Consider the following 57,671-nt stretch of genomic DNA (forward strand, 5'->3'; position numbering starts at 1 on the left):
CTTTACATGCCATTCTCCTGATATTTTTTCAAATTTCACTAAACCCGAATATGTCCCTTGAATATAAGTATGCTCTCTTTCAGGCACTTTTTTTATAGTCCAACCACCAGTGTATGAAGAAATATTAGTAAACTGATCCTTGTCAACTATAAATGTTCCTTCATTGTGACCACAAAAAAGTTGATCTTCAATGACCTCTAAATCCCAAACTTGTCCTTGAGATCCTTCAATAAATTGTAGCTTCTCGTTGTCATCTAACCAAAATAATCCTGTATTGCTTCCAATGTAAATAACTTCTTTGAATTTTACAACGTCGTATACAGCACCTAACTTACCTGAAACATCATTGAAAAAGTAGTTACTACTGTTTAGTTCTATATTAGCAATACCATTATCTAGACCTAACCAAAGATTACCAGTATTATCAACAGACTGCCCTAAAATGGTATTATTAAATAAGCCATTTTCTTTACTAATATGAAACTTAGATTTTCCAGAATTATCCGTTAAGTATACGCCATCCTTTATAGTACCAAAAACCATATCTCCATTGGCTAGAACAGAAAATTCATTTAATTGTTGACGCTGAATTTGTTCATTAATTTCAAAATTAGTTGGAACCAACTGATCATTATCTAAGAAGAAACTGCCTTTTAGCGATGTCATCAATAACAATTTCCCTTGATACTTATTGATGGAAATAATTTTGGTATCTAATAATTTGTTATTAAAATAGAACGGTTCTAACGTGTTTCCTTTTAATAAAAAGACCCCTTCATTTAAAGTACTCACATAAGTATTATCTTCAACAACACTACAGGATATTATAACCGAACCAGGTCTTAATTGAATAACATTTTCAAAATCGTAGATATAGATATTTAAAAAAGACCTAAAAATAATCTTACCATTGAAACTTATTATTTCCCATATTTCTTCGTTAGGCGAGATGAGATCGGGAATCATCTCACTTAAAGAAAAATATTTTAAAACCCCAAAGTCATTGTGTTTCCAGTAACCAAATTCCTCATAAGACCCTGTATAAACTATATCGTCTACAGCTAATACAGATCTAACAATCGTCTTATTAGGTAAAGGATAAAATTTCCACACCAGAGCATCATACTCTAATAAACCACTATTATTTGCGACATACACCTTGCCGTTGTCTGCTCTAGAAATATCCCAATTTTGGTTACCAGCTTTATACTCAGCTAAGGTATAATTATGGATACTAGGTGTGAATTGGCTATAACAATTTGAAGAAAAAGCAATTAAGAAAAGTAAAAAAAATAACGATTTTTTCATGCAATACACCATATATAAAATTTAAGAAAATGCTTTAAAAATAAGCATTTCATTCAACGTAACTCTAGAAAAAGCAAAAATTCATCATCAAAAAAAAGACCCAACCTAAGCTGAGCCTTTCATAAATTAATACTAAAACTTTATAATTATTTAGTCATCAACACATCATTAATAATATAAACAATCCCGTTTGAGGCTTCGACACTACCTAGAACTACTTCAGATTTTTCTCCTCTAGAATCATGTATCACATACTGATCACCATCCATCATCGCAGTCAATTCTTTACCAGTAACTGTCTTAAAAGTATACTTACCATTTCCACCCTTAATAGCTTCCATTAATTTATCTGAAGTTATTTGTCCTGAAACCACATGATATTTTAATATACTTTGAAGATTTTCCTTATTCTCAGGTTTTAATAAAGCATCTACAGTACCTTCCGGTAATTTAGAAAACGCTTGATTAGATGGCGCAAAAACAGTATAATTACCAGGCTCTGATAACATTGTAGCTAAATCAGCCGCTTTCAATGCAGTAACTAAAGTAGACAAATCCTTATTAGATATTGCTTTACCTGTAATACTAGTCTCTATAGCCATAGCCTTCTTTTCCTCTTCCATTTTTTCCATTTCCGTAGCTTGCTGTTGTTTGTCAGCCATTTCCATTTTTTCAGTTTCCATCACCGAATTATCTTCCTCCTTCTTAGCATCATTACATGCCGTAATCCCTAAAACTAACACACACATTACTACACCTATTGTCCTATTCATCTTTAATTTCATTTTCATAATTAAACTTATTTAATTGGTTATATTATATATACGGCATTACTACTATATGGATTTTACCTACAAAGGGTTTAGCACAACTTTAACATCCCTTAGATACCTTTTCAACAAACCGAACGTAAGGCAAAAAGTTTTTTTTTAATTTGGATTCTAAAATAAAATATCTAATATTTGATTAACAGATGAAAAACCAAAGTATCAATAGCAATCCTATTATTAGCATCGTCATTATTTCGCGAAGCCTAGGAATGCTATGATAAATTAAAATATAGATTTATTTAAATGCCTTCCTTTTTCGGGAGGCTTTTTTTTATATAAAAAATTAAGTTACTTGAACATCATATTAATTAAGGTTTAAAATATTGATTTACAACACCTTAATTAAATGTTTATAGCATTGAATTTAGATTAAGAAATAGAATATTAATAACTAAATACAGCATATCAAGTAATTTAGATTTAGCAAATCGATGTTGCACACCTATTATTATGAGCGAATTAAATAAATACAGTAAAACCGTTACACAAGATCCAACGCAACCAGCAGCACAAGCTATGCTTCATGCCATTGGATTAACAAAAGAAGATTTTTTTAAACCAATCGTTGGTATTGCGAGCACTGGTTACGAAGGCAACCCTTGTAACATGCACCTTAACGACTTAGCAAAACTGGTTAAAGAAGGTACAAAAAATGAAGATGTTATTGGATTAATATTCAATACTATTGGCGTCAGCGATGGAATCTCAATGGGAACTCCAGGCATGCGTTACTCTTTACCTTCTCGTGATATTATTGCAGATTCTATGGAAACCGTAGTGCAAGCCATGAGTTATGACGGTTTAGTTACTGTTGTAGGTTGCGATAAAAATATGCCAGGTGCCTTAATGGCAATGATCCGCTTAAATAGACCGAGCATTTTAGTCTACGGAGGAACCATCGATTCTGGTTGCCACGAAGGTAAAAAACTAGATGTTGTTTCTGCGTTTGAAGCCTGGGGAAGCAAAGTCGCTGGCACCATGGAAGAAAGCGAATATCAAAGTATTGTTGAAAAAGCCTGTCCAGGAGCTGGAGCCTGTGGAGGTATGTACACAGCTAACACTATGGCCTCTGCTATTGAAGCTTTGGGTATGACGTTGCCATTTAATTCATCAAATCCTGCATTAAGTGACGCAAAGAAACAAGAATCAGTTAAAGCTGGTGAAGCGCTACGATTATTGTTAGAAAAGGATATTAAACCTTCAGATATAATCACTAGAAAATCTCTAGAAAACGCCGTTAGATTAGTCACTATATTAGGTGGTTCTACCAATGCGGTATTACACTTTTTAGCAATTGCAAGAGCTGCACAGATCGATTTTACTTTAAAAGACTTTCAAGATATTAGTGACAACACACCATTTTTGGCCGATTTAAAACCAAGTGGAAAATATTTAATGGAAGATGTTCATGCTGTTGGAGGCATTCCTGCCGTATTAAAATACCTTCTTAAAAAAGGCCTTATTCATGGAGATTGCTTAACTGTAACAGGTAAAACAATCGCAGAAAACTTATTAGATGTCGATGACTTAAAAGAGGGTCAAGACGTCATTAAACCTATTGAAGAACCTATTAAAATTTCGGGTCATTTAAGAATGCTCTACGGCAATTTAGCCACTGAAGGAAGTGTCGCTAAAATCACCGGAAAAGAAGGCTTGTGTTTCCGTGGAAAAGCAAAAGTTTTTGAAGGAGAATACGCCGCAAACGATGGGATTAGAGACGGAAAAGTTGAAAAAGGAGATGTCGTCGTCATTAGATATGAAGGCCCAAAAGGCGGACCTGGAATGCCTGAAATGCTAAAACCAACGGCAGCCATTATGGGAGCTGGTTTAGGTAAAGATGTCGCTTTAATCACAGATGGACGTTTCTCTGGCGGAACTCATGGTTTTGTTGTTGGTCATATCACACCTGAAGCACAAGAAGGAGGCACCATAGCTGTAGTGAAAGACGGAGACATTATTACGATAGATGCAGAAACGAATTCAATTTCATTAGAAGTCTCAGAGGTAGAACTGCAAAGAAGACGTCAAAAATGGAAAGCACCAGAATTAAAATTTGAACGTGGTGTTTTATACAAATACGCTAAAACCGTGTCATCAGCATCAAAAGGATGTGTGACTGATGAATTTTAGACTAAAAAAAAATATTACTAAGATGTCATCCTAAAAAAGTTTGTACTGAACACAGGCAAGCCATCAAAGGATTTCAAAACAGATATATGAGATGAAAGAAACTCAAACGATACAAAATAAAGCAAAAACTACAGAAACTACAGAACGTATTTCAGGTAGTGAAGCGGTTATAAAATGTTTATTAGCCGAAGGTGTTGATATCCTTTATGGTTATCCTGGTGGAGCAATAATGCCAGTTTATGATGAATTATATAAGTATCAAGATAAAATCCATCACGTCTTATCACGTCATGAGCAAGGTGCTGCACATGCTGCACAAGGATACGCGCGTATTTCTGGTAAAGTTGGTGTTGCTATGGCAACGTCTGGACCTGGAGCCACCAATTTAATTACTGGTATTGCAGATGCACAAATAGACTCTACCCCTTTGGTATGTATCACAGGTCAAGTAGGCTCTCATTTATTAGGAAGTGATGCTTTTCAGGAAACTGACATTGTTGGTATTTCGACTCCGGTAACGAAATGGAATATTCAAGTGACCAAAGCATCGCAAATACCTGAAGCGTTTGCAAAGGCATTTTATATTGCAAAAAGTGGACGACCAGGACCTGTTTTAATCGATATCACTAAGGATGCTCAGTTTGAGGAATTTGATTTCAAATACGAAAAATGTAAAGGAGTTAGAAGTTATAATCCAGTTCCTGAAACCGATGAAAACTCATTAAAAGCTGCTGCAGAGCTTATAAATAATGCAAAAAAACCATTAGTAGTTTGGGGTCAAGGTGTTATTTTAGGTAAAGCTGAAGAAGAATTTAAAGCCGTTATTGAAAAAGCAGGCCTTCCTTCTGCTTGGACGATTTTAGGCGCTTCTGCAATTCCAACTTCACATCCATTAAATGTTGGTATGGTGGGCATGCACGGTAATTATGCTCCAAATGTTTTAACTAACGAATGTGATGTGTTAATTGCTATAGGTATGCGTTTCGATGATCGTGTTACCGGAAATTTAGAGACCTATGCAAAGCAGGCAAAAATTGTTCATTTCGAAATTGATCCTGCTGAAGTTGATAAAAATGTTCAAACTGATGTTGCCGTTTTAGGTGATGCGAAAGCCAGCTTAAAAAGCTTATTACCATTATTGAATGAAAATTCTCATAATGATTGGCATCAAAAATTTAAAGATTTATATACGATAGAATTCGAAAAAGTCATTAAAAATGATCTACATCCTACTAAAGAAGGCTTAACCATGGGTGAAGTGTTGAATGAAATCAACCTGCAAACCAAAGGTGAAGCGGCTATTGTAAGTGATGTTGGTCAGCATCAAATGATCGCTTGCCGCTATGCTGAATTCAACAAAACCAAAAGTAATATTACGTCTGGCGGATTAGGTACCATGGGCTTTGCATTACCTGCAGCGATTGGCGCAAAAATGGCAGCACCAGACCGTGAAGTGGTTATGATTGCTGGTGATGGCGGATACCAAATGAATATTCAAGAATTAGGTACTATTTTTCAACAAAAAGTACCTGTGAAAATTGTGGTTTTGAATAACGAATTCTTAGGAATGGTTCGTCAATGGCAACAGTTATTTTTCGATAAGCGTTATGCGTCTACAGAAATGGTAAATCCCGATTTTGTAGCCATCGCAAAAGGCTATCATATTGAAGCACAAAAAATAAGCAACAGAAAAGACTTAAAAGCTGCTGTAAAAGAAATGATTGATTGTGAAGGGCCCTATTTCTTAGAGGTTAGAGTAGAGAAAGAAGACAATGTATTTCCTATGATTCCAACCGGAGCCAGTGTTTCAGATATAAGATTAGAGTAAATTTAATAAAAGAGAACATAGAGAAAAGAAGAAAGACAATGAGAGAAAAAAGTAAGATAGGCCTAATTGAAAGTTTATTTTCTATTCTCTTTTATCTATAATCTAAAAATAATGAGTACAGAAAACATACAATATACCGTTTCCATATATACGGAAAACAACATCGGATTGCTGAATAGAATTTCGGCAATATTCCAAAGAAGACATATAAATATTGAAAGCTTAAATACATCTCCTTCTGAAATTGATGGAGTGTCAAGATTCACCATTGTTGTCAATATTACCGAATCTCAAATGAAAAAGATTCAAGGTCAGATTGAAAAACAAGTCGAAGTGATCAAAGCATTTTATCATACCGAAGAAGAAATCATTTATCAAGAATCTTGCATCTTTAAAATGAGATCTAATTTATTGTTTGATGAACGTCAGATTCAGAATATCATTAAAGAAAGTAACGCTAGAATTGTCACTGTAAATCGTGATTTCTTCGTTATTGAAAAATCAGGACGAAAAGAAGAAATAGACCTATTACATAGAGAATTAACTGTTTTTGGAATCATGCAATTTACACGTTCAGGACGTATTGCAGTCACTAAAGACGAAATGAAAATATCAACAATGCTAAAAGCGTTGCAACATTAAAATAGAAGAAAAAATGTCAAATTATTTCAACACATTACCATTAAGAGAACAATTAGAGCAATTAGGAAAATGTCGTTTTATGGACGCTTCAGAGTTTGAAGACGGAGTCAACGCATTAAAAGGAAAGAAAATCGTAATCGTTGGTTGTGGTGCACAAGGCCTTAATCAAGGTTTAAATATGCGCGATTCTGGATTAGACATATCTTATGCGCTAAGACAGGCTGCGATTGATCAAAAACGTGATTCCTATAAGAACGCAACCTCTAACGATTTTAACGTTGGAACGTATGAGGAATTAATTCCTGATGCCGATTTAGTATTAAACTTAACACCAGACAAGCAACATACTAACGTTGTGAAAGCCGTGATGCCTTTAATGAAAAAAGGAGCCACTTTAAGTTATTCGCATGGTTTCAATATCGTGGAAGAAGGCACCAAAATCCGTGAAGATATTACAGTAATTATGGTAGCGCCAAAATGCCCTGGAACTGAAGTAAGAGAAGAATATAAAAGAGGCTTTGGTGTACCAACATTAACAGCGGTTCACCCAGAAAATGATCCTGAAGGTAAAGGTTGGGCACAAGCAAAAGCTTATGCTGCTGCGACTGGAGGTCACCGTGCTGGAGTTTTAGAATCATCTTTTATTGCGGAAGTAAAAAGTGATTTAATGGGAGAACAAACCATACTTTGTGGTTTACTTCAAACAGGTGCCATTTTATCTTTCGACAAAATGGTTGAAGAAGGTATTGAGCCTGGTTATGCTGGAAAATTAATTCAGTTTGGTTGGGAAACCATTACCGAAGCTTTAAAACATGGTGGCATTACCAACATGATGGATCGCTTATCTAATCCAGCCAAAATTAAAGCTTTCGAATTATCTGAAGAATTAAAAGGCATCATGCGTCCACTTTTTGAAAAGCATATGGATGATATTATTTCAGGTCATTTCTCAAAAACCATGATGGAAGATTGGGCAAATGACGATGTTAATCTTTTAAAATGGAGAGCTGAAACAGGAGAAACTGCATTTGAAAAAACACCTTTAACGTCTGACCATATCACAGAGCAAGAGTATTTTGATCATGGTGTTCTTTTAGTGGCTTTTGTAAAGTCTGGTGTAGAACTAGCCTTCGAAACTATGGTTAGCGCTGGTATTATTGAAGATTCTGCTTACTACGAGTCTTTACACGAATTACCATTAATTGCCAACACGATCGCTAGAAAGAAATTATTTGAAATGAATCGCGTAATTTCTGATACAGCAGAATATGGTTGTTATTTATTTGACCATGCGTGTAAACCATTATTGACTGATTTTATGAAAACGGTTGATACTTCCATCATCGGAAAACCATTTTCAACTACAACTGGAGTTGACAATATAGAATTAATAGCTGTAAATGATGCTATTAGAAACCATCCGATTGAAGCTGTTGGTCAACGTTTACGTGCCGCAATGACAGCTATGAAAGTTATAAAAACTGAAGACGTAAAAGAAGCCGATTCAGTATTAGCATAAAATAAATTATTCTGTCAGGTTTTGAGGTAATGTAATATTACCAACATCAAAACCTGACAGATCTAATAAACTAAGAGATTCCCACTTTCTTGGGAGCTAAGTATGGAAGACACCAAAACCACATACAGACCAACACTTAAAGCCATTGAAGCTGCTGCTGAAAAATTAAGAGGTATTGCTTCGGTAACGCCCTTAATTAAAAACACTAGATACTCGAAAGATTTTGATGCTAATATTTATTTCAAAAGAGAGGATTTACAAGTGGTTCGTTCTTACAAAATTCGTGGTGCTTATAATAAAATTTCATCCTTAAATGCTGCGCAGATTGAAAATGAAATTGTGTGCGCAAGTGCAGGTAATCATGCGCAAGGCGTCGCTATCTCATGTAAACTCTTAAAAATTAAAGGCACAATTTTTATGCCTGCACCAACACCTAATCAAAAGATTGAACAAGTTAAAATGTTTGGTGAAGATTATGTAGACGTTGTTTTAGTTGGTGATACGTTTGATGATGCTTACCATGCGGCCATGCAACAAAGCGAAGAGCTCAATAAAACATTTGTTCATCCATTTAATGATGAAAAAGTTATTGAAGGTCAAGCCACTGTTGGTTTAGAAATTATAGACCAAGCAAAAGCGCATCCTATTCATTATGTTTTTGTGCCTGTTGGTGGTGGTGGATTAGCTGCTGGATTATCCTCTGTTTTTAAAATTTTATCGCCTCAAACTAAAATTATTAGTGTGGAGCCAAAAGGAGCACCTGCAATGCTGACTTCCATTAGAGCTAATAAAAACACAGAATTAACAACCATAGATAGCTTTGTAGATGGAGCTGCCGTTAAACGTGTTGGCGATTTAAGTTTTGCTATTTGTAAAGAAACCTTACATCGAGTGGTTACTGTCGACGAAGGCAAAATTTGTCAGACGATTTTGGACCTCTATAATAAAGATGCCATTGTTGTAGAACCTGCAGGAGCTTTAAGTCTTTGTGCGTTAGATCAATTTTCCGAAGAAATAAAAGGTAAAAATGTAGTCTGTGTCATTAGCGGAAGTAATAATGATATTACTAGAATGGCCGAAATAAAAGAACGCGCGCTACTCTATGCCAATTTAAAACACTATTTCATTGTTAAGTTCCCACAACGTGCTGGAGCTTTACGTGATTTTGTAGTGGATATTTTAGGTCCAACAGATGATATTACACATTTTGAATATACAAAAAAAGTCAACCGAGAAAACGACGTCGCTGTCGTAGGATTGCAATTAAAATCACCTGATGACTTAGAACCCTTAATCGCCAAAATGAAACGTCATAATTTCTTTGGAGATTACTTGAATGACAAACCCGATTTGTTTCAATTTTTAGTATAGCTTAACATAGACTTAACCAAGTGTTGAGTTGCTTTTTTGTATATTTATTACTATCAATTAATAGTTAAAAAAGTTAGTATGACTTCAACATTTGTAGATATTCCAGAACAATTTCAAATTAAAAAATTAGTCGACCAAAACACCTATTTAGTTGATGGAGCACTAATACCTTGGAGAGGAGATACCTCTAAAGTATATTCTACAATTTCTTCTACCGAAGACTATCAACCCACACTTCTTGGAACCATTCCTATCTTAGGAAAAAAGGAAGCCATAAAAGCATTAGACGCTGCTGTTTCCGCCTACGATAAAGGGCAAGGTTTATGGCCAACGATGAAAGTGGTAGACAGAATCGCCTGCATGGAAAAATTTGTAGTGCAAATGAAAACGAAGCGTGAGGAAATTGTAAAATTACTCATGTGGGAAATTGGTAAAAACCTTGCCGACTCTGAAAAAGAGTTTGACAGAACCGTAGAATACATCTACGATACTATTGAGGATTACACGCAAATGGATCGTGATAGTGCCAAATTTGTAAAAAGCTCCGGAGTAAATGCACATATTAGAAGAGGTCCTTTGGGAGTTGTTTTATGTTTAGGCCCTTATAATTACCCACTAAATGAGACGTTTGCACTTCTAATTCCCGCGTTAATCATGGGAAACACGGTCATTTTTAAACCCGCAAAGCATGGTGTTCTATTAATTTCACCATTGTTAGAGGCCTTTAAAGATAGTTTTCCTAAAGGCGTTGTGAATATTATTTACGGAAGAGGAAGAACTGTTGCTGCTCCAATAATGCAAACTGGAAAAATAGATGTATTAGCATTAATTGGAAATAGTAAATCCGCGAATGCCTTACAAACACAACACCCTAAAAGTAATAGGTTACGCTTAGTCCTAGGACTTGAAGCTAAAAATCCAGCCATTGTTTTACCAGATGCCGATTTAGATTTAGCAATTGATGAATGTATCGCAGGAACCACCTCGTTTAATGGTCAACGTTGTACAGCTTTAAAAGTCTTATATGTACACGAAGACATTATAGAAGAATTCAATAAACGCTTTTCTGCCAAAGTCGATGCTTTAAAATTTGGAAACCCATGGGAAGCTGGAGCTAAACTAACACCATTACCAGAGCCAGACAAACCTGCTTATATTCAAGATTTAATAGACGATGCTACTGAAAAAGGAGCAAACGTAATAAATACTAAAGGAGGAGAAACAACAGAAAATTATATTTTTCCAGCGGTATTATATCCTGTTACAAAAGATATGAGAGTCTTTCAAGAAGAGCAATTTGGACCTGTGATTCCTGTAATATCGTTTTCAGATATTGAAAAACCATTAGATGATATGGCAGAATCAAATTACGGTCAACAAGTCAGTTTATTTGGGAAAGATATAAACACTTTGGCTCCTTTAATAGATACATTGGTGAATTTAGTTTGCCGTGTGAATTTAAATAGTTCTTGTCAACGAGGACCAGATGTTTATCCATTTACAGGACGTAAAGATTCAGCCGTAGGAACCTTAAGTGTTCATGATGCTTTGCGTTCGTTTTCAATTAGAACATTCGTCGCTTCAAAAGATAACGATTATAACAATGCCATTTTAAAAGATCTACTAGATTCTAGAGCGTCAAACTTTGTTAGTACAGATTACATCCTTTAGTGAAAACGGAAGAAATCCTCTATCAATGATAGATTTACAGTTTAATTTGATAGAATTATGAATTTCATAAAATTTTCAAAAAATGATTGATAATTGAGCTTTAATTAAATTTTAATTCTAAATTTACATCATGTTAAGTCAAAAAAATAGAATTGAAAGACCCACACGCTTGTTTATCAACAGGCGACGTCGCTAATGGATACTACTTAACCCCATTCAGTTAATCAATTTTAATTTTTTCACATTGAACAATTCAACACATTTATTTCCCTTTTCGATTTTAGTAAACCCTAATACTAGACCAGGTTTTGTACGCCAAATTTTAAGTCGTCGCCCGTAAGGGTACAATCTATATTAGGAACTTAGGTGCGTCCGGTTCTTCATTTCAAAAAAATCAAAAAAATTATAATCTATTAAAAACAATAACAATGAAAATTGTCATTGCTGATAAATCACATAGCATTTACGCAGAACTTATTTGTGAAACCATTGCCGAAGCTGCAAAAGTAAGAGGTACAGGTATTGCTAAACGTCAACCAGAATACATCATAACAAAGATGGAAAATGGTAATGCTGTCATTGCTTTAGAAGGAGATAAATTTGCTGGCTTCTGCTATATTGAAGCTTGGGGTCACGGGAAATTCGTGGCAAATTCGGGATTAATTGTTCACCCGGATTTTAGAAACCTTGGTCTCGCCAAACAAATTAAAAAAGTCATTTTCGACCATTCCCGAACCAAATTTCCTGATTCTAAAGTTTTTAGTATCACAACAGGTTTAGCCGTTATGAAAATGAATAGCGACTTAGGTTATAAACCCGTTACGTTTTCGGAATTAACAGATGATCAATCCTTCTGGAAAGGGTGCCAAACGTGTAAGAACTTTGATGTCTTAACAAGAACAGAGCAAAAAATGTGCTTATGTACTGGCATGCTCTATGATCCGGCTAAAGCTGAAACGTCAAAACAAAAAGAGCACAATAAAGAACATACTTATGATAAAAAAGTATGGACACGATTAAAATTGATAAAACAGAATATGTTTTTAAAAAAAGACAAAAAAGATGAACCGAGCAATTAAATGCGAACACATTTTACAATTGAAAAACAATAAAAGCGAAAAATGAATAAAAAATTAGTTATAGCATATAGTGGAGGATTAGATACCTCATACTGCGCCGTTAGTTTATCAAAAGCTGGTTATGATGTACATGCCGTTAGTGTGAACACAGGTGGTTTTACAACTGAAGAAATTAAAACTATTGAAAGTAATGCCTATAAAATGGGTGTTTCTACTTATAAAAATATTGATGCTATTGCCTCTTACTATGATAAAGTGATTAAGTATTTAATCTTCGGAAATGTTCTTAAAAACAACACCTATCCTCTATCTGTAAGTGCGGAGCGTATTATTCAAGCCATTGAAATTATTGAATACGCTAAAAGTATTGATGCTGAATTTATTGCCCATGGAAGTACAGGAGCCGGAAACGACCAAGTGCGTTTCGATATGATTTTTCAAACCTTAGCACCAAACATCAAGATTATTACACCAATTAGAGATGGAAGTCTAAGCAGACAACAAGAAATTGATTATCTCGTTGACAACGGTATTGACATGTCTTGGAATAAAGCTAAATATTCGGTTAACAAAGGACTTTGGGGAACTAGTGTTGGTGGAGAAGAAACCTTAACGTCTGAAAAACCATTACCAGATTCAGCTTACCCTTCGCAATTAAAACATACAGATCCTGAAAAAGTAGTTTTAACCTTTTCTAAAGGTGAATTAGTTGCCATAAACGGAGAAGAAAATAGTCCAGAAATTAATATTGAAGTCTTAAACACATTAGCTTCTGCTTATGCAATCGGAAGAGATATTCATGTAGGAGATACGATAGTTGGTATCAAAGGGCGAGTTGGTTTTGAAGCAGCAGCAGCTTTAATCATTATAAAAGCACATCACCTTTTAGAAAAGCACACATTAACCAAATGGCAATTACAGCACAAAGATTATATGTCTAACTTCTACGGTATGCATTTACACGAAGGGCAATATTTAGATCCTGTAATGCGCGATATGGAAGCCTTTTTACAGAGCAGCCAGAGCAAGGTTACAGGTGATGTTTTTGTTACCTTGAAACCTTATCACTTCGATTTAGATGGTATTAAATCTGAACATGATTTAATGAATGCGAAATTTGGAAGTTATGGTGAAGAAAATAAAGGCTGGACAGCAGATGAAGCTAAAGGATTTATTAAAATTATTGGTAATCAGAATAAGATTTATCAGCAGGTAAATAATTAAGTAAGACCTCACAGGTTTTTAAAACCTAGCAGGTCTGAAAAATTAATTTATCCTGCAAGGTTTCAAAAACCTTGTAGGTATAAAACTTAAAGTCAGGTTGAATTAAAAAGATTTCCACTTTCGTGGGAAATGAATATGAAAAAACTAAAAGCAGGCATTATAGGAGGAGCTGGTTACACAGCTGGCGAATTAATAAGATTATTGATTCATCACTCTCAAGTAGAAATCGACTTTATTTATAGTACATCTAATGCAGGAAACAAGATTTATAAAGTACATCAAGATTTAATAGGTTCTACAGATTTAGAATTTACCAATGACATCAATCCTAAAGTAGATGTTTTATTCTTGTGTTTAGGTCATGGAAATTCCACGGCTTTTCTAGAAAAAAATAAATTTTCTGATGACACCAAAATCATCGATTTAAGTAATGATTTTAGACTGGTTGCAGATAAGAATTTTGAAGAAAAAGATTTTGTTTACGGTTTACCAGAACTCCAAAAAGACGCTATAAAAAAAGCAAATTACATCGCTAATCCTGGTTGTTTTGCTACAGCGATACAACTTGCTTTGTTACCATTAGCAAATGCAGGAATTTTACAAAATGATGTTCATATTAACGCTGTTACTGGAGCTACCGGCGCAGGAACGTCGTTGTCTAAAACAACTCATTTCACATGGAGAGATAATAACTTTTCACATTATAAGGCATTTACGCATCAGCATTTAGGTGAGATTAATCAGACCGTAAATCAGTTACAGTCCGATTTTAGTTCTGACATCAATTTTATGCCGAATCGCGGTAATTTTTCAAGAGGCATTTTTGCAACACTTTACACCAAATTTGAAGGCACACTTGAAGAAGCCAAAGAATTATATCACAATTTTTACAAAGATGCTGTTTTTACTTTTGTTTCAGATGAGGATATTCATTTAAAGCAAGTAGTGAATACTAATAAATGCATCCTTCATTTACATAAACATGAAAACAAATTATTAGTCACAAGCGTCATCGATAATTTATTAAAAGGGGCGTCAGGACAAGCCATTCAAAATATGAATTTAATGTATGATTTTGACGAAACTGAAGGTTTACGATTAAAGGCTAATTATTTTTAAACATCTGTCATTCCTGCGCAGGCAGGAATCCAAGATTAATACTATAGATTCCTGCCTTCGCAGGAATGACAAAAAAATTAGAAAGATGAACGGAGCATTTTTAATGCGAGCACATTTTACCATTAAAAAACAATAGAAAAGCAAAATGAAAATAGCAATCATAGGCACAGGAAACTTAGGAAAATCCATCGCAAAAGGACTCATCACTAATAACGCTATCACAACATTATACTTAACTAAACGAAACTTAGATGGCATTCAAGATTTAGATGGGTATAAAAATGTCATATTAACAACAGATAATATTGAAGCGGTTAAGCAATCTGACATTTTAATATTCGCCGTTCAACCTGCGCATTTTGAAAACATATTGAATGATGTAAAACCTCATTTAACCGAAAAACATGTTTTAATTTCAACTATAACAGGATTTTCAATTTCACGCATTGAGGATCAAGTGGGAAGCGAGCAATTCATTATTAGAGCCATGCCAAATACAGCCATTGCTGTTGGTAAATCCATGACATGTTTATGCAGTAATGAAAAAGGCCAAAAGCGCATACCAATTGCTGAAGCTATTTTTAATAGATTAGGACATACTTTAGCAATTCCTGAAACACAAATGCAAGCGGCAACCGTAGTATGTGCGAGCGGCATTGCCTTTTGGATGCGACTAATACGCGCCACAACACAAGCCGCAATTCAGTTAGGTTTTGACGCTAAAGAAGCGCAAGAACTCGCTATGTTTACTAGCGAAGGTGCCGCCAATTTATTGATTACAAGCGGCAATCATCCTGAGGAAGAAATTGATAGAGTAACCACACCAAAGGGTTGTACCATTGAAGGCTTAAATGAGATGGAACACAAAGGGTTGAGTTCATCATTAATTCAAGGTATGGTCGCTTCTTTTAATAAAATTAGTAATATCAAAAAAGAGCAGATTTGATAACGATTTCCTGCAAGGTCTTGGATACCTTGTAGGTATAAAACCTAAAAATCATACCCACAAGGTTTTTGAAACCTTGCAGGATAAAGTAACAATAATATGAGTTTATTTAATGTATATCCACTCTTCGACATTACACCAGTAAGTGCAAAAGACATTTATGTTTACGACGATAACAATGTGGAATATTTAGACCTTTACGGAGGCCATGCCGTGATTTCCATTGGACATTCACACCCAAAATATGTAAGCGCGATTTCTAATCAAGTTGAAAAACTAGGGTTTTACAGTAACGCGATTCAAAATCCATTGCAAGTTGAATTAGCAGATAAGCTTGAAGCCATATCTGGCTGTAAAGATTATCAATTGTTTTTATGTAATTCTGGTGCTGAAGCCAATGAAAATGCTTTAAAACTAGCATCATTTCATAATGGCAAAACCAAAGTTTTAGCATTTAAAAACTCGTTCCATGGTAGAACGTCTGCTGCTGTTGCCGCAACCGACAACCCAAAAATTGTAGCACCAATTAATGCACAACAAGAGGTTGACTTTGTAGAATTGGGAGATTTAAATGCTGTGGAAATCATTTTAAAACAAAACCAAACTTGTGCTGTTATTATTGAGTTCATTCAAGGAGTTGGTGGTTTAGACCAGAGTACTACGGAATTTTACCAAGGGTTAGAAACCCTTTGCAAGCACTACAACACCGCATTTATTGCAGACGAAGTACAATCTGGATTTGGAAGAACTGGCGATTTTTTCGCCTACCAAAAACATAACATCACACCAGATATTATTTCTATTGCTAAAGGTATGGGAAATGGGTTTCCGGTTGGAGGGATTTTAATTCACCCTTCCATTAAAGCTTCTTTTGGATTATTAGGAACAACCTTTGGTGGCAATCATTTAGCTTGCGCTGCAACGCTTTCGGTTTTGGAGGTTTTGGAAGAAGAAAAGTTAATGGAAAATGCTAAAAACATTTCAGAGTATTTTCAAGAGAAAGCGAAATCATTACCCAACTTAAAATCGATAAAAGGTCGTGGATTAATGTTGGGATTAGAGTTTGATTTCCCAATTTCAGACTTACGGAAAAAATTAATTTTTGACCATCATATTTTTACAGGAAGTGCTAAGAATCCTAATTTAATTAGAATACTTCCACCATTAACGATTCAGAAAAAACATATTGATGTGTTTTTTGAAGCGTTAGAACAAGAATTAGTTTAATAAAAAGAGATTCCCACTTTCGCGGGAAATGAATATGAAAAATTACACCAAAATAAAAGATATTTCTAACTTGTCTGAAACCATCAAAGAAGCCATTTTATTAAAAATGAATCCTTTTGAATTTCAAGATTTAGGAAAACATAAAACCTTAGTCATGCTGTTTTTTAATTCGAGTTTAAGAACCCGATTGAGCACCGAAAAAGCAGCAAAAAACCTTGGCATGGATGTCATGATTTTAAACGTCAATGACGCCTGGAATATTGAATTTGAAGATGGTACCATTATGAACGGTAACTCATCGGAACACATTAAAGAAGCTGCACAAGTGATTTCTCAATATGCAGATATTATTGCTGTAAGAGCATTTCCTACATTACAAGACAAGGCTAAAGATGAAACGGAATATATTCTTAATAACTTTAATAAATACGCAACTGTGCCAATTGTAAATATGGAAAGTGCCACAGCACATCCATTACAAGCTTTAGCGGATGCGATTACAATAACAGAACTTACAGAGAAAGCCAAGCCAAAAGTCGTTTTGTCTTGGGCACCACATCCGAGAGCATTACCACAGGCGGTTGCAAATTCATTTGTAGAAATGATGCAAGATTTAGAAGTGGATTTAACCATTACGCATCCTGAAGGTTACGAATTAAATGAAACAATCACTAAAGACACACCAATAAATTACAACCAAGAAGAAGCACTAAAGGATGCGGATTTCGTTTACGTAAAGAACTGGAGTAGCTATAATGATTACGGAAAAGTATTGAGTCAAGATGATAATTGGATGCTTACAAAAGCCAAATTAGGTCATGCAAAATTTATGCATTGCTTACCTGTAAGACGAAATGTGATTGTTGAAGATGCCGTGTTAGACAGTGAGCAGTCTATAGTCATTAAACAAGCAAATAATAGAACGTATGCTGCTCAAATTGTTTTAAAGCAGATTTTAGAGGATTTATAAATTATAACGTCTGACCTAGCAGGTTTTAAAAACCTTGTAGGTCTAATTCACTGTCATTCCTGCGCCGGCAGGAATCCACAACTAACAATTATGGATTCCATTATACACAGGAAAGACAAAAATAACAAGATGAAAACAATTAAAGTCATAAAAATAGGTGGAAACATTATCGATAATGAAGAGGCCTTAGCTAGATTCATTAAAGATTTTGCGACCATATCTGGTCCTAAAGTTTTGGTGCATGGCGGAGGAAAATTAGCGACTCAATTAGCCAAACAGATGAATATTCCTGTGCAAATGACTGAAGGCCGACGCATTACGGATGCAGAAACCTTAAACATTATTACCATGGTTTATGCCGGAAAAATCAACAAAAACATAGTGGCGCAATTACAAGCCAATAATTGTAATGCGGTAGGGTTCTCTGGTGCTGACGGCAATACTATTGTTTCAGAAAAACGCCCAATTAAAACCATCGATTATGGTTTTGTTGGAGATGTAAAACAAGTGAACACAGAAGCTCTGGAAGTTTTATTAAACCATACTATCACCCCTGTTTTTTGTGCCATTACCCATGATGCCAACGGACAATTACTGAATACTAATGCAGACACTATTGCTTCAGAATTAGCCATTGGTTTATCATCAATTTTCAACACCGAATTATACTATTGTTTTGAAAAAAATGGTGTTCTCGAAGATGTAGACAATGAGGATTCTGTTATTGAAAACATCAATACAGAAAGCTACGCACAATTAAAGGAAAACAATATTATATTCGAAGGCATGTTACCAAAATTAGATAATTGCTTTCATGCCATAAATAAAAACGTCCAAAAAGTTTGTATTGGAAAATCAGACATGCTTTTCAACTCAAACAATAAACATACAACCATTACAAAATGATTGAACAACTAACAACAGAAGCCATTGCTTTGCTGAAGCAACTTATAGAAACGCAGTCGTTTTCTTCGGAAGAAGACCATACAGCTTTGCTTATTGAAAATTGGTTTACAACACACAACGTACCTTTTAAAAGGAATAATCATAACATTTGGGCAACCAACAAATACTTTGACGAGAGCAAACCAACCTTATTACTAAACTCACATCACGATACTGTAAAACCAAATAACGGTTACACCAAAGACCCATTTAAGGCCATTGTTGAAGATGGCAAATTATACGGCTTAGGAAGCAATGATGCTGGCGGCTGTTTAGTCTCTTTAATTGCGACATTTACATATTTTTATGATAAGAAAAACCTCAACTATAATTTAATCATTGTGGCCTCTGCCGAAGAAGAAAGCAGTGGACCAAACGGATTGAATAGCATGTTGTCCATCATTCCAAAAATAGATGTGGCCATTGTTGGTGAACCAACGTTAATGAATTTAGCCATTGCCGAAAAAGGCTTAGTGGTTTTTGATGCCAAGGTAAAAGGAACCGCAGGTCATGCGGCGCACCCTAACGATGATAATGCCATTTACAACACTATAGAAGTTTTAAAATGGTTTAAAGAATATCAGTTTGCTAGAAATTCACCCGTATTAGGTGATGTAAAAATGACGGTTACACAAATTAATGCTGGCAAGCAACATAATGCTATTCCTTCAGAATTAAATTTAGTGATTGATGTCCGTGTCAATGACAAATACACTAATGAACAAATTGCTGAAATATTACAAAGAAAATCACCATGTACTAGCATTACACCTCGAAGTTTACGACTCAACTCGTCTTCTATTCCAATTAATCACGAATTAGTAGAAGCTGGAATTGAACTCGATAGAGAAACTTATGGATCACCTACCCTTTCTGACCAAGCTGTTTTAAGTTGTCCTTCTTTAAAATTAGGCCCTGGTGACAGTACACGTTCACATACAGCAGATGAATTTATTTATTTAGCGGAAATTGAAGAAGGTGTTGACTTGTATATAAAGTTGTTGGAGAAAGTATTGTAAAAAATATAAAAACAGAGTAAAGAAAGAAGAAACAAGAGCCAAGAATCAAGACTTAAATGCTTATACATGAGTAAGCAGTCTATTTTCTAACAGTGAAGCGGTCTTATTTCTATTCTCTATACATAAAAATTAAAAATAGATTCCTACAGAAGTTTATCTTGAGCGATAGCCGAAAAGCAGGAATGACAAAAGAATAAAAGTTTAACTAAAAATGAAAGCAGAGATTCCTGCTTTCGCAGGAATATTATGAAATTGTGGGACAAAGGCTATTCAATAGATAAAAAAATAGAATTATTTACCGTTGGTAACGACAGAGAAATTGACATGCATATTGCTAAATATGATGTTGAAGCCTCAAGAGCGCATGCTGTGATGTTAGAATCTATCGGAATTATAACTTCTGACGAATTAGAAAAATTAAAATCAGGTTTAAAAGTTTTAGCTGATTCTATAAACGCTGGAACGTTTATTATTGAAGAGTCATTTGAAGATGTCCATTCTAAAATTGAACATGAATTGACTAAAACTTTAGGTGATGTCGGAAAAAAAATCCACACAGCACGTTCTAGAAACGACCAAGTTTTAGTGGCGCTTCAACTCTATTATAAAGAAAATTTACAAATCATAAACGACAAAACTAAAACGTTTTTCGATACACTTTTAAGCCTAGCTGAAAGCCATAAAACTCAACTTTTACCTGGTTATACGCATTTGCAAGTTGCTATGCCATCGTCTTTCGGATTATGGTTTTCTGCTTATGCGGAGTTGTTAATTGATGATGTATATGTGTTGAATGCCGTGTCAAAAATCACAGACCAAAATGTATTAGGTTCAGCTGCTGGTTACGGAAGTTCATTTCCTATTGATAGAGACATTACAACAAAAGAATTAGGATTTTCAACCTTAAAATATAATGTGGTTGCTGCGCAATTGAGCAGAGGAAAAAGTGAACGTGCAATCGCAAGTGCTTTAGGTGGTTTATGTAACACCATGGCGCGGTTTGCAATGGATATTTGCTTATATATGAGTCAGAATTTTGGATTTATTACGTTTCCAGATGAGTTAACCACAGGAAGTAGCATCATGCCACACAAAAAGAATCCTGATGTGTTTGAATTGATTAGAGGAAAGTGTAATAAAATTCAAGCTTTACATTCTGAAATGTTGTTAATCACCAATAATTTGCCAAGTGGTTACCACAGAGATTTTCAATTGTTGAAAGAAAACATCATCAATGCTTTTGAAGATGTAAAGGACATTTTAGACATCTTTAATTATTCTATTCAACAAATCATTGTGAAAGATATTGACCTCACAGATGAGAAATACCAATACCTATTTACCGTAGACAGCATTAATAATTTAGTGGTTGATGGCATGAGTTTTAGAGAAGCCTATCAAAAAATTGGAGGACAAGTACAAGCCGGAACCTACCAACCCGATTTGGGTAAAGAACACTCTCATATTGGGAGTATCCACAATCTGTGTTTGGAGGATATAAGAGCTAAGTTTCCTAACAAATCTTAATAATATTAGATTCTGCGAGGTTTAAAAATCTTGCAGAATCTAAAATAAAAAAAAAGCATCTGAGAACAGATGCTTTTAAATTTCTACTCTAGTAAAAGACTACCCTTAGAATTTATAGCAGCAGAAAAAAGTTAATATTATACACCTACCAAATCACCTTCTTCATTTTTAGTTGCCAAATCTGATTTACCCATTAAGTAAATATCAACCTGACGTGCAGCTTCTCGTCCTTCAGAAATTGCCCAAACAATCAAGGATTGCCCACGACGCATATCTCCTGCGGTGAATATATTGGGAATATTTGTTTGATATTTGCCATATGCTGCCTTATAATTTGAACGTACATCTCGCTCTAAACCTAATTGATCAGCAATTGTAGGTTCTGGCCCTGTAAAACCTAATGCTAATAAAGCTAAATCACATTTCCATGTTTTTTCTGTACCAGCGACTTCAATTAATTTAGGACGTTCTCCTGGCACCATTTCCCACTCAACATTTACTGTTTTTAAAGCCGTTAATTTACCTTTAGCATTGGTTACAAATTCTTTAGTATTAATTAGCCAATTACGTTCTACACCTTCTTTGTGAGATGTTGATGTTTTTAATTGCAATGGCCAATATGGCCAAGGTGTTGCTGGAGAACGATGTCCTGGCGGTTTTGGCATAATTTCAAAATTTACAACCGATTTTGCACCTTGACGATTAGACGTTCCAATACAATCTGACCCTGTATCTCCTCCACCAATAACAATCACATTTTTTCCAGTCGCTAATATTTGATTTTTTACTTTTTGTCCGAAAACAACTTTGGTTTGTTGGGTTAAGAAATCCATAGCCTGCACTACCCCATCCGCATCGATTCCTGGCGTAGGTAAACTTCTTCGTTCTGTTGCACCTCCACAAAGGACAACGGCATCAAACTTTTTTAATTCCGTAATTTCATAATTCACACCAACATTGACATTAGTTTTAAAGACAATTCCTTCAGCTTTTAAAATCTCTAAACGACGATCTATGATGCCCTTTTCCATTTTAAAATTAGGAATGCCGTAACGCAGTAATCCACCAATAGCATCATCACGTTCAAAAACAGTAACCGTATGACCTGCTCTGTTTAATTGCTGAGCAGCCGCTAAACCTGCAGGTCCAGAACCTACAATTGCGATGGTTTTTCCTGTTCTTGTTTTTGGTGGCTGTGGCTTAATCCAACCTTCTTTAAAAGCACGTTCAACGATGCTTTTTTCTATATTTTCAATCGAAACTGGATCTTCAATAATACCCAAAACACAAGCTTGCTCACAAGGCGCAGGACATAAACGACCAGTAAATTCGGGGAAGTTATTTGTTGAATGCAGTATCCAAGAGGCTTTTTGCCATTCTCCCTGATGTACCATATGGTTAAAATCTGGAATTAGATTTCCCAACGGACAACCACTATGACAAAACGGGATGCCACAATCCATACAACGCGACCCTTGTTCAGTCATGTCCTTTTCCTTTAAAGGAACCGTAAACTCATCATAATGCTTTACACGATCCTTTACCGGCTTGTAGGATTCATCTTTCCTTTCGAATTCTTTAAAACCTGTTACTTTTCCCATTTTATTCCTGCGAAGGCAGGAATCTCATCCTGCTTTCTAAATTTAATTGTGTTATAACTTATTTCTTCTGCCTTAGCTTACACTAATTCTTCAACCATTTGTTCTTCTGTCTCTAAACGTTTTAAAGCTCGCTTGTATTCTGTTGGCATTACACGAACAAAATTACTTAAGCTTGTTTCCCAATCATTCAATAATGATTTTCCTAATTCGCTATCTGTATATTTTACATGCTTCTCAATTAATGCTTTTAAATCGTTGGCATCTTTCTTTAAAATTTTCTCAAATTCTATCGTTTCTATATTACATAACCCGTTTATAAATTTACATTCAGGGTCATATACATACGCAATTCCTCCACTCATACCAGCAGCAAAGTTTCGTCCTGTTTTACCAAGAACTACCACTTTACCTCCAGTCATATATTCACAACAGTGATCGCCTACTCCTTCAACAACTGCTACTGCACCAGAATTTCTAACCGCAAAACGTTCTCCTGCAATTCCATTAATGTAAGCCTGCCCTTCAACTGCTCCAAAGAGGCAAACATTTCCGATGATAATATTATCTTCTGCTTTAAAATCTGCTCGCGTTGGTTTCTTTACAATTAGTTTTGCACCAGACAATCCTTTTCCTAAATAATCATTTGTATTTCCTTCCAATCTGAACGTTAATCCGTGGGCCCCAAAAGCTCCGAAACTTTGTCCTGCTGAACCTTCAAAATTGATATTCAATGTATCTTCTGGTAAGCCTAAATGACCATATATTTTTGAAATTTCATTACTTACAATGGCTCCAACTGTGCGATTTGTGTTTTTAATTGGATATGCCAATGTCATTTGTTCTTTTCTATACAACGCGCGATGCGAATCTTTTAAGATTTTAAAATCTAAAACATTATCTAAATTATGCTCTTGTTTTTGCAAATTTTTAACTGGCATTTGATTGTATTCTACAGGTCGATGTAATATTGACGACAAGTCTAAACCTTTCGCTTTATAATGCTTGATAGCTTTGTTCGCATTAATCTTATGCGTCTGACCCACCATTTCTGCCATAGATCTAAAGCCTAATTCTGCCATAATTCCTCGTAATTCCTCCGCGATATAATAAAAGAAATTAATGACATGTTCTGGTGTGCCCTTGAAGTTTTTACGCAACTCTTTATCTTGAGTCGCAATTCCAACCGGACAGGTATTTAAATGACATTTACGCATCATAATACAACCTGAAGCTACAAGAGGTGCTGTTGCAAAACCAAATTCTTCTGCTCCCAATAAGGCGGCAATAGCCACATCTCGACCTGTTTTTAATTGACCATCACATTCTACAACAATTCTACTTCTTAAGTTATTAAGCACTAAAGTTTGTTGCGCTTCTGCTAAACCGAGTTCCCATGGTAAGCCTGCATGTTTTAATGACGTTAAAGGAGATGCTCCTGTTCCACCATCATAACCAGCAATGAGAACAACATCAGCCTTTGCTTTGGCAACACCAGCCGCAATGGTTCCTACACCAACTTCAGACACTAATTTCACATTAATTCTAGCATCACGATTGGCATTTTTTAAATCATAGATTAATTGTGCTAAATCTTCAATCGAATAAATATCGTGGTGTGGTGGTGGCGAAATTAATCCCACAAATGGTGTAGAGTTTCTAGCGGATGCAATCCACGGTAATACTTTTTCACCAGGTAATTGACCACCTTCACCAGGTTTTGCACCTTGAGCCATTTTTATTTGAATCTCTTTGGCATTGGTTAAATAATGCGACGTCACCCCAAAACGACCAGAAGCCACTTGCTTTATGGCTGAATTTCTACTATCTCCATTCACATCTGGTTGAAAACGTCTACGGTCTTCTCCTCCTTCTCCAGAATTAGATTTCCCTCCAATTCTGTTCATCGCAATCGCTAGATTTTCATGCGCTTCACGAGAAATTGAACCATAAGACATCGCCCCTGTTTTAAAACGTTTTACGATTTCGGTCCAAGGCTCTACTTCTTCAATTGGTATGGGGTCTATATTATTAAATTCAAACAACCCACGAATGGTCATTAAGTTTTCTGCTTGTTCATTAATCGTTTTAGCATAAACATCATAACTCGCCTGATCACTTAATCTTACCGCTTGTTGTAATTTCGCAACCGTCGTTGGATTAAACAAATGCTTTTCACCATTACGTCTCCACCTATAATCTCCACCAATATTTAACCCTAAACGTTTGTCGAGTATATTACCTGGATAGGCATGCTGGTAACGTTTATCGATTTCTTTTTCAATTTCATATAATCCTATACCTTCAATTCTTGAAGTTGTGTAAGGGAAATATTTTTCAACAAATTGAGAATTAAACCCGACGATTTCAAAAATTTGAGACCCTCTGTAAGAGCGTAAGGTTGAAATTCCAATTTTATTCATCACTTTCAGAATTCCTTTACCAATCGCTTTATTAAAATTATCAACTGCTTTTTGTTCATCCATATTAGTAATGAAGCCTTCCTTAACTTGCATTCTAATAATTTCATTCACCATATACGGATTAACTGCGCTTGCACCATAACCAAATAAGGTCGCAAAATGATGTGGTTCACGTGGCTCTGCCGATTCTATAATAATATCAAAATAAGAACGCTTACGTAAACGATTCATCTGATGACTTACATAAGAACATGCGAGTAATGGTGGAATTGGAGCCATATCCTTACTCACACCTCTATCTGATAAAATGATAATATTCGTTTTTCGGACTAAGGCTTTTTCAATTTGAACAATGATATTATCTAAAGCATCTTCTAGTCCATTTAAACCTCTGTCTTTTTGGTATAACATTTCAACAGTTTCGGCCTTAAAACCTTCAACTTTAATGTTTCTAATTTTATCTAAATCATCATTTGATATTACGGGATTCTGAATTTTCAACTTTCTACATTGTCGCTCCGTAATACTGAATATATTCCTGTCCTTACCTAAGGCTAAACTAATATCAGTGACAATTTCTTCTCTAATACCATCTAAAGGTGGATTGGTCACCTGAGCGAATAATTGTTTAAAATAGTTTGAAATTAATTGCGGTTTGTTTGACAATACAGCTAAGGGTGTATCTGTCCCCATAGAGCCTAGAGCTTCTTTGGAGTTTTGAGCCATTGGTGTGATGACTTCCTGAATATCTTCGTATGTATAATTAAATAAACGCTGTCTTGTTTTAATATCTAAAGATTCTATTGGACAGGTTTCACCGGTATATGGAATATCTTTAAGATGTAATCTTGTTTTATCTAACCATTCTTGATATGGTCTTTCTTTTACAATTTTACTTTTTATTTCTTCATCATTAATGATTCGTCCCTGGTTCATATCTACCAAAAACATCTTTCCCGGTTCTAATCGCCCATGACTTTCGACATCTTCTGGCGCAATATCAACCACTCCAATTTCTGAAGACATAATTAATTTACCACTTTTGGTTACGGTATATCGCGATGGTCTTAAACCATTTCTATCTAACAGTGCTCCAATATAGTTACCATCGGTAAACGGCACAGAAGCTGGTCCATCCCAAGGTTCCATAATACAGGCATTATAATCATAGAACGCCTTGCGCTCTTCAGACATTGTCTTATGCTTTTCCCATGCTTCTGGAATCATCATCATCATTACCTCTGGCAATGAACGACCTGTATGCGTTAATAATTCAACAACCATATCCATTGAAGCCGAATCTGACTTTCCTGGTAATATGATTGGAAATAATTTTTCAATTTGAGGACCGAACACATCACTTTTCATGATTTCCTCACGAACCCGCATTCTACTGACATTTCCTCTCAGTGTATTAATTTCTCCATTCTGACACATAAATCGGAATGGTTGCGCTAACTCCCATGTCGGCATTGTATTCGTAGAAAAACGCTGATGCACCAATGCTAAGCGCGTCACCAAATCATCTTCTTGTAAATCTTTGTAATAAGGCCCGATATCTTCAGGCATAATAATACCCTTATATATAAGTGTATTCATGGACAAACTAGACACATAGAAATACGAACTTTGTGACATCTTAGATTTCCTAACCGTATGCTCAGTTATTTTACGTGCCGCATACAATTTTGCTTTAAAATTAGCCTCAGAAACTTCATTAGATTTTCCAACAAATAATTGCTCAATATTGGGCTCAGACGCTAGGGCAATTTCACCCAATTGAGTAGAATCCACAGGCACTTCTCTCCAACCTATAACGGTAAGTCCTTGAGCGATGATTTCTTTTTCAAACGTATCTTTACAAAACTTGTATTGATTTCTATTTTTTGGCAGGAAAACCATACCCACAGCATACTTCCCTTTTACAGGCACTTTAAAACCACAAACACGCTTAAAGTAAGCATGTGGAATATCAATTAATAAACCCGCTCCATCCCCTGTTTTTCCATCTGCACTTACACCACCACGATGCTCTAATTTTACTAGGATTTCTAAGGCATCATGTATAATTTGATTTGTCTTTTCTCCTTTTAAATTACAGATGAATCCTGCACCACAATTTTCGTGTTCAAATTCCGGCAAATAAAGCCCTTGCTTCTTAAACATATTTTATTAAAAATTTAAAGGTTTTTACACCTTATTACTCCTCTAATATATATGCATAAATTTAATAATAAAAATAGTTGAAACACTTTTTTCATATCACTAGTTAAGTGCATTCTAAATGAAAATATTGCAATAATAACAACAAATTCTAATAATTAACCAATGATTATTCCCTAATAAAAAACTTAAAATATTACGAAAACGATTTTTAAACGCATTAAACATTAAAAATAACACACAAAACCAATGCTAAAATTTCGTTTTAAACAAATTGAAATTATTGATATACCAAAAAAATTAGCATATTTTTTATTCACCCTAAAAATTATAGGGTATAAAACTTTATATTCATAAAAATCAAATATTAAACCCAATTTTTAATAGGGTATAAACAAAGATTACATAGATTTGAGTCGAACTAACTATTTAAAATCGACTATTATGAAAAAAATTTTAACATTAAGTTTACTATTAATGTCAATAGTATTAACTGCACAAGACTCTACAGATGTTGCAACTGAAAAAAAACTCACCATATCTGGAAGTGTCGACGCTTATTACCAAACCTTAATAAATGCTTCTGATGATTCAGGACAAGCCTTCGGAACTGCTTTTGCAGACCAAACAGGGTTTGCCTTAGGTATGGGTAACATTATTGCTAGCTACGAAAGCGGCAAAGTAGGTGCAGTACTTGATTTAGTTACAGGCCCAAGAGGTGGTAGCGCTACTTTTAACACCGATATTGTTGACGGTATTGTAAACCAAGCTTATGTTTATTGGAATGTTTCTGAAACAACAACTTTAACTATGGGACGTTTTAATACGTTTTTAGGATATGAAGTTATTGCACCAGCAGCAAACTTTAACTATAGTACATCTTATTTATTCTCTAGCGGACCTTTTTCTCATATGGGCTTAAAAGCAGATTTCGCTTTATCTGATGATTTTAGCTTAATGTTAGCAGTTATGAATCCTTGGGACACTAACGACACCTCAACTACAGGTGAATATTCTTTTGGAGCGCAACTTGGATACAAAGGACAGTACCTCAACTTATACTACGACAGTGGAGCCAACGCTGGCTTAGGATTTGAAATTGATTACACAGGTGGTTTTGACCTTTCTGATGATTTCTTCTTAGGAATTAATGCCGCTTACCAAACATCTTCTTATTACTACAATGACGACGGCGTAGTAGCTAGTGATGATTTTAAAAATGGATTTCATGGAGCAGCTCTATATCCACAATACACACTATCTGAAGAGTTTGCACTCGGTCTAAGAGGGGAATATTACGGATTCCACGCAGAAGAAGGAGACGATTTACCTAGCGTTATTGGTCTTACAGTAACAGGAAGTTACGTAGTAGACAGCAACCTAATTATTAAACCAGAAGTAAGATTAGACTCATGGAGCAATAACGATGCTGCTTTCTTCGATGCTGACGGAGAAGATATGAGTAGTTTAGCCGCATTTACTTTAGCTGCAATCTACTCGTTCTAAACCAAAATACTAACTAACACTTTTATATATGATACCTAATTTCTTAACAATACTCCCAACTCTAGCAGCAGTGCAAGATGCTGCTGAACCTACTGAAGTCGAAGCTGCAGTTGCCGCAATAAACGGCGACATGGGAATGCTTTGGATGCTACTATCTGCTATCCTGGTATTCTTTATGCAAGCTGGTTTTACATTAGTTGAAACAGGAATGACACGCTCTAAAAACGCGGCTAATATCGCCATGAAAAACCTACTCGATATTTGTGTAGGCTCATTAACTTACTGGTTTGTAGGCTACTCTTTAATGTATGGAGATACTTCAAACGGATGGTTTTTCTGGAGTGGTATAATGCAAGGTGAAGGAGCTGATTTATTATTCCAAACCATGTTCGCCGCTACAGCTGCAACCATTGTATCGGGAGCTATTGCAGGTAGAACAAAATATTCTACATATGCTATATTTTCAATCGTAATGACTGCATTAATCTACCCTATTGCTGGTGGATGGCAATGGCAAGGTTCTGGTTGGTTAACCGAACTTGGTTTTATTGATTTTGCAGGATCTTCAATTGTACACTCTGTTGGTGGATGGGCTGCATTAGTAGCTGCATATATGGTTGGACCACGAATTGGAAAATTTGTAGATGGAAAAGTAATGGCTATTCCAGGACACAATCAAATTCTTGCCACATTAGGTGTATTTATCCTATGGTTAGGATGGTTCGGATTTAACGGAGGATCTCAACTCGCTTGGGGAGGAGACGACGCTATCGCAGCTTCTAATGTTGTTTTAATAACAAATTTAGCAGCAGCTGCAGGTGGTTTAGGAGCATTAATAACGACATGGATCTGGTACGGAAAACCAAATCTACCACAAACTTTAAACGGAGCTTTAGCTGGTTTAGTAAGTATTACTGCTGGCTGCGGAAACATGTCGACCACTGGTGCCGTTTTAGCTGGACTAATTGGCGGGATCATCGTCGTATTTTCTATAGAAATTATAGAAAAGAAACTTAAAATTGATGATGCTATTGGCGCAGCCTCTGTTCATGGTGTTGCTGGAGTTTGGGGAACACTTGTTATTGGCCTTTGGGGAATCGATGGCGAAACAGGAATAGGCCTATTTAATGGTGGAGGATTTTCACAATTAGGTGTTCAAGCTACTGGTGCTTTAGCTTACGGTGTATGGGCTGTTGTCTTATCATTCATTATTCTAAAAATATTGAAATCTACAATGGGTCTTAGAGTAAGCGAAGAAGAAGAACTAGTTGGTCTTGACCTTTCTGAACACGGTGAAATTGCCTACCCAGGAAAAAGAGAAAGATAATTCCTATTAATTCTTTCACGTAAGTTTTAATTGATAATTAATTTAGTTGTTAGAATAAAAACCTTCGAAGCTTAATCTTCGAGGGTTTTTGCATTTATACAACTTAATTCCTGTACATAAAAAAAATCCTTAGAAGTTTTACACCTCTAAGGATTCATTTTTTTTATAATATTAAATGATTGTTTTTATGCCGAATTACGACTGGCATTGATGTTACCAAACAACGATCGTGTCACCATCTTTTCAAAGATTTTAATCTGCTCCTCGTCTCGTACCTCAGCTGATTCAAGCTCTTGAATTTTCTTTAAAGCATATTGCTGAATAGTCAATAATGGTAAAACAATAGATTCTCTAACAGCAATTGATGCTTTTCCAGATGGTTCTTCTTGCATTAGCTCTTTATAACCCGTAAGCTTTAAAATTAAACGCTTTGAAGTTTCATATTCATTATGAATCACATTCCAGAATTCACCATATTCTGCATCATCAGACATATATCGTGTTAAATCGAAAAACGATTTTGATAATGACATCATACTATTTTCAATCAATGTTTTAAAGAAACTTGATGTTTTAAACAAATGCTGTGCTTTATCAAACTCACCAATATCTTCATAATGCTTTAATGCGGTTCCTACTCCAAAAAAGCCCGGTACATTCTGTTTCAACTGACTCCAAGAGCCTACAAATGGAATGGCTCTTAAATCTTCAAAGACCAAACCTTCTGCTTTTCCTCGTTTAGAAGGACGACTTCCAATATTAGTTTTTGCATAATATTTTAGGGTACTCATATGTTCCAAATACGAAATGAATTTTGGATGCGCTTTAAAATCTGAATACGCTTTATAACTGCGATTAGATAAATCCGTCATTACCTCTCGGTTCTCTGGAGACATAATCAAATTCTCCTCACCAATACTATTACCAATACCTGAACTAATTAATTGCTCAAGATTGTATTGCGACGATTCTAAGGTTCCAAAATTAGAACTAATTGTTTGCCCTTGTATGGTAAGCTGAACTTCTTCATCTTCAATAGTTGGCCCTAAGGAGGCATAGAAATTATGTGTTTTTCCACCACCACGCGCTGGAGGTCCACCACGACCATCAAAGAAAATAACTTTAACGTCATATTTTCTAGACACCGTAGTTAGTGCTTCTTTTGCTCTAAAAATAGCCCAATTAGCCATTAAATAACCACCATCTTTAGTCCCATCACTGAAACCAAGCATTATGGTTTGTCTATTTCCTCTAGACTTTAAATGTGTCGCATATTCAGGATTAGTATACAACTCCTCCATTACAGCAGGCGCATTTTCTAAATCTGTAATTGTTTCAAACAGCGGTCCAATATCTACGGTTAATTCATCATGAAATGCCACCAACTTCAACATCGCAAATAATTGCATCACATTGAGTGTGGTTTGATTATTACTAATAATGTAACGATTCGCCGCTTTTTCACCATTAGTTTGTTGAATCGTTTTAATCGCTTTCATTGTATTTAAAGCCATTAACGTTTCCTCATCTTTAATTAGATCTAAATCAACTTCACCTTCAACCTTAGACAAAATCTTAACTTGTTCTGCAACCGATAAATCGTGATAATTTTGTGGAAATATAGCACTTCCGCTATCAATCAACGCATTGACCATATCGTTAAAAAACTGATCGTGCTTTCTACTATCTTGACGGATGTCTAGGTTGGCAAAATGAAAACCAAACAAATGCGTTTTATTTATAAGACTGTTTATTTCTTCCAAATAGAGCGATTGGTGTTTCTCTATAATCACTTGTTTCACAGTCTTCAATTCTGACACTAAATGGCCTAATGTTAAGTCTGAATCCTCATTGGTGATGATACCATAAAGCTTATTCTCCAAGTTAGCCATTCTATCTTCAACACCCTGAAATGTTAACTTTCGCTTTAACTGTCTTATATTTCTATAGTAATTTTTTATAATAGACAATCGTAATCTTCCAGCAACTTTTAACGTAATTTCTGGAGTAACAAATGGATTTCCATCTCTATCTCCACCTGGCCAGAATCCTATATTTATAATATCATTATCTATTTCCTTACCATCAAAGATATTCTGCTGAATGTAATCGAAAATAGTTCCAAAAGATTTATAAAACACATTCTCTAAGTACCAAATTAGACTCACAGCCTCATCAAAAGGAGATGGTTTTTCGTGTTTAAAAAATGGTGTTTTACCCAATTGCGCCAGTAAATCATTGATTCTAAGTAAATCATTTTCACGAATAGCCTCCGTTAAATCGGTAATAATTCCTAAAACAGAACCTGGATAAAATTGTGTTGGGTGTGCCGTTAAAACAATACGTACTTTAAATTCTTCTAGATATTTTTGAAGCGTCTCCAATTTATTTTCAGCAGTAATAGATTCTTTTAGGCTTCGTAAAGTTCCAATACCATCCATGTTATTTACTATCGGAAATGCAGCATCTTCAATAGCATCAAACAACACCACTTGTCGTTCTATATATTGAATAAACCGAAATAATAAATTAATTTGACTTTCAGGTGTACGTCTGGCTTGATATTTCTTAAAAAACGAATCTACAATTACTGTAGGATTCTCTTTATGTGCAAATCCTTTTTGACAAGTTTCATGAAACAACGGTAGCAAAGCTCCTGTTTTTGTTATACTGTCAAACGGTAAAGTCATAAATATACTGTTGTATATTTGATATTTGGACAATACGTTTTGATTAAATCTTGTAAGCTTTGGCTGTGTAGGCATTTGTTTTATATGATTGTTGATTGACCGAGATGTATGTTTTTAAAATTAAGGTTTGTATCTTTTGGATTGTAAATAAAATCCTCAACAAAATCACCAACATTCGAGGTTGTCACGGTATTAACCACCGAATTTATATCTGGTGTTGTAATGTTTAATTTTAATGATTTTTCTACTGCTAACCTAATTAATTCGGCTTCATTATGCAACTCAAAGTGACTCAACAACATAGCGGCAGATAAAATTGACGCTATAGGATTAGCAATTCCTTTATCAGCTGCTTGCGGATAAGAACCGTGTATAGGCTCAAACATTGCATATTTATCTCCAACTGATGCCGACGCTAACAACCCTATAGAACCACCAATAACACTAGCTTCGTCGCTAATAATATCACCAAACATATTCTCCGTAAGAATAACATCAAATTGTTTTGGGTTTAAAATCATTTGCATTGCTGCATTATCCACAAATAAGAAATCGAGTGTTACATCTGGATATTCCTCAGCAACTTCCTTAACTACTTTTCTCCAAAGTCTAGAAGTTTCTAAAACATTTGCTTTATCTACTAAAGTGACCTTATGACTTCTATGTTCAGCAGCTACAAAGGCCAAATGAGCAACGCGCTCTATTTCTTCACGAGAATAAGAACACAAATCTGAAGCCTCATTTCCATCTTCCGACAACTGTTTTTCTCCGAAATAGATACCACCTGTCAATTCTCTATAAATAGAAATATCCGTACCTTCAATAATATGTTTTTTTAAGGGAGACTTTTCTAATAAGGTTTTATAAGCTTTAACCGGTCTAATATTAGCATACAACCCTAATTCTTTACGCAATTTAAGCAAACCTTGTTCTGGTCGGACTTTTGCAGAAGGGTCATTATCATATTTTGGATCACCAATAGCACCAAATAATATGGCATCCGTATTTTTACATAAATCCAATGTTGCATCAGGCAAGGCATCATTATGTTTATCGATAGCAACAGCTCCAACATCTGCTGTTGTAAATTTAAAATTGTGATTAAATTCTGAAGCAATCGCTTTCAACGCTTTTATCGCTTGACTTGTTACTTCTGGACCAATACCATCACCTGGTAAAACTGCTATATTTAATTTCATCAAAAAATCGTTTCCGGATCAACGGAACCCTTAGGTTTAATTAATTAGTATATTTTATGAGCTTCAAAAGCTTCAATTTGTTCTTTATTATTGACAAGATAATCAATATCATCGTATCCATTGATCATACATGTTTTTTTATAAGCATCAATTTCAAAATTTTCGGATAATTCTGAATCTTTAACTGAAATCGTCTGCTTTTCGAGATTAACGACTAATACCGTCTCTGGTTTGGACACGATTTTCTGCATTAAGTCACTTAAAAATGCCGGTGACACCTGTACTGGCAACAATCCATTATTCAAGGCATTTCCTTTAAATATGTCTGCAAAAAAACTAGACACAACCACTTTAAAACCAAAGTCTGTAATAGCCCATGCTGCGTGTTCTCTACTAGAGCCGCACCCAAAGTTATCTCCAGCAACTAAAATAGTTCCTGAATATGTTAAATCATTTAGTACAAAATCCGTATTTATTGTGCCATCTTTATGATATCTCCAATCTCTAAAGACATTGTCACCAAATCCTTTTCTATCCGTTGCTTTTAAAAAACGCGCAGGAATAATCTGATCTGTATCGACATTCTCTATATGTAATGGAATGGCTCTTGATTGTAATGTTGTGAATTTTTCCATTAATTTAATTGCTTTGAAATATCTATAATTTTACCTTCTACAGCAGTTGCTGCAGCCACTAATGGACTCGCTAAAATGGTGCGGGAACCTTGTCCTTGTCGACCTTCAAAATTTCTGTTTGACGTAGATACACAATATTCACCTTGAGGAATCTTATCATCATTCATAGCTAAACACGCTGAACATCCTGGCTGACGCAATTCAAATCCGGCTTCATCAAAAATAGTTTTTAAACCCTCTTCTATGATTTGAGCTTCAACTTGTTTACTTCCTGGCACTAGCCAAGCAGTAACATTTTCAGCTTTTTTCTTACCTTTTATATAATCTGCCGCCACTCTAAAATCTTCAATTCTAGAATTGGTACAACTCCCGATAAACACAAAATTAATAGGTTTATCAATTAAACTTTCACCTGCTTCAAAATTCATATACGCCAATGATTTTTTAAATGACAGGTTTTCATCCATAGGAATAGATTCAGAAATTTTAATTCCCATTCCTGGATTCGTTCCGTATGTAATCATTGGTTCTATATCCTCTGCATCGAAGCTATATTCTTTATCAAATGTAGCATCGTCATCCGTAGGTAACGTTTTCCAGTAGGCGACTTTCTTTTCAAAATCATCACCTTTAGGCGCAAATTCTTTGCCTTTTACATAATTAAAAGTCGTTTCATCTGGCGCTATCATACCACCACGTGCACCCATTTCAATACTCATATTACAAACGGTCATTCTCCCCTCCATACTCATATCTTCAAAAACATTACCAGCGTATTCACAGAAATAACCTGTACCAGAATTAGTACCTAGTTTTGAAATAATATAAAGAATAACATCTTTTGGTAAGACACCATTCTTCAATTTACCATTTACGGTCACTCTTAAACTTTTTGGCTTGGTAAGCAACAAGCACTGACTCGCAAAAACCTGAGCCACCTGACTTGTTCCAATACCAAAAGCAATGGCTCCGAAAGCACCATGTGTAGACGTATGACTATCTCCACAGACCATGGTTAAGCCTGGTTGCGTCACTCCTAATTCAGGAGCCATTACATGCACAATACCGTTGTACTTATGACCTAATTCGTATAATGTTATATTATTTTTCTTACAATTTTCTGATAATTGCTCTAATTGGTTTCTAGACAAATCATCTTTAATCGGTTGATCCTGATTTAAAGTTGGAGTGTTGTGATCTGCCGTCGCCACAATCTGATTCGGTCTAAAAACAGGAATTCCACGTTCTTCTAATTCATTAAAAGCTTGTGGACTTGTTACCTCATGTATTAAATGTTTATCAATGTATAGTATCTGTGGTCCATTTTCTATACTACTGACCACATGCGAATCCCAGACTTTATCGAATAATGTTTTACCCATCTATTATGCTGAAATTATTTGTTGATACACATTACTCGTCTCAATAATTTGATGAATATCACTATCATTGATTTCTTTTTTTCTATCTGCAAAACTTAAGAAGTTAGCGTACACATCATCTAACTGCAATTTAGTAAGTTCATAACCTACATTTTTTGCTCTATAAGCCAAAGCTGCTCGTCCACTTCGTGCCGTAAGCACAATAGCCGATTCCGTAACTCCAACATCTTTTGGATCAATTATTTCGTAAGTTGCTCTATTCTTTATGACACCATCTTGATGAATCCCAGAACTATGCGCAAAAGCATTAGCTCCAACAATCGCTTTATTGGGCTGTGTATAAATACCCATGCTATCACTCACCAATTGGCTCATTCCGTATAACATCGATGTATTAATATTTGTATCTAAATTTAGGTAAGGATGTTGTTTTAATACCATCACTACTTCTTCTAAAGCTGTGTTTCCGGCACGCTCACCAATACCATTGATGGTACATTCTATTTGACGCGCTCCACTTATAACTCCTTCAATAGAATTTGCTGTTGCTAATCCTAAATCATTATGGCAATGGCAAGACAAAATAGCCTTCTCAATACCTTTTACATTTTCTTTTAAATATTTGATTTTTGCACCATACTCACTTGGCAAACAATAGCCCGTTGTATCTGGAATATTCAACACGGTTGCTCCTGCTCTAATCGCAGCTTCACAAACTCTTGCTAAATATTCGTTATCTGTTCTTCCTGCATCTTCTGCATAAAACTCAACATCCTCTACAAAAGATTTAGCATATTTAACAGCTTCAAAAGCACGTTCAATAATCGCTTCTCTGTTAGACTTAAATTTATGAAGGATATGAGAATCTGAAGTACCAATTCCGGTATGAATTCTACCTTTCTTTGCGTATTGTAACGATTCTGCTGCTACTTTTATATCATTTTCTACAGCTCTCGTTAAACCGCAAACCGTTGCATTTTTTACAATTTTTGAAATTGCTTCTACCGACTTAAAATCACCAGGACTAGACACTGGAAATCCGGCTTCAATCACATCGACACCTAGTAAATCTAGCTGTTCTGCGATGACGACTTTCTGTTCGGAATTTAATTTACAACCAGGAACTTGCTCTCCATCGCGAAGTGTTGTATCGAAGATTTGTATGTTGTTATTTGACATATATCAAAATATATTTATAGTATTGTCTAACGAATATATGTTTTTGAAATCGCGATAAACTTTATTAATAGTGTAACTTTACGATGTTCAGTCGCCAAAATGTATTTTAAATTCTTGATTAACAGGTTTATAAATCTATTTTACATTGATAACTAAAGACCAAAAAGATAATTTATTTTCACTCATAAAGTCATTAACAAAGTCTGAAAAACGACAATTTAAACTTTATGTAGGGAGACTTGGTGTGAATTCAGATTCAAAATTCTTAAATCTTTTCAATCTTTTAGATAAATCAAAATCCTATAATGAGGCCAATATCATAAAAAGTGGCATTGTAAAAAAACAGCAACTTGCTAATGTAAAAGCACATTTGTACAAACAGATTTTAATAAGCTTAAAACTGAATCCTTCGCATCAAAATGTACGATTACAAATTAGAGAACAACAAGATTTTGCGTCTATTTTGTATCATAAAGGCCTTTACAAACAAAGTTTAAAAATTTTAGATAAAGCCAAAGAATTAGCCATTGCAAATGAAGAAAAAAATTCTGCTTTTGAAATTGTTGAGCTTGAAAAAGTAATTGAATCTCAATACATCACACGAAGCATTAGTACACGTGCCGACGAATTAGCTGTGCAAGCCAAAGAATTAAGTTATCTAAATGTCATCGCTAGTAAACTCTCTAATTTATCACTTCAACTTTATAGTACCATTCTAAAAACAGGCTACATTAGAAATGAAGAGGAAGCCCATATGGTGACTGATTATTTTAACCAACGTCTTCCCAAAGTGAAGATTGAAAAATTAGGATTTCGAGAAAAACTATGGCTATATAAAGCAAACTTGTGGCAAAGTTTTTTACTTCAGGATTTTTTGAGTTGCTACAAATATGCTTCAAAATGGGTCGATTTATTTTACCAAAATCCAAGTATGATTAACTTGAATCCGGTCTTCTTTTTAAAAGGGAACAACTATCTTTTAGAAGCCTTATTCTTTATTGGAAACAAACCTAAATTCTTAGAAAAATTTTCAGAATTTGAAGCGACCGTTAACAATACAAGTTTCCCTAAAGATGAAAATGTAGCCTCTTTAGTTTTCCTTTACACCAACTTTCATAGCATTAACCAGCATTTTATAGATGGAAGTTTTGAAGAAGGCCTAGACTTAATTCCTAAAATTGAAAAAGCTTTAATTCCGTTTAATGACAGAATTGATCCGCACCATAAAATGATATTTTATTACAAATTTGCCAGTTTACAATTTGGCGCTGGCAACAATAAAGCGTGTATAAAATATTTAGATAAAATTATCTCAAACAAAACGCTTTCTATGCGCGAAGATTTACTTTGTTTCTCAAGAGTTTTAAATCTTGTTGCCCATTATGAAGCCGGTTTAGATTATCATTTAGAAACCCTTTTGCGTAGCACATATAAGTTTTTAATTAAGATGAATGATCTGCATGAAGTGCAAAAGGAGATGATAAAATTTATTAGAGGCCTTCAAGATATTTACCCGCACGATCTTAAAAATGCATTCAAGGAATTACACAAAACCCTAAAGACTTTTGAAGATCATCCTTACGAGCGACGCGCCTTTTTATATCTCGATATTATTTCTTGGCTAGAAAGTAAAATTGAAAACAAACCGGTAAGCGAGATTATTCAAACTAAGTATTTACTAAAGAAAACTTCATAATTCTAAGAATTTCATAAAAAAGTCATAAAATCGTAAAATTATTTGGATTTGTAGATTTTGTATTGCAATATTTGTGCTCACAAAGTTCAAACACTTACTGAAATGTTATCAAGAAAGGCGGAGGGAATGACCCAATGAAGCCTTAGCAACCCTTAGATTTACTAAGAAGGTGCTAAATTCTACTTAATTATTTGATTCATTAATCGAAAAATTGGATAGATAACTCAAGACTAATTACCCATCTGTAATTAGCATTTTCTTTTTAATATTTTTCTATTAAGTACGCTTCACGTTCAAAGAACATAAGAGGCTTATTTGGCTTTTGGTTTAATCGTGCTATTTGTTGTGCAAGATTGATGAAGAGGAAACAGATAGATTTTTTGATTAGACGAGAAAGAAACATTTAGCATAGCTGTAGCTACGGTAAATTTTTATTTTGAAGTATAAGCGAAAAAGATGCTTTTTACTCCATTAAACTTGTTTAACAAATAGCACTCATTTATTAACTCAAAAACTTAGAAAAATGAGTACACAAAAATTCGCAACACAAGCGTTGCACGCAGGTCACGACACCAATCAAACAGCAGGAACAAGAGCTGTTCCTATTTACCAAACATCATCATACGTTTTTGATGACTCTGATGATGCCGCAGGACGATTCAACTTATCAGTTCCTGGATTTATTTACACACGTTTAAACAATCCAACAAACGACATTTTAGAACAACGTTTAGCCGCATTAGAAGGAGGGATTGCTGCAGTAGCAACCGCTTCTGGAACCGCTGCGATTTCAACAACATTACTAACGCTTTTAAGAGCTGGTGATCACATTGTTGCATCGAGTAGTTTGTATGGCGGAACTTACAATTTATTGAGCGTTACACTACCAAGACATGGTATTACCACAACGTTTGTTGACGCTTCCGATCCTGAAGCATTCGCAAAAGCAGCACAAGAAAATACGAGAGCCTTTTTTGTAGAATCTTTAGGGAATCCGAAGTTAGACGTTTTAGATCTTAAAGCGATTTCAGCAGGAGCTAAAGCTCATAAAGTGCCATTAATAGTCGATAATACCGTTGCCACTCCATACTTATTAAACCCAATAGAATATGGCGCAAACATCGTTATCCATTCCTTAACCAAATACATCACCGGAAACGGCACATCGCTTGGCGGTATCATTATTGATGCTGGAACATTTGATTGGACTAATGGTAAATTCCCTGAGTTCACCGAACCATCTGCAGGTTATCATGGTTTAGTGTATAGTGAAGTTATTGGAGCTGCTGCATTTATAGCAAAAATCAGAATTGAAGGTTTACGAGATTATGGTGGAGCGCTGAGTCCATTTAATGCGTTTCAGATTATTCAAGGTTTAGAAACTTTAGAATTACGTATTCAAAAGCATAGTCAAAATGCACTAGAATTAGCAACATGGCTACAGGCACAACCCGAAGTCAAATGGGTGAATTACCCAGGATTAGAATCTAGCCCATACCATAGTTTGGCTAAAAAATATTTACCAAAAGGTCAAAGTGGTGTGGTGACATTTGGAGTTGATGGTGGCTACGAAGCGGCTAAAACTATTGCAGACACTACCAAATTATTCTCATTGTTAGCTAATATTGGAGACACAAAATCTCTTATCATACATCCTGCAAGTACTACGCATCAACAATTAAGTGATGACGCGCAAGAAACCACAGGTGTTACTAAAGATTTAATTCGTTTATCTGTAGGTATTGAAAATATTGAAGATTTAAAAGATGATTTAAAAGAAGCTTTTGCTGTTGTAAAACAGAAGAAAGCCCTTCAAAATTAAATTTAGATTAATAGCGAAGTAGATGCCTTTGTAACGAAGGTGTCTACTTTAAATTTTCAAAAACTAAAACAGACGAAACAATGAGTGATTTAAAATTCTCTGTTGTAGGAGACAGTGCTTCTGCAACTCAATTTATAGGAAAAACAAGGCAATTTACTTTAGTCGTAGACGAACCTGAAGCTTTAGGAGGCACAGATACAGATGCCAACCCTGTGGAATATATTTTAGCAGGTTTTGCCGGTTGCGCTAATGTTGTCGGGCATTTGGTAGCTAAAGAATTAGGCTTCACAATTAAAAATTTAAAAATCGAGGTGACGGGTGAATTAAATCCGGATCGGTTCTTAGGCACCTCTAACAAAGAACGTGCAGGTTTTAAAACAATTAACCTCAACCTCGTTCCAGAGACCGATGCCAGTATTGAAGTCTTAACAAAATGGCTTCAAATTGTAGAAGAACGCTGTCCTGTAAAAGATAATTTACAGAATATAACCCCTTTAAAAATTTCCGTAGAAAAAGAATATACGGCTATATAAAAATTTGTAATGGCACACTTACACTACATAACCCTACGTAATTATGTTACTGAAAGCGGTAAGACAATACTCCCTAAATTGTCTTACCAAACTTTTGGTAAAGCACTACATTCTGCTCCCATAATTTTAGTCAACCACGCCCTTACAGGAAATTCCAACGTGATTGGAGACAACGGCTGGTGGAATGATATTATAGGTGAAGACAAATGCATAAACACAAATGAATACACTATTTTAGCATTCAATATCCTTGGTAATGGCTACGATAATGTTGCGGATAATATCATTGATAATTATAAAGATTTTACGGCAAGAGACATAGCACAATTATTTGCTTTAGCCATAGACCAATTAGAAATTAAAAATTTATTTGCCGTCATAGGAGGTTCTGTTGGTGGTGGTATTGCATGGGAATTAGCAGCTTTAAAGCCTAAGTTAATTCAACATTTAATTCCTATTGCGACCGACTGGAAATCAACAGATTGGGTGATTGCAAATTGCCATATCCAAGATGCTATTTTAAACAATTCCTCACAACCATTAAAAGATGCGAGGATGCATGCTATGACCTTGTATCGCACACCTGAATCCTTAACTCAGAAGTTTGAACGCACCAAGAAAAACGAATCACTTTTTAATATAGAGTCTTGGTTGAATTATCACGGCACGGCACTCGAAAATCGTTTTCAAGTGGCCGCTTACAAACTGATGAATCAGATTTTGCGAACTATAGATATTACAAAAGATAGAACTGAATTTTTAGAAGTGGCTTCAAAAATTGAAAGCGATATCCACATCATCACGATTAATTCGGACTTGTTTTTTAAAGCTGATGAAAATTGGAATACTTATGTGGACCTAAAAAGTGTTAAAGATAACGTGCATATTCACGAAATTAAATCCGTTCACGGGCACGATGCTTTCTTAATAGAATTTGATCAATTGGCACGTTTCTTAAAACCTATTTTTTCAACGCAATTAAAAGAAAAAGAAAAGCTAGAACAGCAAGTTGCCTAAACCAACTCTACTGTTTTTTAATAAAAAGCCGAACGACACGTTTGGCTTTTTTAATTTTTAGACCATGTATTTTTAGTATATTTAAAACAAAAACATGGCTTCAGAGACTTTAAGTTATAAATACAATTCCCAATCGAGCATAACATCTACAAAAGGAAAAGAAAATTTATTACTCTCAAAGTTTAACGAAGTAGAAAAAGGCAATTCACCTTGTTTTTTCTGGGGAAAACTGAATAACCCTTACGAATTATCGCGCTGTTTAATCACGCTTTCCAATACCGTACAATCCAGTTTTAATCTGTCTCCATTTCAATTGGCATTATTGAAAGATCCAATTGTCACAGCAGGAAACAATCAAATTCGGTTCGAAGGTTTTTCGCATTGTGCTGGTGTCTATGCTAGAGTTGATGTTTTAGAAAACGGACAAGATGGTGAGTTTATAGAAAACGGAACTACCAACGTAGATTTCAATACTCCATTAATTTCCGAATTAGGAAAAATAAAAAAGAACGACGACCTCGTTTTATCTGTTGGAGAAAAAGAAGTCGGTTTTCATAAAGAAGGAGACAGTTTTATAGAGCGCAAAGTACCTTTACCAAGCAAATGGATTAAAGGATTAACAACCGTTCAACATTATTTTTCAGAATCAGATTATGCGCTCACCTTAAATAGAATTCAGGCACTTCAATTATTTAAAACCATTCCTAACGGCAAAGTTAAAACCGATTATTTTTTAATCAAACGCGGCAACAAATACTTGTTCAGCCCTTTAAAATCGAATTCTGCCGTTTGCATTGGAGGTATTCATCGTTTAAAATTATTACAGCCTTTAATTCCTTTAATTAATGAGATGAGAATCTATCCTCAAAAGGATATGCAATCGGTAACTTTCATATTGTGTTTTAACGACTTAAATTTTGTGTTTTCAATTTCAAGAGATTTTTGGCGTGGTTTTTCTGGAGAAGGTGCTGCTTTAGAATCTTTAATAGAAGATCTTCCTGAAAATTTAATTAAAGCTTTCGACAATTATTCTTATACAAATCAAACCTTCAATCCTACCTTGATGTCTTTTGAAGAACATATTGATGTGTCTAAAATCGATAAGCTAGCAACCAAACTATCAGCCATGGGATTACTAGGTTACGATTTAGAAAATAACGGTTTCTTTTACCGACGACTACCTTTTAAATTAGATAGAATTATGTCTTTAAACCCACGACTTAAAGGTGCTGAAAAATTACTTTTAGAGGGCAAAGTTGAAATTATCTTAAAAAAAGACAATGAAATTGAAGCCAAAGTTGAAGGTTCTGGGGTTCAACATTATGTTATCATAAAAGGAGATACACAAAAATGTACGTGTACATGGTTTAGTAAAAATCAAGGCGAGCGTGGAGCTTGCAAACATATTTTAGCCGTAAAGAAAAAAGCAAAAGACAACTAGTATGCTAAGCCAACAAATTGAAGCTATTGTAAAAAAAGAAGGAGATATAATTCCGCTTTTAAAAACCTTAACACCAACTCAAAAACGAGAACTTGTCCCCTTTCTCAAAACATTGAGAACGAAAATATTTGAGCGTTATGATATTCATGATAAGACAAAATGGGGAGTATCTTATTCATCAAAGCCCGTGCATTCACAAGCTAAAATGGATATTGTAGATAAAGCTTGCTATGTGTGTTTCAACAAAACAGACACTAAAAAAGCATTTTTTCAGGTGAGTAGACTTTCTATAAGTAACGATTATCTCGAGAATATCATTCCTTGGTATAAACCCAAATGGTTTGGTGATTTAATAAATGAAGAAATGCCTTGGGATTTAACTTATGAAAAACTCATGGATTTAGCCCAAAAGGAATTATTTGAACCTTCACAAGCTCTGATATTAGCCAGATTGCCTAATGCCATCGTTGAAAGCTCATGGAAAAACAACGTTAACAAAAGTATTTACAAACCTGAAGTTTTACTAAAACACAAAACAACTTTAGACCAACATATCTGGTTTTTATTTGAAGAAGCATCTGGAATCAATAACTATTACAATTATTTACACTTAGATAATTACAAAGGAGGCAATGACATTTGGATTGACACGTTTGTAAATTTAACAGCAACCGAAAAGCTTGATAGAAGCAAAGTCTTAACAGCCACACTACACACCTCAACAAAAGGATTTAATAAAACATTAAGCGGCTGGTTTGCGGAATTATTATTAAAACTAAATCCAACTTTAGAGGAAATTCTAAGTTTACAACATGCCTTTTTTGCGGCACTGAACTCGCCACATTCTAAAGTGGCTAATTCCGTTTTAAAATATTTTAAAGTTGCCGCAACTCACAAAAATTTTAAGCATACCGTTTTCATAGAAAATGCATCAATACTTTTAAATTCTGAAACAAAATCAGTGGTAACTTCCACATTAATGATTTTAGATAAAATTGCAAAAACTCATAAAACGTTGCAAAATCCAGTGTGCTTAAAAGCCACAGAAGCTTTAATAAATGTCGATGAAAAAATACAGATAAGAGCAGCTAAAATTATTGAAAAATATGGCAAGCCTAAGAATGACGAATTAGTAGATGAAATTAGCATGTATGCAGATAATTTATTGCATAATTCTAAAGACTTACTAAAAGATTACCTCGTTGCTGAAACAGAACAAAACGGCTATATAGAGGAACCTGAAACCATAGAACTCACTAACGTTTTAGCTGACAACAACAAAATTGAAACCTATAACACGCTAGACGAGCTCATCTTTTTTGTGAGTCAGGCCATTGATAATAACGAGGTCTATCACATCGACTTATTACTAAGTTATTTACCAAAACTCAATGTACTTTTAAACAAAACTAATATTGAAAAACTAGAACCGATTTTTAAACGCGCTTTAGATTTGTCTTTAAGTTATGATTGGAATAGCCAAATAGGAAATCTAGAACATGAGGCTGCCTATTATATCAATGATTTTTCTGAAATTCTGATAAAACGATTCCCCATTGAACTTGCCAGTTTTAAAAAGAAAAAGCAATCTAAAATTCAAAAACTTAAGGATGATAAATTCTACTCTAGTCACCATAAGGAAAATTTAAAACCTATAGAACAGCAAAGCATTCCGGATTACATTTATCAAATTCACCATGCGTTGTTTATACAATCTAAATCGTTTATTCAAAAAAATGCAACTTTAGATTTACTTTCTAAACCCACACATGCACCTTGTTGGATAGACCCAACAACATTAATTCAACGAATAGTAGCTTACGAAAAACAGAGCGAAACCATTATCCTTTATGATTTTCAAATAGCCATAAGTAGATTACCATTTAATTATAATCCTGAAAATATTTCAAATCAGATTGAACTCATCACAGATTTTGAACTTAGACAAGTACTCAAATACCATTTTAATTTCATTAAACTTGAAGATGTTAAACTCACTCAACCTGAATTATGGTTACAATCTGTACTCATAAAAAACAATAAACATGAACTCGATTATTTTCAGAATAAGCTTTCAACCAATCTAAGAAAAGAGATAGGGAATTACACTTGGGATTGTAAACTAAGAGATCATTATTACTTGGAATACGATTACCCTTCGCAAAAACAAATCCGAAAGAAAACCATAAAGAAAGAGTTAAAACTTCATGATTTTCATGTTCATAAAAAAGGACCTGAATCACTGTTAGATAATCTAAAGGGCATATTTAAGTTCAATAAAAACACCGTCAAAATAAAAAGCATTTACGGTTTTATGTATTTCAAAAAACAGAAATATTATACGACCATTCAGCCTCATGACGATATCAAATTCTTGTATTTATCACCAAATAACCCAAGTATGTTATTAAGTCAGGTGGTGCATTACAACTTAAAAGAATCAACGTTTTGGGATGAATCGAGCAAAAAAAACATGATTAATCTGCTCAAAGGCCTATATAACATTTGGAATCGGCCGGATTATAATGAAGGTGCCTATTTATTTTTAGCTACAGGTCTTTTATATAGTGATAAAATATCGCGAGAATTGGCGGCCGAAATTTGGATTAAAGCCAATTACGAAACCACATTAGATAATAATTTATTAGGAAGTTTTATCGGACGATTAGAAGCTGGCGAATACGCTCCATTAAAAAGATTCACGGATTTATTAACTAATAATTTATTTAATATTTCTAAAACACATAATGACTTTTTGTTTCAACTTTTAAGTTCTGCTGTTAAAGAAATGAATGACATTCCTATTCGTGGCAGTAAAAAATTATTAGAGATTTTACTAGAACTTAAGCACAGCTCTAATGCAGCTAAACTTGAAGATTCAACTAAAGAAAAATTACTTAAATGGCAAAACGTAGCTTCCGTAAAGCCAGTGATTAAAAAAATATTAGATATTAAATAAGTGGGGTAAAACACACCAAATATTTACACAAACCTAATTACACCAATGACAATCAGCTAATTAACACAATTACATAAATATACATTAGCTTTATTAAACCTTCAATTTTAGTTAAAAATAAACGTGTGAGCGTTAATATTCTTAGCAATAACGACAATTGTAATACTTTTACTCGTATATTTTTACGTATTGAATAAGACAGAAGACACAGCACCCCAAATACCAGGAAAACGAAAGTTTCGTTGGCTTCGCAGAACATTACGCGTTCTGTTAGGCATTCTTGTGTTTTTATTTTTGGTGATTCTTTTTGTTCGCAGTCCTTGGGGACAATCTATTATCGTTGATAAAGCCGTCAGTTTCGTCGCTGATAAAACAGGAACTAAAGTTGCCATAGAAAAACTTTTTATCACATTTGATGGTGATGTGCAACTCGATGGCCTGTATCTCGAAGACATTAAAGGTGACACTTTAGTCTATTCTAAATCACTCGAGGCCAACATTCCATTATGGAAAATGATACGCGGAGAAGGTGTCGGTGTAGACGCTTTAGATTGGGATGGTTTACGTGCCAATATTATTAGAAAAGATAGTATTACAGGTTATAATTTTCAGTTCTTAATTGATGCTTTTGCCTCAACTGACACGACAACCGTAAAAACAGACACCACCTCTACTCCATTAAACCTCGTTATTGGCAACTTAAATTTCAATAATTTCGATATTGTTTTTGATGATGCTGTAGCCGGAATCGATTCTAGATTTAAAATTGGCGAACTGAAAGCCGATATGGAAACCACCAATATTGAGGACATGATTTTTGAGGCTTCAGATATTGAGTTGAATAATGCTAACATTAAATTCATACAAAAGCCTGCTGCCATTGACACCACATCCTCTGACGCTCCATTACCAAAATTAGTTTTCGAAAACATAGCGCTCAATAATGTGGTTGCTTATTATGAATCGCAACCCGATCGCCTGATTGCAGATGTCGATATTTCAGAATTTGAAACACAATCCCCAAATATAAATTTAGCAGATAGTGATTTCAGTCTTAAGAAAATTACGCTTAAAAACTCAAGAATTAGCTTAACAACCGAAGCTGAAATGAATGGTTTAGCTCCAAAAATTAAAGACGTTACTGAAGATTCAAAAACAAATAACAATAGTTTTGAATGGCCTCAACTAAATGTTAATGTTGCGGCAATTGATTTTGAAAACAACACTATCGATTATCGTGTAGGCAATGCAAAACCGACAAAGGACGTATTCAATCCTGATGCGATTGCACTGTCAAATTTCACACTTCAAGCGAAGGACATTTTATTAAAAGATAAAAACGCAAGCCTAAATTTAGAGCAGCTTAATTTTAATGAAGCTTCAGGATTAAACCTAAATCAATTGGCTGTCAATTTCAACGCAACAGACCAAAACATGCGTTTAGACGATTTGAAATTTAAATTAAATAATAATTCAATTTCAGGTTATGCACACTTAGAGTATCAATCACTTTCAAAATTAATAGACGCGCCTGAAACCACTAAAGTCAACTTAAATTTACCGTCGTTTCAGCTTTCACTAACAGAGATATTCAAATTTCAACCCGATTTAAAAAATAACGAATACCTCAATAAATTAAGCAAAAAATTAGTTTTAGGAAGTCTGAATGCTTCAGGAACTTTAGCTTCAATAAAATTAAATAAAGCCGAACTTAATTGGGGAAATTCAACACAAATTTCCACCAACGGAACACTTCAAAATATAACAGACACCGAAACACTTGTCTTTGATATTCCGCAATTTACCGCAGTTACAAAACGATCCGATTTAATTCAATTTGTCAGTGAAAAGGATTTGGGAGTTAGCTTACCGAAGGATGTAAAGTTTGTTGCACAATTTAAAGGGAACCTTGAAGACATTTCAACTAAAGCTAAATTAACCACAACACAAGGAATCGCGACTGTTGATGGAAATTATAAAAACGCAGAATCAATTGCTTTTAACGCTGATATAAGTATTGACGATTACAAGCTAAATGAATTACTAAACAACCCACAATTGGGAGCATTAAGTCTTTCTATTACATCGCAAGGCAATGGTAATACCATCAACACACTTAATGCTAATTTAGACGGGAAAATTTCTGAATTTCAACTGAATAACTATGACATTAAAGATCTTAATATTAGCGGAGATATTGTCAATGGTGCAGGAAACATTAACTCAACATATAAAGACGATAACCTCAACGCAACTTTAGAAGCTTATGTCGTTTTAGATTCTATAAATCCTGAAATCAAAGTAGATCTCAATGTTATTGGTGCCAATTTAGAAGCACTCGGTTTAATGCAGCGTAATGTTAAAACAGCAATGCATATTAACGCCAGTTTTAAAGGTAATGGAGACAGCTATGACGCCAGTGCAAAAATGAACGATGGTGTTGTTGTGTATGACAATAGAACTTATTTAATTGGTGATTTAGATGCCGTTGCCCATGTAGATAACGACACCACATCTGTATCGCTTCAAAATAAAATTATAGATTTAAATTTACAGTCTAACGCCAATCCTCAAACATTTAGCAAAGCGATACAAAGGCATGTATTAAGCTATTTTTATAGAGATGAAACTGTATCAGATACCATTTCAGATTTTGTAAACTTAAAACTTGAAGGCAAAATTGCTGAATCGTCTTTACTTAACGACGTGTTTTTGGTCAATGTAAAAGATTTGGATACGATTGACTTTGCCGTAGATTTTAATGAAAAGGCACGAATTTTCAAAGCAAATATCACAGCACCACATCTTAATTATAGTGGAAACACCTTAGATAGTCTCGCCTTTTCAATGGATACAGACCCAGAAAATTTCAATTTTAATTTTGGTTTTAATAATGTGAATGTTGGTCCTTTAGACGTTCCGAAAACGGTGATCACAGGTAAACAAACGGATCATGAATTAGCCCTCAATTTCTCAGGTTATCACGAGGAAGAAACCTTAATGAATGTCAATACTAAAATCACAGGCAGTCGAGATCAATTACGATTTACAGTGAATCCTGACAGCTTAATTCTCAACAAAAAAAAATGGATCATCCCATCTGGCAATGAAGTGATTCTAACAGAGAAAAATTTGGAATTTAATGACTTCAAGATTACAAAGAACAATCAATCTATAGAACTCACTGATACATTAGAAAACATCGCTAAGAAGCATATTGCTATTATATTTGAAAATTATGACATCAATGAATTTTTCAACTATTTAAGTCCAAAAGCCGAATTAGCCACTGGAAAATTAAATGGTGATTTTGTTCTTGAAGATCCTTTTGAAAACGCAGGAATCATTGCCGACTTAAGCATTAAAGATTTTTACGCACTTCAAACGGATTTAGGTACTTTGAGCATTAACGGGAATTCTCTTGGCACAAATAGTTACGCTTTTAATGCCGGCTTAAAAGGAGGTGATATTGATTTTGATCTCACCGGCGACTATACAGTGACGAACAACATTGCGAATCTCGATCTTGATTTTGACATCAATGAATTCAAAATAAAAGCGCTAAACACCTTATCTCAAGGTGAAGTTAAAAATTCTGAAGGTAGTTTCTCTGGTGCTTTTAGAGTAACAGGCACCACTGCAGATCCACAATACGATGGGTATCTCACATTTAATAATGCAAGTTTCAACATCGCTAAACTCAACTCAAAGTTTAGTATGGCCAATGAAAAACTGAACATTAACAACAGTGGGCTTTCTATGAAAGATTTTACCATTCGTGATGAAAACGATAATGCCTTGGTGCTTTCAGGTAACGTTGGCACCGAAAGTTTTATCAATCCAACATTCGATTTAACAGTAAAAACTAAAAATTTTCAAGTCTTAAATGCCACTAAAGAAGACAACGAAGAATTTTACGGCAAAGTAACTTTTGATGCTAATGCAAAACTTACTGGCGATTTACAAATCCCAAAATTAGACACTAAACTCACATTAGGTTCAGATACAGACTTCACCTACGTGTTACCATCTTCTGTTGCTAGTGTTGAAGAACGTGATGGCGTGGTTGTATTTGTAAATCGAGAAAATAGAGATGCTATTCTCACCCAAACAGAAGAACAAACGGCAACAATAAAAGGCTTTGATATTTCAGCCTTATTTAACGTCGGTAAAAATGCTGCAGTGACTATAATTATTGATGAAGAAACTGGAGATAATTTTAAAATTTCGGGTGAAGGCGATTTTGTTTTCACCATGAAACCGAACGGCAGAATTACATTAACTGGTGCTTATGAAATTTCAGAAGGGCATTACGAACTCAATCTTTACAATTTAGTTAATCGAAAATTTTTAATTGCGCAAGGTAGTCGTGTTACTTGGTCTGGTGACCCTTTTGATGCTAAACTTGATGTACGCGCTATTTACAACTTAGAAACCTCAGCATATGGACTGATGGCCTCTCAAATTTCTGGTGCAGATTCTTCTGTAAAAAGCAAATACCAAGAAGTTTTACCCTTTAATGTGTATCTTAATATTGACGGTGAACTTTTGCAGCCTAAAATTTCATTCGGCTTAGATATGCCAGAAGAAGAACAAGGCGCAGTAAGCGGACAAGTGTATAGTAGAGTGCAACAAGTGAACCAACAAGAAGGCGAACTGAATCGACAAGTCTTTTCATTATTAGTCCTTAATCGGTTCTACCCAGATTCTGGCAGCGATGGTAGTGATGGTGGTTTTGCGACGATAGCAAGAGACAATTTAAATGATGCGGTTTCTGATCAACTTAATGCCTTTTCAGACAAACTTTTAGGCCGTTCTGGTATTGAACTCGATTTTGGATTGAATAGCTACACAGATTATCAAGGCGACTCACCAACAGACCGTACAGAATTAGAAATTGCGGCAAAGAAAAAATTGTTTAACGACAGATTAACCGTGAGTGTTGGTAGTGATGTGGATATACAAGGTAGCAGCAGCACTGATGAAGAAACACCTATCATTGGTAATGTAAGTCTTGAATACGCCTTAACCGAAGATGGGAGATACCGACTCAAAGGCTTTAGAAAAAGTGAATTTGAAAATGTTATTGATGGCCAAACCATAGTCAGTGGTATTAGCTTAATATTTACTAAAGAATTCAACCAATTTAACGAACTTTGGGATGCTATTTTGCGTTCTAAGAAAGAGAAAGAAGCAGCATCCGAAGCTGAGGACGTTACTCAAGAAAAACAAGAAGCTACAGACGAAAGTATGGAACAGAAAACAAATTAAATTTGAAAAGAACTTTAAGACATAGCGTTGCCTTTATCATATTCGGAATGGTGCTATACTCGTGCAGTATCACAAAACATATTCCTGAAGGTGAACGCTTATATACAGGTGCTACCATTGAAATTGCAGCTGATTCTATCATAAAAAATGAAAAAGAACTAAAAACAGAATTAGAAACCATTTTGAGACCAGAACCCAATTCTAAGTTTTTAGGAATGTATGTGGGTTTATATTATTACTACAAAAACCAAAAAGAGAACCCAGGATTTCTCAATAGATGGCTCTATAAACAACTTGGAGAAAAACCCGTTTATCAATCTAGCGTAGAACCGTTTGAAGTTGAAGCTGTTTTAAGAAACCGATTAGAAAACAAAGGATTTTTCTACAGTACTGCAACATCTTCTTTTGAAGAGAAAGAGATTGAAGCCTCTATAAATTACAAACTAAATGTCACGGAACCTTATAAAATGAAGCGTTTTGAAATTGACTCCATGCCTTCACCACTTTATGAAGCGGTCAAAAAAGAAACTGACAAATCCCCTTTTCAAAATGATATGCGTTTCGATTTGTCTAATATGAAATTAGAACGTCAACGTATTGATACAGAGCTAAAACAACAAGGCTATTATAATCTGAATTCAGATTTTTTCATTTTTGAAGCCGACACGACGCAATATGATAAAAAGCGTTTCGATTTATTTTTAAAATTAAAAGCTGAAGTTCCTAAAAAGGCAACCATTCCTTACCAAATTTCTTCAATAAACGTCTTTTCAAATTACGATTTACAAGATTCAACGCACGTAGCGCCCGAACGATTCAACAACAAGAATTATATCCAAGATACACTTTTTATGAAACTAAAATATCTTGATGAATTTGTTACACTAAAGGAAGGCGATTTATATAGTCCTGACGAATCTAAAAATACAGCAAGACGACTTTCAAAAATCGGAGCCTATAAATATGTGAACATTCAATATAAAGAAATTGATTCATTAGAAACCGATAGTTTAGGACTACTAGAAGCCAATATATTCTTATCACCATTAACTAAACGTGCTGTTCGTGCAGAATTACAGGGCGTTACCAAATCTAATAATTATACAGGACCACATTTAGCATTAACTTATAGTAATCGTAATGTTTTTAATGGTGGAGAAACCTTAAATATTAGCACAAATGTGGGTTATGAATCTCAGTTTTCAAGTGGTGATGATGCAGGAAATACGAGTTTAGAATTAGGCTTAACGACAGAACTTATTTTTCCACGCGTTTTATTTCCTGTCAAAATTAATACAGATTTCTTTAAATATTCAATCCCAAAAACAATAACAAGTGTTGGTCTTAACTATTTAAGTCGAAGTGACTTGTACACCTTACTCTCTGCAAATGGCCAATTCGGCTATTCTTGGAATGCCAATAGATTTATTACATATGCATTTAACCCTATTGCTGTAAGCTATACGAGACTTTCAAATACAACAGCAGAATTTGACGCTATTTTGGAAGAAAATTCATATTTGGAGCAAAGTTTCGACCAGCAATTTATTTCAGGAATGACCTTTTCATTCACCTACAACGAAATGGTGGATGCTAACGACCCAAATCAATTTTACCTAAATACTACCTTAGATGTTGCAGGTAATTCAATTAGCTTATTAGGACAAGAAACCACATCTGGTGAACCTAAAGAGTTTTTAGGCTTAGAATATGCGCAATATGCAAAAGCTGATCTCGATTTAAGATTCCATCTTAATTTCGGTAAAGATCGAGCGCAAACTCTAGCAACGCGTTTATTTGCTGGTTATGGTTTACCTTATGGAAATTCGGATGTCATTCCGTATGTAAAACAATATTTTTCAGGAGGACCTTACAGTGTCAGAGCCTTTAAAACACGCTCTTTAGGACCAGGCACCTATGACGATGAGAGCGATGACGATAGTGATGTGACCTACTTTGATCAAACCGGAAACATTAGACTCGAAGCCAATGTAGAATATCGTTTTCCGTTATTTTCATTTTTCAAAGGTGCGGTATTCGCTGATGCTGGAAATGTATGGAACTCCAAAACGAATTCAGTGTTTGATGGCGAAGATAAATTCACCTCTAACTTTATCAATGAATTAGGCATGGGAGCAGGATTTGGATTGCATATAGATGTGCAAGGCTTCGTAATTCGCTTTGATTTGGCAGCACCATTTCACGATCCTTCACTAGCAAAAGGTGAACGCTGGGATTTTAAATATGATGAACCTGTACTTAATTTTGCTATTGGGTATTCGTTCTAAATAGAGACAAGCCCACGTAAGCTGACACCATAAATCTTCTTTTTTTTATCATTTATCTCAAACTTCAAGCTAAAAGCTTAATAAGGTCGCACCTAATTCCTAAAATTATTATATATTTATTGATTCACATATTTTAAAAACACAGATTCACATTTAGATGACAGATAAAGAAAAATTCATGAAAGAAGCGGTTAACGCTGCCCTTAAAGGAATGAACAATAATGAAGGAGGCCCCTTTGGTTGCGTCGTTGTTAAAGACGGAAAAATTGTAGGTCGCGGCAATAACAAGGTCACCTCAACCAACGATCCAACAGCACATGCCGAAGTTACAGCCATCAGAGATGCTTGTAAAAATTTAGATTCTTTTCAATTAGACGGTTGCGAAATTTATACTTCTTGCGAACCGTGCCCAATGTGCTTAGGTGCTATTTATTGGGCACGACCAGACAAAGTGTATTACGGTAGTAATCAGGTAGATGCTGCAAATATTGGCTTTGATGACGAATTTATTTATAAAGAAATTCCATTACCATACTCAGAACGTAGTATTCCTTTTGAGCAATTAGCGAGAGAAGTGGCTTTAGAACCTTTTCAGGAATGGACTAAGAAACTAGATAAAACAGAATATTAAATAACCTATTACGTCAGTTCGAGTATTTCGACTTTTGGGTCGAAATGTATCGAGAACCTTAAGTATTTCATAGCTTCTCGATAAAAAATTCCAAAAAAAGAATTTCACTCGAAGTGACGCTATCGTTTCATTTTTAATTTATTTATAATTGAAATCATTAACATGATCACCTTCATCCTAAATAACAAAACCATTAAAACGTCAGATCATTCAGGTATGACGCTATTGGATTTTGTACGTTACCAACAACGTCTTACAGGCACAAAAATTGGATGCCGTGAAGGTGATTGTGGTGCTTGCACATTATTAGTTGGCACACTAAAACACAACACCGTAGAATATAAAAGCATCACCTCATGTATTTCACCATTAGGAAATGCACACGGCAAACATATTGTAACGGTTGAAGGCACAAATCTAAAAGGCAAGCTAACCTCTGCTCAAGAAGCCATGAAAGCAAATTACGCGACGCAATGCGGATTTTGCACACCAGGTTTCGTCGTCGCTTTAACAGGTTTTGCATTATCGAATTCAGAAAATAATTACGAGAATGCACTAAATGCCATTAGCGGCAATATTTGCAGATGCACAGGTTATAAAGCGATCGAAAAAGCGGCACATCAAGTGGTTGAAAAACTAGAGAATCAAGAAGAAAAGTCTTCCAAATGGTTAATTGACAATGACTTTATCCCTGAGTATTTCGAAAGCATTCCAGAACGTTTAAAAGACATCGAAGGAAAATATCTAAATCAATCTAAAGGAAAATTTGTTTCTGGAGGTACGGATTTATACGTCCAAAAAGCAGATCATTTAGCGGATAATGACGTGCATCTAATTGCTGAAAAAGAGTATCTAAAAGGCATTAGCATTGAAAACGGCATTTGTACCATCGGAACCAACTCAACCGTTTCCGATTTATGGAATCACAAGGCACTGAACACTTATTTCCCAAATTTAAAGAAGCAGCTCAAACTAGTCTCTTCTGAGCAAATTAGAAATATGGCTTCCTTTGGTGGTAATTTGGTTAACGCCTCACCAATTGGTGATATGACGATTTTCTTTTTAGCTTTAAATAGTGAGATAACCATTTCAAATGAAAATCAAAAAGAACGAACTCGCGAGCTTAAAAATTTCTACCAAGGATACAAAACCTTCGATTTAAATGAGGGTGAACTACTAAAAGACATCACCTTTAAATTACCAACAAAACAGTCATTTTTCAATTTTGAAAAAGTGTGTAAACGTACCCATTTAGATATTGCAAGTGTCAATTCTGCCATTCAGTTGTCTGTTGAAAACGACACCATTACAGAAGCTCACGTTTCAATTGGTGGTGTTGCTGCTATTCCAAAGTATTTACATGAGACTTCCGCTTTTTTAACAGGGCAACCACTGACTACAGAAACGATATTGAAAGCTAACGAGATACTTCAAAAAGAAATCAGTCCAATTAGCGATGTTAGAGGCACAACAGATTACAAACGATTGCTTGCTAGACAATTATTTTTCGCGCATTTCACGGAGTTGTTTCCAAAGCATTTCACCCTAAACGATTTTATTCAACATGCATAAGAACAAAGAAAATAAAGTCTTAGACACGAAGTTAGATGCGGTTTCAAAATCATTAAAACAGAGCATTAAAAACTTAGATTCTTACACACATGTTAGAGGTGAATCTTTGTATGTAGATGATGTTAATATTAGGCAAGGCACCTTTCACGCGGTGGTTTTCGATTCACCAAAAGCACATGGAAAGATTAAAAGTATCGATTACTCAAAAGCGGAAGCATTAGATGGTGTGGAACGCATCTTCACGTACAAAGATGTTCCTGGTAAAAACGAAATTGGCGGCATTATTCCAGACGAACCTTTATTTGCAGAACACGAGGTCCATTTTTGGGGCATGCCAATTGCGCTAATTATTGCAGAATCAGAATTTATTGCCAGAAAAGCTCGAGATTTAATCGAAATAGACATTGAAGAACTGCCAGTAATAACCACAGCAAAAGAAGCGAAAGCAAAAGGTAGTTTTATTAATGCACCACGTTCTTTTAGTTTAGGAGATACAGAAAAAGCATTTACAGATTGTGAGTACGTTTTTGAAGGCGACACCTTTTCCAACGGTCAAGAACATTTATACATCGAAGCACAAGGTGCTTACGCAGAACCTTTAGAAAATGGCAATATAAAAGTGACGTCTTCTACACAAGGACCAACTTCTGTACAGAAAACAATTGCACAAGTTTTAGGTATTGCTATGCATAAAATTGAAGTCGATGTCACACGACTTGGTGGCGGATTTGGAGGAAAAGAAGACCAAGCAACTCCTTGGGCAGTTATGGCTGCTTTGGCGACGTATCATTTAAACCAATCGGTAAAATTGATACTGAATCGGCATGATGATTTACGCATGACAGGTAAACGTCATCCATATGAAAGCACTTATAAAATTGGACTTTCTAAAGAATTAAAAATCCTAGCCTACCAAACTGAATTTTTACAAAACTCTGGAGCAGCAGCCGATTTATCGCCAGCCATTGCTGAGCGTACGTTGTT

The 57,671-nt window shown here is 34.9% G+C and carries 37 protein-coding genes and 1 riboswitch (2 of these 38 running past the window's edge); of the genes, 28 read left to right on the plus strand and 9 right to left on the minus strand.

Annotated elements, in window-relative coordinates; translation table 11 throughout:
• Together KO515_RS05440 and KO515_RS05445 are read right to left on the minus strand one after the other, a co-directional pair.
• A protein-coding gene (locus KO515_RS05440) for a helix-turn-helix and ligand-binding sensor domain-containing protein (RefSeq protein ID WP_215935356.1) crosses the window boundary here: on the minus strand, window positions 1–1,308 show its 5' end (the start). 1,500 nt of this gene lie to the left of the window's left edge; the window shows 1,308 of its 2,808 coding nt (coding positions 1–1,308); its start codon is at window positions 1,306–1,308; its stop codon lies beyond the left edge, outside the window.
• Window positions 1,309–1,454: 146 nt separating this feature from the next.
• Window positions 1,455–2,081: a fasciclin domain-containing protein gene (locus tag KO515_RS05445; protein ID WP_215935357.1), complete on the minus strand. Its 627-nt coding sequence runs from the start codon at window positions 2,079–2,081 to the stop codon at window positions 1,455–1,457.
• A 507-nt stretch (window positions 2,082–2,588) separates the two neighbouring features.
• Between KO515_RS05445 and ilvD the strand changes: the two genes are divergently transcribed.
• From ilvD to argH, 15 genes are all read left to right on the plus strand, one after another.
• On the plus strand, window positions 2,589–4,268 hold the full coding sequence (gene ilvD / locus KO515_RS05450) for a dihydroxy-acid dehydratase (protein WP_215935358.1): 1,680 nt from the start codon (window positions 2,589–2,591) through the stop codon (window positions 4,266–4,268).
• 91 nt (window positions 4,269–4,359) lie between these two features.
• Window positions 4,360–6,096, plus strand: a complete 1,737-nt coding sequence (gene ilvB, locus KO515_RS05455) for a biosynthetic-type acetolactate synthase large subunit (protein ID WP_215935359.1) — start codon at window positions 4,360–4,362, stop codon at window positions 6,094–6,096.
• Between the two features lie 111 nt (window positions 6,097–6,207).
• A complete protein-coding gene (ilvN, locus tag KO515_RS05460) occupies window positions 6,208–6,738 on the plus strand; it encodes an acetolactate synthase small subunit (protein ID WP_215935360.1) in 531 nt (176 codons plus the stop codon).
• A 13-nt stretch (window positions 6,739–6,751) separates the two neighbouring features.
• Window positions 6,752–8,257, plus strand: a complete 1,506-nt coding sequence (ilvC, locus tag KO515_RS05465; RefSeq protein ID WP_215935361.1) for a ketol-acid reductoisomerase — start codon at window positions 6,752–6,754, stop codon at window positions 8,255–8,257.
• A gap of 102 nt (window positions 8,258–8,359) precedes the next feature.
• Complete coding sequence (gene ilvA, locus KO515_RS05470) at window positions 8,360–9,628, plus strand: threonine ammonia-lyase IlvA (RefSeq protein WP_215935362.1); 1,269 nt, start codon at window positions 8,360–8,362, stop codon at window positions 9,626–9,628.
• 78 nt (window positions 9,629–9,706) lie between these two features.
• Window positions 9,707–11,299 (plus strand): NADP-dependent glyceraldehyde-3-phosphate dehydrogenase, encoded by a 1,593-nt coding sequence (locus tag KO515_RS05475; protein WP_215935363.1) that lies wholly within the window; start codon window positions 9,707–9,709, stop codon window positions 11,297–11,299.
• Between the two features lie 428 nt (window positions 11,300–11,727).
• Window positions 11,728–12,378, plus strand: a complete 651-nt coding sequence (locus KO515_RS05480) for a GNAT family N-acetyltransferase (protein WP_215935364.1) — start codon at window positions 11,728–11,730, stop codon at window positions 12,376–12,378.
• 42 nt (window positions 12,379–12,420) lie between these two features.
• Entirely contained in the window at window positions 12,421–13,602 is a 1,182-nt protein-coding gene (locus tag KO515_RS05485) for an argininosuccinate synthase (protein WP_215935365.1), read from the plus strand.
• A 135-nt stretch (window positions 13,603–13,737) separates the two neighbouring features.
• The gene (argC, locus tag KO515_RS05490) at window positions 13,738–14,721 is read left to right on the plus strand and encodes an N-acetyl-gamma-glutamyl-phosphate reductase (RefSeq protein WP_215935366.1); all 984 of its coding nucleotides are present in this window, start codon (window positions 13,738–13,740) and stop codon (window positions 14,719–14,721) included.
• A gap of 145 nt (window positions 14,722–14,866) precedes the next feature.
• On the plus strand, window positions 14,867–15,667 hold the full coding sequence (gene proC, locus KO515_RS05495; RefSeq protein WP_215935367.1) for a pyrroline-5-carboxylate reductase: 801 nt from the start codon (window positions 14,867–14,869) through the stop codon (window positions 15,665–15,667).
• 99 nt (window positions 15,668–15,766) lie between these two features.
• Window positions 15,767–16,894, plus strand: coding sequence for an aspartate aminotransferase family protein (locus KO515_RS05500; RefSeq protein ID WP_215935368.1), 1,128 nt, complete (start codon window positions 15,767–15,769; stop codon window positions 16,892–16,894).
• A 34-nt stretch (window positions 16,895–16,928) separates the two neighbouring features.
• Entirely contained in the window at window positions 16,929–17,864 is a 936-nt protein-coding gene (locus KO515_RS05505) for an acetylornithine carbamoyltransferase (RefSeq protein ID WP_215935369.1), read from the plus strand.
• Window positions 17,865–17,993: 129 nt separating this feature from the next.
• Window positions 17,994–18,770 carry an acetylglutamate kinase gene (argB, locus tag KO515_RS05510; protein WP_215935370.1) on the plus strand — a complete coding sequence of 259 codons (777 nt, stop codon included), beginning with the start codon at window positions 17,994–17,996 and terminating at the stop codon, window positions 18,768–18,770.
• Entirely contained in the window at window positions 18,767–19,828 is a 1,062-nt protein-coding gene (locus KO515_RS05515; protein WP_215935371.1) for a M20 family metallo-hydrolase, read from the plus strand. The genes argB and KO515_RS05515 overlap by 4 nt, the downstream gene beginning before the upstream one ends.
• Window positions 19,829–20,074: 246 nt before the next feature.
• Window positions 20,075–21,355 (plus strand): argininosuccinate lyase, encoded by a 1,281-nt coding sequence (argH, locus tag KO515_RS05520; RefSeq protein WP_215935372.1) that lies wholly within the window; start codon window positions 20,075–20,077, stop codon window positions 21,353–21,355.
• A gap of 137 nt (window positions 21,356–21,492) precedes the next feature.
• Here argH and KO515_RS05525 read toward each other — a convergent pair whose 3' ends face one another.
• Window positions 21,493–22,956: a glutamate synthase subunit beta gene (locus KO515_RS05525; protein ID WP_215935373.1), complete on the minus strand. Its 1,464-nt coding sequence runs from the start codon at window positions 22,954–22,956 to the stop codon at window positions 21,493–21,495.
• Window positions 22,957–23,033: 77 nt separating this feature from the next.
• The gene (gltB, locus tag KO515_RS05530) at window positions 23,034–27,542 is read right to left on the minus strand and encodes a glutamate synthase large subunit (protein ID WP_215935374.1); all 4,509 of its coding nucleotides are present in this window, start codon (window positions 27,540–27,542) and stop codon (window positions 23,034–23,036) included.
• A gap of 441 nt (window positions 27,543–27,983) precedes the next feature.
• Between gltB and KO515_RS05535 the strand changes: the two genes are divergently transcribed.
• Both KO515_RS05535 and KO515_RS05540 read left to right on the plus strand, forming a co-directional pair.
• Window positions 27,984–29,045 (plus strand): outer membrane beta-barrel protein, encoded by a 1,062-nt coding sequence (locus KO515_RS05535; protein ID WP_215935375.1) that lies wholly within the window; start codon window positions 27,984–27,986, stop codon window positions 29,043–29,045.
• A gap of 31 nt (window positions 29,046–29,076) precedes the next feature.
• Window positions 29,077–30,372, plus strand: coding sequence for an ammonium transporter (locus KO515_RS05540; RefSeq protein ID WP_436800006.1), 1,296 nt, complete (start codon window positions 29,077–29,079; stop codon window positions 30,370–30,372).
• 185 nt (window positions 30,373–30,557) lie between these two features.
• On the opposite strand, the gene KO515_RS05545 is transcribed toward KO515_RS05540, so the two are convergent.
• The 5 genes from KO515_RS05545 to KO515_RS05565 are packed head-to-tail and all read right to left on the minus strand — an operon-like array spanning window position 30,558 to window position 37,457.
• Window positions 30,558–33,137 carry a phosphoenolpyruvate carboxylase gene (locus KO515_RS05545; RefSeq protein ID WP_215935377.1) on the minus strand — a complete coding sequence of 860 codons (2,580 nt, stop codon included), beginning with the start codon at window positions 33,135–33,137 and terminating at the stop codon, window positions 30,558–30,560.
• Window positions 33,138–33,142: 5 nt separating this feature from the next.
• Window positions 33,143–34,261, minus strand: coding sequence for a 3-isopropylmalate dehydrogenase (gene leuB, locus KO515_RS05550; protein WP_215935378.1), 1,119 nt, complete (start codon window positions 34,259–34,261; stop codon window positions 33,143–33,145).
• 44 nt (window positions 34,262–34,305) lie between these two features.
• The gene (leuD, locus tag KO515_RS05555; RefSeq protein ID WP_215935379.1) at window positions 34,306–34,896 is read right to left on the minus strand and encodes a 3-isopropylmalate dehydratase small subunit; all 591 of its coding nucleotides are present in this window, start codon (window positions 34,894–34,896) and stop codon (window positions 34,306–34,308) included.
• Window positions 34,896–36,278: a 3-isopropylmalate dehydratase large subunit gene (gene leuC / locus KO515_RS05560; protein ID WP_215935380.1), complete on the minus strand. Its 1,383-nt coding sequence runs from the start codon at window positions 36,276–36,278 to the stop codon at window positions 34,896–34,898. Before leuC ends, leuD begins: the two co-directional genes overlap by 1 nt.
• A 3-nt stretch (window positions 36,279–36,281) precedes the next feature.
• The gene (locus KO515_RS05565) at window positions 36,282–37,457 is read right to left on the minus strand and encodes a 2-isopropylmalate synthase (protein ID WP_215935381.1); all 1,176 of its coding nucleotides are present in this window, start codon (window positions 37,455–37,457) and stop codon (window positions 36,282–36,284) included.
• 148 nt (window positions 37,458–37,605) lie between these two features.
• Here KO515_RS05565 and KO515_RS05570 point away from each other — a divergent pair, with 148 nt between their 5' ends.
• The 11 genes from KO515_RS05570 to KO515_RS05620 form a co-directional block, all read left to right on the plus strand.
• Window positions 37,606–39,153 carry a hypothetical protein gene (locus tag KO515_RS05570; protein ID WP_215935558.1) on the plus strand — a complete coding sequence of 516 codons (1,548 nt, stop codon included), beginning with the start codon at window positions 37,606–37,608 and terminating at the stop codon, window positions 39,151–39,153.
• Between the two features lie 102 nt (window positions 39,154–39,255).
• A riboswitch (SAM riboswitch) is annotated at window positions 39,256–39,379 on the plus strand.
• Window positions 39,380–39,676: 297 nt separating this feature from the next.
• Entirely contained in the window at window positions 39,677–40,975 is a 1,299-nt protein-coding gene (locus KO515_RS05575; protein WP_215935382.1) for an O-acetylhomoserine aminocarboxypropyltransferase/cysteine synthase family protein, read from the plus strand.
• An 80-nt stretch (window positions 40,976–41,055) separates the two neighbouring features.
• The gene (locus KO515_RS05580; RefSeq protein ID WP_215935383.1) at window positions 41,056–41,508 is read left to right on the plus strand and encodes an OsmC family protein; all 453 of its coding nucleotides are present in this window, start codon (window positions 41,056–41,058) and stop codon (window positions 41,506–41,508) included.
• A gap of 9 nt (window positions 41,509–41,517) precedes the next feature.
• Entirely contained in the window at window positions 41,518–42,525 is a 1,008-nt protein-coding gene (locus KO515_RS05585; protein ID WP_215935384.1) for an alpha/beta fold hydrolase, read from the plus strand.
• 94 nt (window positions 42,526–42,619) lie between these two features.
• On the plus strand, window positions 42,620–43,966 hold the full coding sequence (locus KO515_RS05590) for an SWIM zinc finger family protein (RefSeq protein WP_215935385.1): 1,347 nt from the start codon (window positions 42,620–42,622) through the stop codon (window positions 43,964–43,966).
• A 1-nt stretch (window position 43,967) separates the two neighbouring features.
• Window positions 43,968–46,925 carry a DUF6493 family protein gene (locus KO515_RS05595; RefSeq protein ID WP_215935386.1) on the plus strand — a complete coding sequence of 986 codons (2,958 nt, stop codon included), beginning with the start codon at window positions 43,968–43,970 and terminating at the stop codon, window positions 46,923–46,925.
• Window positions 46,926–47,114: 189 nt separating this feature from the next.
• Window positions 47,115–52,196 (plus strand): translocation/assembly module TamB domain-containing protein, encoded by a 5,082-nt coding sequence (locus KO515_RS05600; RefSeq protein WP_215935387.1) that lies wholly within the window; start codon window positions 47,115–47,117, stop codon window positions 52,194–52,196.
• A 47-nt stretch (window positions 52,197–52,243) separates the two neighbouring features.
• Window positions 52,244–54,484 (plus strand): BamA/TamA family outer membrane protein, encoded by a 2,241-nt coding sequence (locus KO515_RS05605; protein ID WP_215935559.1) that lies wholly within the window; start codon window positions 52,244–52,246, stop codon window positions 54,482–54,484.
• A gap of 157 nt (window positions 54,485–54,641) precedes the next feature.
• Window positions 54,642–55,115, plus strand: coding sequence for a nucleoside deaminase (locus KO515_RS05610; protein ID WP_215935388.1), 474 nt, complete (start codon window positions 54,642–54,644; stop codon window positions 55,113–55,115).
• A 162-nt stretch (window positions 55,116–55,277) separates the two neighbouring features.
• Window positions 55,278–56,687: an FAD binding domain-containing protein gene (locus KO515_RS05615; RefSeq protein ID WP_215935389.1), complete on the plus strand. Its 1,410-nt coding sequence runs from the start codon at window positions 55,278–55,280 to the stop codon at window positions 56,685–56,687.
• Window positions 56,680–57,671: the beginning of a xanthine dehydrogenase molybdopterin binding subunit gene (locus KO515_RS05620; RefSeq protein WP_215935390.1), read on the plus strand. Its footprint extends 1,330 nt past the window's final position; the window shows 992 of its 2,322 coding nt (coding positions 1–992); it begins with the start codon at window positions 56,680–56,682; its stop codon lies off the right edge, out of view. The genes KO515_RS05615 and KO515_RS05620 overlap by 8 nt, the downstream gene beginning before the upstream one ends.

This window comes from Winogradskyella psychrotolerans (assembly GCF_018860545.1).
GTDB classification, from domain to species: Bacteria; Bacteroidota; Bacteroidia; order Flavobacteriales; family Flavobacteriaceae; genus Winogradskyella; species Winogradskyella psychrotolerans_A.

What these genes read in the sequence shown, in the direction of transcription:
- KO515_RS05445 (WP_215935357.1), bottom strand. Translation starts at nt 2,081, where the DNA reads ATGAATAGGACAATAGGTGTAGTAATGTGTGTGTTAGTTTTAGGGATT.
- ilvD (WP_215935358.1), top strand. Translation starts at nt 2,589, where the DNA reads ATGAGCGAATTAAATAAATACAGTAAAACCGTTACACAAGATCCAACG.
- ilvB (WP_215935359.1), top strand. Translation starts at nt 4,360, where the DNA reads ATGAAAGAAACTCAAACGATACAAAATAAAGCAAAAACTACAGAAACT.
- ilvN (WP_215935360.1), top strand. Translation starts at nt 6,208, where the DNA reads ATGAGTACAGAAAACATACAATATACCGTTTCCATATATACGGAAAAC.
- ilvC (WP_215935361.1), top strand. Translation starts at nt 6,752, where the DNA reads ATGTCAAATTATTTCAACACATTACCATTAAGAGAACAATTAGAGCAA.
- ilvA (WP_215935362.1), top strand. Translation starts at nt 8,360, where the DNA reads ATGGAAGACACCAAAACCACATACAGACCAACACTTAAAGCCATTGAA.
- KO515_RS05475 (WP_215935363.1), top strand. Translation starts at nt 9,707, where the DNA reads ATGACTTCAACATTTGTAGATATTCCAGAACAATTTCAAATTAAAAAA.
- KO515_RS05480 (WP_215935364.1), top strand. Translation starts at nt 11,728, where the DNA reads ATGAAAATTGTCATTGCTGATAAATCACATAGCATTTACGCAGAACTT.
- KO515_RS05485 (WP_215935365.1), top strand. Translation starts at nt 12,421, where the DNA reads ATGAATAAAAAATTAGTTATAGCATATAGTGGAGGATTAGATACCTCA.
- argC (WP_215935366.1), top strand. Translation starts at nt 13,738, where the DNA reads ATGAAAAAACTAAAAGCAGGCATTATAGGAGGAGCTGGTTACACAGCT.
- proC (WP_215935367.1), top strand. Translation starts at nt 14,867, where the DNA reads ATGAAAATAGCAATCATAGGCACAGGAAACTTAGGAAAATCCATCGCA.
- KO515_RS05500 (WP_215935368.1), top strand. Translation starts at nt 15,767, where the DNA reads ATGAGTTTATTTAATGTATATCCACTCTTCGACATTACACCAGTAAGT.
- KO515_RS05505 (WP_215935369.1), top strand. Translation starts at nt 16,929, where the DNA reads ATGAAAAATTACACCAAAATAAAAGATATTTCTAACTTGTCTGAAACC.
- argB (WP_215935370.1), top strand. Translation starts at nt 17,994, where the DNA reads ATGAAAACAATTAAAGTCATAAAAATAGGTGGAAACATTATCGATAAT.
- KO515_RS05515 (WP_215935371.1), top strand. Translation starts at nt 18,767, where the DNA reads ATGATTGAACAACTAACAACAGAAGCCATTGCTTTGCTGAAGCAACTT.
- argH (WP_215935372.1), top strand. Translation starts at nt 20,075, where the DNA reads ATGAAATTGTGGGACAAAGGCTATTCAATAGATAAAAAAATAGAATTA.
- KO515_RS05525 (WP_215935373.1), bottom strand. Translation starts at nt 22,956, where the DNA reads ATGGGAAAAGTAACAGGTTTTAAAGAATTCGAAAGGAAAGATGAATCC.
- gltB (WP_215935374.1), bottom strand. Translation starts at nt 27,542, where the DNA reads ATGTTTAAGAAGCAAGGGCTTTATTTGCCGGAATTTGAACACGAAAAT.
- KO515_RS05535 (WP_215935375.1), top strand. Translation starts at nt 27,984, where the DNA reads ATGAAAAAAATTTTAACATTAAGTTTACTATTAATGTCAATAGTATTA.
- KO515_RS05545 (WP_215935377.1), bottom strand. Translation starts at nt 33,137, where the DNA reads ATGCCTACACAGCCAAAGCTTACAAGATTTAATCAAAACGTATTGTCC.
- leuB (WP_215935378.1), bottom strand. Translation starts at nt 34,261, where the DNA reads ATGAAATTAAATATAGCAGTTTTACCAGGTGATGGTATTGGTCCAGAA.
- leuD (WP_215935379.1), bottom strand. Translation starts at nt 34,896, where the DNA reads ATGGAAAAATTCACAACATTACAATCAAGAGCCATTCCATTACATATA.
- leuC (WP_215935380.1), bottom strand. Translation starts at nt 36,278, where the DNA reads ATGGGTAAAACATTATTCGATAAAGTCTGGGATTCGCATGTGGTCAGT.
- KO515_RS05565 (WP_215935381.1), bottom strand. Translation starts at nt 37,457, where the DNA reads ATGTCAAATAACAACATACAAATCTTCGATACAACACTTCGCGATGGA.
- KO515_RS05575 (WP_215935382.1), top strand. Translation starts at nt 39,677, where the DNA reads ATGAGTACACAAAAATTCGCAACACAAGCGTTGCACGCAGGTCACGAC.
- KO515_RS05580 (WP_215935383.1), top strand. Translation starts at nt 41,056, where the DNA reads ATGAGTGATTTAAAATTCTCTGTTGTAGGAGACAGTGCTTCTGCAACT.
- KO515_RS05585 (WP_215935384.1), top strand. Translation starts at nt 41,518, where the DNA reads ATGGCACACTTACACTACATAACCCTACGTAATTATGTTACTGAAAGC.
- KO515_RS05590 (WP_215935385.1), top strand. Translation starts at nt 42,620, where the DNA reads ATGGCTTCAGAGACTTTAAGTTATAAATACAATTCCCAATCGAGCATA.
- KO515_RS05595 (WP_215935386.1), top strand. Translation starts at nt 43,968, where the DNA reads ATGCTAAGCCAACAAATTGAAGCTATTGTAAAAAAAGAAGGAGATATA.
- KO515_RS05605 (WP_215935559.1), top strand. Translation starts at nt 52,244, where the DNA reads ATGGTGCTATACTCGTGCAGTATCACAAAACATATTCCTGAAGGTGAA.
- KO515_RS05610 (WP_215935388.1), top strand. Translation starts at nt 54,642, where the DNA reads ATGACAGATAAAGAAAAATTCATGAAAGAAGCGGTTAACGCTGCCCTT.
- KO515_RS05615 (WP_215935389.1), top strand. Translation starts at nt 55,278, where the DNA reads ATGATCACCTTCATCCTAAATAACAAAACCATTAAAACGTCAGATCAT.